Source organism: Isoptericola jiangsuensis, assembly GCF_002563715.1.
Lineage (GTDB): Bacteria > Actinomycetota > Actinomycetes > Actinomycetales > Cellulomonadaceae > Isoptericola > Isoptericola jiangsuensis.
Genome location: NZ_PDJJ01000001.1, coordinates 1,423,224 through 1,480,894 on the forward strand (window position 1 = coordinate 1,423,224; position 57,671 = coordinate 1,480,894).

Annotated in this window: 42 protein-coding genes and 2 tRNA genes (2 of these 44 cut by a window edge); 19 read left to right on the forward strand and 25 right to left on the reverse strand. The window is 74.5% G+C overall.

The window, feature by feature from the left end; genetic code table 11:
- Both ATJ88_RS06430 and ATJ88_RS06435 read right to left on the reverse strand, forming a co-directional pair.
- Window positions 1-1,016, reverse strand: partial view of an AMP-binding protein gene (locus ATJ88_RS06430; protein WP_141538623.1) — the 5' portion only. It extends 376 nt beyond the left edge of the window; the window shows 1,016 of its 1,392 coding nt (coding positions 1-1,016); the start codon lies at window positions 1,014-1,016; its stop codon lies beyond the left edge, outside the window.
- Between the two features lie 3 nt (window positions 1,017-1,019).
- Window positions 1,020-1,664, reverse strand: a complete 645-nt coding sequence (locus tag ATJ88_RS06435) for a biotin transporter BioY (RefSeq protein WP_098463109.1) — start codon at window positions 1,662-1,664, stop codon at window positions 1,020-1,022.
- 208 nt (window positions 1,665-1,872) lie between these two features.
- Here ATJ88_RS06435 and ATJ88_RS06440 point away from each other — a divergent pair, with 208 nt between their 5' ends.
- Both ATJ88_RS06440 and ATJ88_RS06445 read left to right on the forward strand, forming a co-directional pair.
- A complete protein-coding gene (locus tag ATJ88_RS06440; RefSeq protein ID WP_098463110.1) occupies window positions 1,873-3,357 on the forward strand; it encodes a dihydrolipoyl dehydrogenase family protein in 1,485 nt (494 codons plus the stop codon).
- Between the two features lie 64 nt (window positions 3,358-3,421).
- Window positions 3,422-4,333 (forward strand): ATP-grasp domain-containing protein, encoded by a 912-nt coding sequence (locus ATJ88_RS06445; RefSeq protein ID WP_098463111.1) that lies wholly within the window; start codon window positions 3,422-3,424, stop codon window positions 4,331-4,333.
- Between the two features lie 203 nt (window positions 4,334-4,536).
- On the opposite strand, the gene ATJ88_RS06450 is transcribed toward ATJ88_RS06445, so the two are convergent.
- The 7 genes from ATJ88_RS06450 to ATJ88_RS06480 all read right to left on the reverse strand — a co-directional run bounded on the left by ATJ88_RS06450 (window position 4,537) and on the right by ATJ88_RS06480 (window position 9,014).
- Window positions 4,537-5,448 carry an ABC transporter substrate-binding protein gene (locus tag ATJ88_RS06450; RefSeq protein WP_098463112.1) on the reverse strand — a complete coding sequence of 304 codons (912 nt, stop codon included), beginning with the start codon at window positions 5,446-5,448 and terminating at the stop codon, window positions 4,537-4,539.
- Between the two features lie 104 nt (window positions 5,449-5,552).
- A complete protein-coding gene (locus tag ATJ88_RS06455; protein WP_098463113.1) occupies window positions 5,553-6,278 on the reverse strand; it encodes an ABC transporter permease in 726 nt (241 codons plus the stop codon).
- A complete protein-coding gene (locus ATJ88_RS06460) occupies window positions 6,275-6,916 on the reverse strand; it encodes an ABC transporter permease (RefSeq protein ID WP_098463114.1) in 642 nt (213 codons plus the stop codon). The genes ATJ88_RS06455 and ATJ88_RS06460 overlap by 4 nt, the downstream gene beginning before the upstream one ends.
- The gene (locus ATJ88_RS06465; protein WP_098465166.1) at window positions 6,913-7,734 is read right to left on the reverse strand and encodes an ABC transporter ATP-binding protein; all 822 of its coding nucleotides are present in this window, start codon (window positions 7,732-7,734) and stop codon (window positions 6,913-6,915) included. Before ATJ88_RS06465 ends, ATJ88_RS06460 begins: the two co-directional genes overlap by 4 nt.
- A gap of 211 nt (window positions 7,735-7,945) precedes the next feature.
- A tRNA-His gene (locus ATJ88_RS06470) sits at window positions 7,946-8,021 on the reverse strand.
- A 104-nt stretch (window positions 8,022-8,125) separates the two neighbouring features.
- The gene (gene orn, locus ATJ88_RS06475; protein ID WP_098463115.1) at window positions 8,126-8,764 is read right to left on the reverse strand and encodes an oligoribonuclease; all 639 of its coding nucleotides are present in this window, start codon (window positions 8,762-8,764) and stop codon (window positions 8,126-8,128) included.
- 4 nt (window positions 8,765-8,768) lie between these two features.
- Window positions 8,769-9,014 (reverse strand): hypothetical protein, encoded by a 246-nt coding sequence (locus tag ATJ88_RS06480; protein WP_098463116.1) that lies wholly within the window; start codon window positions 9,012-9,014, stop codon window positions 8,769-8,771.
- A gap of 173 nt (window positions 9,015-9,187) precedes the next feature.
- Between ATJ88_RS06480 and ATJ88_RS06485 the strand changes: the two genes are divergently transcribed.
- Window positions 9,188-10,405, forward strand: a complete 1,218-nt coding sequence (locus tag ATJ88_RS06485) for an MFS transporter (RefSeq protein WP_170023547.1) — start codon at window positions 9,188-9,190, stop codon at window positions 10,403-10,405.
- Between the two features lie 41 nt (window positions 10,406-10,446).
- Window positions 10,447-10,522, forward strand: a tRNA-Arg gene (locus tag ATJ88_RS06490).
- Window positions 10,523-10,528: 6 nt separating this feature from the next.
- Here ATJ88_RS06490 and ATJ88_RS06495 read toward each other — a convergent pair.
- The 3 genes from ATJ88_RS06495 to ATJ88_RS06505 are packed head-to-tail and all read right to left on the reverse strand — an operon-like array spanning window position 10,529 to window position 13,235.
- Window positions 10,529-11,371: a DUF6999 family protein gene (locus ATJ88_RS06495; RefSeq protein WP_098465167.1), complete on the reverse strand. Its 843-nt coding sequence runs from the start codon at window positions 11,369-11,371 to the stop codon at window positions 10,529-10,531.
- Between the two features lie 32 nt (window positions 11,372-11,403).
- On the reverse strand, window positions 11,404-12,108 hold the full coding sequence (locus ATJ88_RS06500; RefSeq protein ID WP_098463118.1) for an iron-containing redox enzyme family protein: 705 nt from the start codon (window positions 12,106-12,108) through the stop codon (window positions 11,404-11,406).
- Entirely contained in the window at window positions 12,105-13,235 is a 1,131-nt protein-coding gene (locus ATJ88_RS06505; RefSeq protein WP_098463119.1) for a 3-oxoacyl-[acyl-carrier-protein] synthase III C-terminal domain-containing protein, read from the reverse strand. The genes ATJ88_RS06500 and ATJ88_RS06505 overlap by 4 nt, the downstream gene beginning before the upstream one ends.
- Window positions 13,236-13,448: 213 nt before the next feature.
- On the opposite strand from ATJ88_RS06505, the gene ATJ88_RS06510 reads away from it, so the two are divergent.
- From ATJ88_RS06510 to ATJ88_RS06550, 9 genes are all read left to right on the forward strand, one after another.
- The gene (locus tag ATJ88_RS06510; protein WP_098463120.1) at window positions 13,449-13,766 is read left to right on the forward strand and encodes a DUF3467 domain-containing protein; all 318 of its coding nucleotides are present in this window, start codon (window positions 13,449-13,451) and stop codon (window positions 13,764-13,766) included.
- 112 nt (window positions 13,767-13,878) lie between these two features.
- On the forward strand, window positions 13,879-15,531 hold the full coding sequence (locus tag ATJ88_RS06515) for a GTPase (RefSeq protein WP_098463121.1): 1,653 nt from the start codon (window positions 13,879-13,881) through the stop codon (window positions 15,529-15,531).
- Entirely contained in the window at window positions 15,528-17,111 is a 1,584-nt protein-coding gene (locus ATJ88_RS06520) for a P-loop NTPase family protein (protein ID WP_098463122.1), read from the forward strand. Before ATJ88_RS06515 ends, ATJ88_RS06520 begins: the two co-directional genes overlap by 4 nt.
- A 50-nt stretch (window positions 17,112-17,161) precedes the next feature.
- Window positions 17,162-17,758, forward strand: a complete 597-nt coding sequence (locus ATJ88_RS06525) for a single-stranded DNA-binding protein (RefSeq protein WP_098463123.1) — start codon at window positions 17,162-17,164, stop codon at window positions 17,756-17,758.
- 104 nt (window positions 17,759-17,862) lie between these two features.
- Window positions 17,863-19,545 carry an energy-dependent translational throttle protein EttA gene (gene ettA / locus ATJ88_RS06530; protein WP_098463124.1) on the forward strand — a complete coding sequence of 561 codons (1,683 nt, stop codon included), beginning with the start codon at window positions 17,863-17,865 and terminating at the stop codon, window positions 19,543-19,545.
- Window positions 19,546-19,797: 252 nt separating this feature from the next.
- The gene (locus tag ATJ88_RS06535; protein WP_098463125.1) at window positions 19,798-20,787 is read left to right on the forward strand and encodes a phosphotransferase family protein; all 990 of its coding nucleotides are present in this window, start codon (window positions 19,798-19,800) and stop codon (window positions 20,785-20,787) included.
- 159 nt (window positions 20,788-20,946) lie between these two features.
- A complete protein-coding gene (locus ATJ88_RS06540; protein WP_098463126.1) occupies window positions 20,947-22,974 on the forward strand; it encodes a dynamin family protein in 2,028 nt (675 codons plus the stop codon).
- Window positions 22,971-24,647 carry a GTPase gene (locus ATJ88_RS06545; protein WP_098463127.1) on the forward strand — a complete coding sequence of 559 codons (1,677 nt, stop codon included), beginning with the start codon at window positions 22,971-22,973 and terminating at the stop codon, window positions 24,645-24,647. The genes ATJ88_RS06540 and ATJ88_RS06545 overlap by 4 nt, the downstream gene beginning before the upstream one ends.
- A gap of 31 nt (window positions 24,648-24,678) precedes the next feature.
- Window positions 24,679-25,176: an acyl-CoA thioesterase gene (locus tag ATJ88_RS06550; protein ID WP_098463128.1), complete on the forward strand. Its 498-nt coding sequence runs from the start codon at window positions 24,679-24,681 to the stop codon at window positions 25,174-25,176.
- A 63-nt stretch (window positions 25,177-25,239) separates the two neighbouring features.
- Here ATJ88_RS06550 and ATJ88_RS06555 read toward each other — a convergent pair whose 3' ends face one another.
- A complete protein-coding gene (locus ATJ88_RS06555; RefSeq protein ID WP_098463129.1) occupies window positions 25,240-27,648 on the reverse strand; it encodes a glycoside hydrolase family 9 protein in 2,409 nt (802 codons plus the stop codon).
- Window positions 27,649-27,875: 227 nt separating this feature from the next.
- Here ATJ88_RS06555 and ATJ88_RS06560 point away from each other — a divergent pair, with 227 nt between their 5' ends.
- A complete protein-coding gene (locus ATJ88_RS06560; protein ID WP_098463130.1) occupies window positions 27,876-28,970 on the forward strand; it encodes a hypothetical protein in 1,095 nt (364 codons plus the stop codon).
- 96 nt (window positions 28,971-29,066) lie between these two features.
- Here the strand turns inward: ATJ88_RS06560 and ATJ88_RS19005 are convergent, their stop codons facing one another.
- From ATJ88_RS19005 to ATJ88_RS06585, 5 genes are all read right to left on the reverse strand, one after another.
- Entirely contained in the window at window positions 29,067-31,814 is a 2,748-nt protein-coding gene (locus tag ATJ88_RS19005) for a cellulose binding domain-containing protein (protein ID WP_098463131.1), read from the reverse strand.
- 160 nt (window positions 31,815-31,974) lie between these two features.
- The gene (locus ATJ88_RS06570; RefSeq protein ID WP_098463132.1) at window positions 31,975-33,843 is read right to left on the reverse strand and encodes a SpoIVB peptidase S55 domain-containing protein; all 1,869 of its coding nucleotides are present in this window, start codon (window positions 33,841-33,843) and stop codon (window positions 31,975-31,977) included.
- Between the two features lie 102 nt (window positions 33,844-33,945).
- On the reverse strand, window positions 33,946-35,436 hold the full coding sequence (locus ATJ88_RS06575) for a glycoside hydrolase family 10 protein (protein WP_098463133.1): 1,491 nt from the start codon (window positions 35,434-35,436) through the stop codon (window positions 33,946-33,948).
- 136 nt (window positions 35,437-35,572) lie between these two features.
- On the reverse strand, window positions 35,573-37,894 hold the full coding sequence (locus ATJ88_RS06580; RefSeq protein WP_098465168.1) for a glycoside hydrolase family 6 protein: 2,322 nt from the start codon (window positions 37,892-37,894) through the stop codon (window positions 35,573-35,575).
- A gap of 113 nt (window positions 37,895-38,007) precedes the next feature.
- Window positions 38,008-39,078, reverse strand: coding sequence for a LacI family DNA-binding transcriptional regulator (locus tag ATJ88_RS06585; protein WP_211287472.1), 1,071 nt, complete (start codon window positions 39,076-39,078; stop codon window positions 38,008-38,010).
- 82 nt (window positions 39,079-39,160) lie between these two features.
- On the opposite strand from ATJ88_RS06585, the gene ATJ88_RS06590 reads away from it, so the two are divergent.
- Together ATJ88_RS06590 and ATJ88_RS06595 are read left to right on the forward strand one after the other, a co-directional pair.
- Entirely contained in the window at window positions 39,161-41,809 is a 2,649-nt protein-coding gene (locus ATJ88_RS06590) for a substrate-binding domain-containing protein (protein WP_170023551.1), read from the forward strand.
- 96 nt (window positions 41,810-41,905) lie between these two features.
- The gene (locus ATJ88_RS06595; RefSeq protein WP_098463136.1) at window positions 41,906-44,557 is read left to right on the forward strand and encodes a glycoside hydrolase family 48 protein; all 2,652 of its coding nucleotides are present in this window, start codon (window positions 41,906-41,908) and stop codon (window positions 44,555-44,557) included.
- Between the two features lie 75 nt (window positions 44,558-44,632).
- Here the strand turns inward: ATJ88_RS06595 and ATJ88_RS06600 are convergent, their stop codons facing one another.
- The 4 genes from ATJ88_RS06600 to ATJ88_RS06615 form a co-directional block, all read right to left on the reverse strand.
- Complete coding sequence (locus tag ATJ88_RS06600; RefSeq protein ID WP_245852194.1) at window positions 44,633-46,165, reverse strand: SDR family oxidoreductase; 1,533 nt, start codon at window positions 46,163-46,165, stop codon at window positions 44,633-44,635.
- Window positions 46,162-47,145, reverse strand: coding sequence for a DNA topoisomerase IB (locus ATJ88_RS18550; RefSeq protein ID WP_098463138.1), 984 nt, complete (start codon window positions 47,143-47,145; stop codon window positions 46,162-46,164). Before ATJ88_RS18550 ends, ATJ88_RS06600 begins: the two co-directional genes overlap by 4 nt.
- 53 nt (window positions 47,146-47,198) lie before the next feature.
- Complete coding sequence (locus ATJ88_RS06610; RefSeq protein ID WP_098463139.1) at window positions 47,199-48,095, reverse strand: acyl-CoA thioesterase; 897 nt, start codon at window positions 48,093-48,095, stop codon at window positions 47,199-47,201.
- A gap of 103 nt (window positions 48,096-48,198) precedes the next feature.
- Complete coding sequence (locus ATJ88_RS06615) at window positions 48,199-48,582, reverse strand: globin (protein WP_098463140.1); 384 nt, start codon at window positions 48,580-48,582, stop codon at window positions 48,199-48,201.
- A gap of 148 nt (window positions 48,583-48,730) precedes the next feature.
- Here ATJ88_RS06615 and ATJ88_RS06620 point away from each other — a divergent pair, with 148 nt between their 5' ends.
- Window positions 48,731-48,970, forward strand: a complete 240-nt coding sequence (locus ATJ88_RS06620) for a PTS sugar transporter subunit IIB (protein ID WP_098463141.1) — start codon at window positions 48,731-48,733, stop codon at window positions 48,968-48,970.
- A 77-nt stretch (window positions 48,971-49,047) separates the two neighbouring features.
- Here the strand turns inward: ATJ88_RS06620 and ATJ88_RS06625 are convergent, their stop codons facing one another.
- Window positions 49,048-50,085 (reverse strand): mechanosensitive ion channel family protein, encoded by a 1,038-nt coding sequence (locus tag ATJ88_RS06625; RefSeq protein ID WP_245852195.1) that lies wholly within the window; start codon window positions 50,083-50,085, stop codon window positions 49,048-49,050.
- Window positions 50,086-50,223: 138 nt separating this feature from the next.
- Between ATJ88_RS06625 and malQ the strand changes: the two genes are divergently transcribed.
- Entirely contained in the window at window positions 50,224-52,398 is a 2,175-nt protein-coding gene (gene malQ, locus ATJ88_RS06630; RefSeq protein WP_170023553.1) for a 4-alpha-glucanotransferase, read from the forward strand.
- A gap of 75 nt (window positions 52,399-52,473) precedes the next feature.
- Here the strand turns inward: malQ and pepN are convergent, their stop codons facing one another.
- Complete coding sequence (gene pepN / locus ATJ88_RS06635; RefSeq protein ID WP_098463142.1) at window positions 52,474-55,044, reverse strand: aminopeptidase N; 2,571 nt, start codon at window positions 55,042-55,044, stop codon at window positions 52,474-52,476.
- A gap of 228 nt (window positions 55,045-55,272) precedes the next feature.
- Here pepN and ATJ88_RS06640 point away from each other — a divergent pair, with 228 nt between their 5' ends.
- Window positions 55,273-56,487 carry a hypothetical protein gene (locus ATJ88_RS06640; RefSeq protein ID WP_098463143.1) on the forward strand — a complete coding sequence of 405 codons (1,215 nt, stop codon included), beginning with the start codon at window positions 55,273-55,275 and terminating at the stop codon, window positions 56,485-56,487.
- Window positions 56,488-56,562: 75 nt separating this feature from the next.
- On the opposite strand, the gene ATJ88_RS06645 is transcribed toward ATJ88_RS06640, so the two are convergent.
- Window positions 56,563-57,671 carry the 3' portion of a M13 family metallopeptidase gene (locus ATJ88_RS06645; RefSeq protein WP_098463144.1) on the reverse strand. 904 nt of this gene lie beyond the right edge of the window, so only the last 1,109 of its 2,013 coding nucleotides appear in the window; the start codon falls outside the window, past its right edge; its stop codon occupies window positions 56,563-56,565.

Genomic DNA, 57,671 nt, shown 5'->3' on the forward strand with positions numbered 1-57,671 from the left:
TCGGGTCCGGCGAGGTCGGCGAGGTCGCCGACGGTGCACCAGTCGCCGGACCGCTGCAGGGGACCGCGGGCGCCCGCGAGGTAGCCGTCGGCGGTCCAGGGGGACCGCACCCAGACCTCGCCGAGCCCGGTGTGCGGGGCAGGGCGCACGTCGACCTCGACCTCGGGGAACGGCCGCAGCCCGTCGCCTGTGTCCACGGCGACGAAGCTCAGCTCGACGGCGCCGTAGTAGGCGACCAGGCGCAGGCCGTGCGCGGCGGCCCGCTCGTGCTGGGCGCGGTCGAGGGCGGCGCCGCCCACGACGACGGTGCGCAGCCGGCTGGGCGCGCCCTGGTCGAGGGCGTCGAGGAGGTCGTCGAGACGGGACGGCACGACGTGGGCGACGTCGACGTCGGGAAGGGCCGCGACGGCCGCGGTCGGCGTGGGGGCGACGAGGACGCCCGCCCCGGTGCCGAGGGCGTGCACGGCGGCGAAGCAGTGCAGGGAGCCGGCGAGCGGCCCCGTGACGAGCACGGTGTCGGCGGGGGTGGTGCCCGTCAGCGCGGACACGTGCCCGAACGACCGCGTCCAGGAACCGCGGGTGCGACGCACCGCGCGCGGCCGGCCCGTGCTGCCCGACGAGAAGCCGGCCCAGGCGGCGACGTCGTCCGCCGGTGGTGGGCCGGGATCCGCCGGGACGCGCCGGCCCCGCGGCAGCGGGACGGCGACGACGGCGGCCGGTGCGAGCGCGCGCAGCACCTCGGCGCGCTGGTGGACGCCCCACGCGGGGTCGCCCACCAGCGCCACGCCGCCCGCGTGGTCGACGGCGAGCATCGCGACCAGGGTGTCCACCGGGTCGGTCAGGGTGAGGGCGACCAGATCGCCCGCCACCACGCCCACGCCGCGCAGGTGCGCGGCCCCCGCGGCGACGTCCGCGGCGAGCTCGGCCCACGTGCGGGTGCGGTGCGCGCAGCGCAGCGCCGCGCGACCGGCGTCGGGGCCGGTCGCACGGCGCAGCACCTCGTGGGCGACGGGCACCGCTCAGGCCGCCCGGCGGTGGTGCGCGAGGGCGGCGGGGTAGGCGCGGGCCACGCCCACGGTGACACCCGCGCACGCGAGGGCCTTGAGCACGTCCCCGGGCACGAACATCAGCGACAGCAGCGCGGTCTCGGGCAGCGGCACCCCCGTGACGAGGGCCTGCACCGGGACGCCGAAGGCGTACACGACGGCGACGCCGCCCACGAGGCTCGCCCCGAGCACCCCCGCGAACGTGACCCGTCGCAGCCGCTCCACCAGCAGGCCCACGACGAACGCGCCGACGACGAACCCGACGAGGTAGCCGGCCGACGGGCCGACGAACACCCCGAGCCCGCCGCGGCCCCCGGCGAGCAGCGGCAGCCCCGCCGCGACGAGCGCGAGCAGGGTCAGCACGGCGAGCGCGCCCCGCCGCGCCCCGAGGATCGCGCCCGCCAGCATGACGCCGAGCGTCTGGAACGTGATCGGGACGGCGTTGCCGAACAGAGCGAGCGGACCCGGCATGCCGAGCACCGCGATGAGCGCCGCGAACGTCGCGACCCGCGCCGCGTCGGCGGCCGTGGCCCGCTCCGGTGCCGACCAGGTGTCGTCCGCGGCGGTGCCGGCCCCCACGGGCGTGGTCGCGCTGGGCGTGGTGTCGCTGCCGGTCATCGTGCTCCTTCGTCGGGCGGTCCTCGGGCCCTTCCACTGTGACCGTCCCCGCGCCGCCGGTTCGCCGGACCGCCGGCCAGCGTGGGGTCGTCGGCGTGCACGGAACGTACAACGCGTTGTCGGGTCCGCCCAACGCCGCACGGCCCGGCGTGCCCGATCCCTCCAACTCGGGCTGCGCCCGGCGCGTCCTCGGGGAACGATGCCAGGCATGGACACCTACGACGTCATCGTCATCGGCGCGGGCCCCGTCGGGGAGAACGCCGCCGACCGCGCCACCCGCACCGGCCTCTCCGTCGCGGTCGTGGAGGCCGAGCTCGTCGGCGGGGAGTGCTCCTACTGGGCGTGCATCCCCTCCAAGACGCTGCTGCGCCCCGGCGCGGCCCGCGCCGCCGCGGCGGCCGTCCCCGGCGTCGCCGACCCCGGCCCCCTCGACGTCGACGCCGTCCTCGCCTGGCGCGACGAACGCACCGGCGAGGGCGACGACTCCGGGCAGGAGGCCTGGCTCGACTCCGTCGGGATCACCCTGCTGCGCGGCCACGGACGGCTCGTCGGCGAACGCGTCGTCGAGGTCACGCCCGCCCTGGGCGTGGACGACGACGCCGACGGCCAGGTGCGACGCCTCACCGCCCGCTGCGCCGTCGTCGTCGCCACCGGCAGCGCCCCCGTGCTGCCCGGCGTGCCCGGCCTGGCCGAGGCCGAGCCCTGGACGTCGCGCGAGGCCACCGCCGTCGAGTCCGTCCCCGACTCGCTGATCGTCGTCGGCGGGGGAGTCGTGGGCTGCGAGATGGCGCAGGCGTACGCCGACCTCGGCTCCCACGTCACCCTGCTGGCCCGTGGCACGCTCCTCGGCGGCGCGGAGCCCTTCGCCGGTGAAGCCGTCGCCGCCGCCCTGCGCGACGCCGGCGTCGACGTCCGCCTCGGCGTCGAGACCCGCGCGGTCACCCGCCCCGAGCCCGGCGGACCCGTCACCGTGACCGTCACCGACACCGACGGGGGCGGACCCGCCGACGTCACCGCCGCCGAGCTGCTCGTGGCCACGGGCCGCCGGCCCCGCACCGGGGACGTCGGCCTCGACACCGTCGGCCTCGACCCCGCCGCAGCGTTGACCGTCGACGACACCACCGCCGTCGTCGGCGCCGCCCCCGACGACCAGGGCCGCCCCTGGCTCTACGCCTGCGGCGACGTCACCGGCCGCGCCGCGACCACCCACCAGGGCAAGTACGAGGCCCGCGTCTGCGGGGACGTCGTCGCCACCCGGTTCGGCCACGACGGCGCTCGCGCCACCGACGTCGAGACCGCCGGCGACTGGAGCCGCTACCGCGCCACCGCCGACCACGGCGCCCGCACCCAGGCCGTGTTCACCCGCCCCCAGGTCGCCTGGGTCGGCCCCACCGAGGCCGCCGCGCGCGCCGCCGGGAAGGACGTCGACGTCGTCACCTACGAGCTCGGGGACGTCGCCGGTGCCGGCGTCACCTCGCCCGACTACGCCGGCCGCGCCCAGCTCATCGTCGACCGCGAGCGCCGCGTCGTCGTCGGCGCCACGTTCGTCGGCCCCGAGGCCGCCGAGATGCTGCACGCCGCCACCATCGCCGTCGTCGGCGAGGTCCCCCTCGACCGGCTCTGGCACGCCGTCCCCGCGTTCCCCACCGTCAGCGAGGTCTGGCTCCGCCTCGCCGAGAGCTCCGGCCTGTGAGCCGCCACGGCTCTTCACCCGGGACGCACACCGGCACCCCGCACCGGCCGGATAGGCTGCGGACGTGACCCAGACGAAGCGAGTCGGACTCGCCACCTGCTCCGTCCTGCCCGACCTCGACGCGGACGACCGGCCGCTCCTCGGCGCCCTCGCCGCCCGCGGCGTCACCGCCGAGGCCGTCGTCTGGGACGATCCCGACGTCGACTGGGACGCCTACGACCTCGTCGTCGTCCGCTCCACGTACGACTACTCGCCGCGCCGTGACGAGTTCGTCCAGTGGGCCCGCACCGTGCCCCGCCTCGCGAACTCCGCGGACGTCATCGCCTGGAACACCGACAAGACGTACCTCCAGGCCCTGGAGCAGGGCGGCGTCCCCGTCATCCCCACGATCTGGCTCGACCCCGACCGGCACTTCTCCAAGCGCGCCATCCACACGCGCATGCCCGCGTTCGGCGACTTCGTCGTCAAGCCCGTCGTGTCCGCGGGCGCCAAGGACACCGGCCGCTACCAGCCCGTCAGCGCCCAGTCCCGCGCCATGGCCATCGACCACGCGAAGGACCTGCTCGAGTCCGGCCGCGCCGTCATGATCCAGCCGTACGTCACCAGCGTCGACACCGCCGGCGAGACCTGCCTCGTCTTCGTCGAGGGCGAGATGCGGCACGCCGTCCGCAAGAACGCGCTGCTCACCGGTCCCAGCCGCCCCACCCAGGGCCTGTACCGCAAGGAGCAGATGAGCGCCGTCCAGGCCACGCCCGAGCAGGTCGACGTCGCCCGCAAGGCCCTCGCCGTCGCGCACGAGCAGGTCGATCAGTCCACGCCGTTCCTCTACGCCCGCGTCGACCTCGTCACCGGCGCCGACGACGTCCCCACCGTCATCGAGCTCGAGCTCACCGAGCCGTCCCTCTGGCTGAAGTACTCCGGCGAGAGCGACACCCTCGGCAAGCTGGCGGACTCGATCGTCGCTCGCCTGGGCTGATCTGCCCGCCGGACGTTCGCGGGCCGGAACCCGAGGGCGGCGCGGTCGCGCTCACGGTCGCTGCGCGACCTGCGCTTCCCGTCCGACGACCGCGCCGCCCCCGGGCCCCGGCCCGCTCGGCCGCCGGGTCCGGTCGTGCCGCGCGGACGACGAACGCCCCTCGCACCTGTCGGTGCGAGGGGCGTTCGCGTCGTGCGGGCGGGTCAGGACAGGCCGTTGTCCGCGAGCCAGTCGGTGGCGATGTCGTCGCTGGAGCGCTGGTCCTCGGTGGACTCGACGTTGAGGGCGACGAGGCCCTCCGGGGTGAGGGCGGCGCTGACCGGGTCGAGGACGTCGGCGACCTCGTCGGCGACGTCCGCGCTGACCACGGGCACGACGTTGGAGGCGAGGAACAGGCCCTCCGGGTCCTCCAGGGTGACGAGGTCCTCCGTCTGGATGCGTGGGTCGGCGCTGAACACGTTGGCGACGTTCACGGTGCCGGCGACGAGGTCCTGCACGGTGGTGTCGCCGGTGGCCTCGAAGGACACGTCGACGCCGTAGACGTCCGCCAGGCCCTGCGGGCCGTAGGGGCGCTCCTCGAGCTCGGGCGGGCCGCCGAGGGTGAGGTCGGGGACGCCCGCGAGGTCCGCGATCGAGGTGAGGCCGTTGGCCTCCGCGAACTCCGCGGTGACGTTGTAGGAGTCCTGGTCGGTCGCGGGCGACTGGTCCAGCACCGCGAGGGTGTCGGGCAGGGCGTCGGCGAGGGCGGCGTAGACGTCCTCGGGCGTGGTCGCCGTCGTCTCGGGGTCGAAGAACTGCAGCAGGTTGCCCGTGTACTCGGGGAACACCTGCACCTCGCCGCTCTCCAGGGCGGGCATGTAGGCGTCGCGCTGCCCGATGGAGAAGTTGCGCTCCACGGTGAACCCGGCGCCCTCGAGGGCCTGGGCGTAGATCTCCGCGACGATCTCGTTCGAGTAGTACGCCTGCGAGCCGACGACGATCGTGCCGGCCTCGGGGCTCTCGGCGGAGCCGGACTCCGCGGCGAGCGGGTCGGAGTCGCCGCCGCACGCGGTGAGGGTGAGCAGGGCCGCCGCGGCGCCTGCGACGAGGAGGGTGGTGCGTCGTGCGTTGCGCATGGTGTGCCTCTTTGTGCCTCTCTGCGGGGCGTGCCCGGTGACAGGGGTGGGGTCGGGGAGGTCGGTGCGGTTCAGTCAAGCACGCGATGCCCGGTTGGTCCTGTTCAGGACGGTGTCGGGGCGGTGCGCCGACGGCGGACGGGTGCGTCGGGGGACGCCTGGCGGACGCGGACGCCGCGCGGTACGACGGCGCGCTCGGCGAGGGCGAAGACGGCGTCGAGGAGGACGGCGAGGGCGACGACGAGCAGGGACGCGCCGAGGATCTGCGAGAAGTCGCGCAGCTGGATGCCCTGGACGATGTAGAAGCCGAGACCCCAGCTGCCGACGTACCCGGCGAGAGTGACGGTGGCGACGACCTGGAGGGTCGCCGACCGCAGCCCGCCGACCAGCAGGGGCAGGCCGAGGGGGATCTCCACCTGGCGCAGCACCTGACCGGACGTCATGCCGACGGCCCGGGCGCCGTCGACGACGCGCTTCTCCACGGCCTCGACGCCGGTGTACGCGCCGGCGAGGATCGGCGGGATCGCGAGCAGCACGAACGCGGTGGTGGCGGCGCCGACCTTGTGCGTGACCCCGACGACGAGGACGAGCAGCAGGACGAGGCCGAACGACGGGACGGCGCGGGCGGCACCGGACAGCGCCACGGCGACCTCGCGGCCGCGGCCCGTGTGCCCGACGGCCCACCCGGCGGGGATCGCGATCGCGGCCGCGATCAGCACGGACACGACGGTGAACGCCAGGTGGGTCCAGATCGCCTCGGGCAGCGGCAGGGAGCCGGTGAGCCGGTCGGGGGAGAAGATCCACGCGAACGCGTCGGCGAAGAGGTTCATGCGGCACCCGCCCGGGTCCACGGCATGAGGGCGCGCCCCGCGACGGCGAGCAGCCGGTCCACCACGAGGGCGACGACGACGACGGCGACGACGCCCGCGAGGATCTCCGCGACGATCTGCCGCTGGTAGCCGTTGGTGAACAGGTACCCGAGGTTGTCGATGCCGATGAGGATGCCGACGGTCGCGAGCGAGATCGTGGACACCGCGGTGACGCGCAACCCGGCGAGCACCACAGGGCCGGCGAGCGGCAGGTCGACCTGCCAGAACCGGCGCCACGCCCCGTACCCGACGGCGTCCGCGGCCTGGCGCACCACCGGGTCGACCGAGCCGAGGGCGTCGGCGACGAACCGCGTCATGATCGCGACCGCGTAGATCGTCAGCGCGACGACGAGGTTGACCTCGGACAGGAAGCTGATGCCGAGCACCGGGGGGAGCAGCGCGAACAGGGCCAGCGACGGGATCGTGTAGAGCAGCCCGACGAGGGTGAGCACGAGCCCGCGCGTCAGGCGGAACCGGTAGGCCAGCCAGCCGGCCGGGACGGACAGCAGCAGGCCGAGCAGGATCGGCAGGGCGCACTGGCGCAGGTGGTCCACGGTGAGCCGGCCGATGAGGTCGAGGTTGTCGGCCACCCACGTCATGAGGGGTCCTCCACGAGCACGCCCTGGGTGCGGCCGTTGGCGTCCACGAGCACGGTGCCGCGCGCGGTGTCCTTGGTGTGCAGGGCGCGGGCGCCGCGCTCGACCCCGATGAACGACGCGACGAAGTCGCTCGCGGGCGCCTCGATGATCTCGCTGGGGGAGCCGATCTGCGCCACCTGGGCGCCCTTCTCCAGGATGACGACCTGGTCGCCCAGCAGGAACGCCTCGTCGATGTCGTGCGTGACGAACACGACGGTCTTGTGCAGCTCCTGCTGCAGGCGCAGCGTCTCGGTCTGGAGCTCGGCCCGCACGATGGGGTCGACGGCGCCGAACGGCTCGTCCATGAGGAGGATGTTCGGGTCGGCGGCCAGGGCGCGGGCCACGCCGACGCGCTGCTGCTGCCCGCCGGAGAGCTGGCTCGGGTACCGCTCGGCGAGCGCCGCGTCGAGCCCGACGACGTCCAGCACCTCGTGCGCGCGCTCCCGGGCGCGGGCCTTCGGGACGCCGTCGAGGCGCAGCACCGTGGTGACGTTGTCGACGACCCGCAGGTGGGGGAGCAGCCCACCGTTCTGCAGGACGTAGCCGATGGAGCGGCGCAGGGCCACGGGGTCGCGCTGCCCGACGGGTTCGCCGTCGATCTCGATGCTGCCCGACGTCGGCTCCACCATCCGGTTGATCATCCGCAGGAGCGTCGTCTTGCCGCTGCCGGACGACCCGACGAGCACGGTCGTGCGGTGCGGCGGCACGACGAGGTCGAAGTCCGCGACGGCGTGCGTCCCGTCCGGGTACGTCTTGGTGACCGACCGGAACTCGATCATGGGCGCCTCCTGGTGCTGGTCGGACCGGTGCGGTCCGACGTCCCAGCCGATCACACCCGGCGCGCGGGCGCGCGGTACGGGGGCGGGCGCGCCGCGAACCCGGACGGATCGGACCGCCCGGCGCAAGACCCTGCGCGGCACCGGGGCGCGGTGCGTACCTGCGCCGGAGACGCGACGAGGCCCGGACGCGGACGTCCGGGCCTCGTGCTGCTGGGGTGGCTAACCGGGCTTGAACCGGCGACCTCCTGGACCACAACCAGGCGCTCTACCAACTGAGCTATAGCCACCACGGTGCCGTCAGGACGAGCCGTCCAGCACCAGGTGATGGACCGGAACCGAAGGACCGGGCCGTCGAAAAGTGTACATGCTCGCCGGGGCGATCAGGACATCGTCAGGGCTGCGGCACGGACTTCGTGACCGAGGTCTCCTTGATGCGGGCCGCGACCGCGCGCGCGGTCTTCGTGTCCGGGCCCGGCGCGGCCACGAACAGGGCCTCGCGGTAGTAGCGGAGCTCGTCGATCGACTCCAGGATGTCCGCCAGCGCCCGGTGCCCGCCGTCCTTGGGGGGCGAGGCGAAGTAGACGCGCGGGAACCAGCGGCGCGCCAGCTCCTTGATCGAGGACACGTCGACGATCCGGTAGTGCAGGTGCCCGACCAGCTCGGGCATGTCCCGGTCGAGGAACATCTTGTCGGTGCCGACCGAGTTGCCGGCCAGCGGCGCCTTGCGGGCGTCCGGGACGTGCTCGCGCACGTACGCCAGGACCTGCGCCTCGGCGTCGGCCAGCGTGGTGCCGGCGTCCAGCTCGTCGAGCAGCCCCGACGTCGTGTGCATGTCGCGGACGAAGTCGTCCATCTGCTCCAGCGCCGCCGCCGGCGGCCGGATGACGACGTCGACACCGTCCCCGAGCACGTTGAGCTCGGAGTCGGTGACGACGGCGGCGACCTCCACCAGCGCGTCCGCGCGGGTGTCCAGGCCGGTCATCTCGCAGTCGATCCACACGATGCGGTCGTTCGGGTTGCTCGGGCTCACGGCCTCAGCCTACGTTCCGCGCCCCGACGGGCCGGGTCACGGCGTCGTCGTGGCGTGGCGACCACAGGTGGTGCAGACGTTCCACCGCACCGTGCCACCACAGGTGGCGCACGGTGAGGTGCGGTGCGGACGGGGGTCGGGCCTGCCGCTGGGAGCGGCGGACCTCGCGGTAACGACGCTCGCGCTCGGCGTCCGCCTGGCGCTCGTCGTGGACGACCCGGTACAGGGTCATCGCCTCGATGGTGTGCATGGGAGTTGTCCTTCGTGACGTGGGATCTTCATCGGTCCGGGCCAGGGACCACCCGACCGTCCTGATCAGGACGGACGTCACCGCGGTGTCCCTCCAGCATGGGGGACCGGGTGGTCGCGACGCACGGTCTTTTCTGAGGGAGCGCACCGCGGTGCGCCCGGTACGTTGTGGCCGTGACTTCACCCGCGGCCGCGCTGCGCACCACGACGTTCCGCGTCCTCACCGCGGGCTGGGCCCTGACGAACTTCGCGGACTCCGTGCTGTCGCTGATCTTCGCTGTCTGGGTCACCGACCTCACCGGCAGCGCCGCGCTCGGCGGAGCCACCTTCGCCGTGTTCGGCGCACCCGCGTTCGTCGCCCCGTTCCTCGGCCGCCTCGCCGACCGGGTGTCGCGACGCCGCATGCTCGTGTGGACGTACGTCGCGGGTGCCGCCGTCCTCGTCCCGCTGTTCTGGGTGTCCCAGGCCTCCCACGTGTGGCTCGTCTACGTGGTGGCCGTCGTGTACGCGACCGTCGCCTACGTCACCGCCGCGTGCCAGTCCGGGCTGCTGAAGGACATGCTGCCCGACGAGTCCCTCGGGCACGCCAACGGCCGCCTCGCCGCCATCGACCAGGTGTTCCGCCTGTCCATGCCGCTGCTCGGCGCCGCCGTCTACGTGTGGACCGGGCCGATGCCCCTCGTCGCGGCCGCCATCGCGGCCTTCCTCGGGGCCGCCGCCGTGTTCGCGGCCGTGCGCATCACCGAGTCCGTCGCCGCCGACGAGGACCCGCGCGGCTTCTGGCCCGAGGCCGCCGACGGGTTCCGCCACCTGTTCTCCACCCCGCCGCTGGCGGGCATGACCTGGACGATCCTCGGGGCGCTCGCCGCCGTCGGCCTCGTCAACGCCGTCGCGTTCGCCATCATCGACCACCTCGGTCTCCAGGCCGCGCTCCTCGGCCCCCTCACCACCCTCCAGGGCGTCGCCGGGCTCGCCGCAGGACTCCTCGCCGGGCGGCTCATGATCCGCTGGGGCCGCGTGCGCGTCTTCACCGTCGGGCTCCTCGGCCTCGCCGTCGGGCTCGTGCCGCTGGCCGGGTCCAGCGTCGTGGCGGCCGTCGTCGCCATGGGCGTCGTCGGGTTCTCCGTCACCTCCGCCGTGGTCGCGTTCGTCACCGAACGACAGGTCATGACCCCCGCCCGCCTCCAGGGGCGCGTCGGCGCCGCCAGCCACGTCGTGCTCAACCTGCCCGGCGTGCTCGTCACCCTCGCCGGTGCGGCGGCGCTCGCCGTCGTCGACCACCGCGTCCTCGTGCTCGTCAACGCCGCCGTCTGCCTCGTGTGCGGGCTGCTCGCGCTGCGGCTGCGGGCCGTCGCACCGGGCGACGACGCCCCGGGCGGCGCGACCGCGTGACGGGGCCGGTCACGGGCGACCAGTGGCTACGATGTGCCTGCGCCTCCATAGCTCAATGGATAGAGCAACGGCCTTCTAATCCGTAGGTTGCAGGTTCGAGTCCTGCTGGGGGCACCACGGCGCTCAGGTGGTCCGCGGGACCCCGCCCCGCTGCTCCGCGATCGAGACCAGGTGGGCGTGGGCGTACTCGCACACCAGCGCGTGCCGGTAGACGAGCTGGGGGACGTCCACGTTCGTGTCCATCCACAGGCTCATCGGGCCCATCTTCCAGTGCTCGAAGCGTTCGTCGCCGGTCAGCACGGCGAGGATGCTGAGGAACGAGTCGTCGAACCGCATCGAGTGGATCGCGCGGCGGAACTCCTCGAGGCTCAGGGCCACGCAGAACGGGATGTTCATCAGGCACAGCGCCGTCTGGATGTCCAGCTGCAGCAGTCGGCGCCGACCTCGTTCGGGATCGAGGGCCGGCACGTCGAGCTGGGTGAGGTCCAGACGGTCCGGTGCCTCGATCCGCACCCCGTCGAGCGCGATGAGCACGTCGTAGACGTTCACGTCGTGCTCGACCACCGCGTTGTCGCCCAGCCCGGACAGCGTGGTCGGCCGCAGCGTCACGGGCTCGATGGGGGCCGGGGTGTTGCGGATGATGAAGTTGACCAGGTTCGTCTCCACCACGAAGTGGCGGATCAGCAGCTCCACGGCGTCCGGCGCCACGAACCGCCGCAGGAACCACAGGCACAGCGCGTCCATCGTGGCCAACGACATCCACCGGCCCGGCGCGACCCGCTTCACGACCGAGAGCACGGCCACGAGCACGCGGGATACGATCCGGGCCAGCGGGTACAGCAGCCGTCGTGAGGGCCGTTGCTGGTCCTCGATGATCAGCCGGACCACCGGCTTGTCGAGGGGTACCGAGGGGTCGGCGTAGACCGCCTCCCACATGCTCGGGTCGGACCTCACGAAGTCGGGCACGGCACGCTCCACTCTGTCGGGTCGGGTCCGGCTCAGATCTCGTCCAGCTCCGACAGCTGCATGACGTAGAGCCGGGACACCACCCGCGCGCAGGAGACGATGGCGTCGGCCGCGGCGTCGTCGATCCGGTCGGACGTGAGGATGGCGTCCAGCGTGCCGGTGTGCTCGGCGTCCGCGTCCTGGTGGTAGGCCATGAAGTGCACCTGGTCGTCCGCCAGCCCCAGCACCTCCTGGAACCTCCGGGCCCACACGCCCGCCTTCTGCGCGCCGAGCCCCTCGATGACGAACATCGCACCGAGGCACCCGACCGGGTTCGGCCGGCTCGCCTCGTGGAACAGGTAGCCCGACAGCGCCTGCGAACCGATGTTCTTCCGCCCCGCGCGGAGCGACTCGAGGGAACCGCCGACCGCCACGTAGTCGCGCTCGAGCAGCAGGTGGTCGCGGTGCTCCTCCAGCGCGTGCGCGATCGCGGCCGAGCGGAGGTCGAAGTGGTCCATGTCGAAGTTCGACGCCGCCCGCGCGATCCACGGCGACCCGTCGACGACCTGCTGGCGCAGGTTGTGCAGCAGACGCTGGTAGTCCGCCACCGTGACGTCCCCGTCGGCGAGCGCCCGCAGGATCGGCACCTCGTCCAGCAGGGCCTCGAACTCGGTCCAGACGTCGGCGAGCCGGGCGAGCAGCCCGGAGCGGTCCGGCTGCGGCGGGCGGTAGCCCTCGACGGTCGTGGTGGAGGTCATCTGGTGCTCCTTCGGGGTTCGACGACGGTCAGGTGGGCGAAGCCGAACGAGAACCGTCCGGACTCGGGGACGGCGAGGAGGATCGTCTCGCCCGGTGCGAGGCGCCCGGTGCGCCACGCCTCCTCCAGGGTGATGAAGATGCTGGCGGCGCCGGTGTTGCCGCACGTCTCCAGGTTGGAGAACCAGCGGCTCGTGTCCATGCCGGGGATGCGGGCGCTCAAGGCGTCGAACACCACGTCGCGGAAGGCGTTGGTGCTGTAGTGGCAGAGCACGTGGTCGAGCTTGCGGAGATCGACCAGTCCGCGGTCGACGAGCTCCTCGAACTGCGCCAGCCCGGCCGCGGCGAGCTCGTCGAGCACGGCCGTCTCCTGACGGATCTGCAGCAGGCCCGCCTTCTCGGCGGTGGCGACGTCGTCGTGGTCCTGCCACGTCCGTCCCGCGACGGCGGTCGGACCGTCGAGGCCGGCGCGCATGCAGACCTCGTGCTCGTGCGCGAGGGAGACCTGACGGACCCAGTCCACCCGCAACGACGGCCGGTCGGGACGCGGCTGGAACTCGACGATCGCGGCGCCCGCGCCGTCGGAGAGCATCCAGCGCAGGAAGTGGGCGTCCAGGTGGTCCTCGACACCCTCGAAACGTCGCTGGTGCAGCCAGCGGCTGGACAGCTCCGAGCCCACCACCGCCGCCCGCGGGTGGTCGCCGAGCCGCACCTTGCTCACCGCCGCGTCCAGGGCGGCGATGCTGGACGCGCACACCCCGCCGGCGGACAGCACCTGCATCGGGCCGCCACCCAGCCGCCCGTGCACCATCGAGGCGAAGCCCGGGACCAGCAGGTCCCCCTGGGTCGTGGCGCAGGCGAGCATGCCGAGGTCGGCGGCCGTGATCCCCCGGTCGGCGAGCGCCGCCTCGAGCGCGTGCACGGCGAGCTCCTCGTTGAGCTCGGTGGTGCGGCCCTCGTCGTCCATCGCGTAGTACCGCTGCCGGATGCCGTTCGCGCGCTGGATGCGAGCACGCAGGCGGTCGGTGCGTCGGTCGACGCCGCCGAGCCGCTGGGCCACGTCGTCGTTGGTCACCGGTTCGCCGGGGAGGTATCTGCCCAGTCCGGTCAGGTAGGCGGTCGCTGGCATGCGGTCATCTACCCACACCTGCCACGACCCGTGTCAAGGGGACCCGCCACGTGGACACGACCAGCGCCTGCGGTGCACCGGCCGACCGGCCGGGTCGTCGCACCGCACGTCCCGGGCGACCGGGGCCCGGGCGGAGGGGACGTTCCCGGTCCCCGCCGCGGCACCGGACGGCGGTACGGTCGAGGAGCACCTGCCGCCCGCGAGAGGACCGCCATGACCGGCGCCGAGATGAAGCTCCAGATCGACCTGCCCGTCGAGCACGAGACGGGGGTCCCCGCCGACTTCGCGTCCGTGTGGCACACCTCCACGTCGTTCGTCCTCGACTTCGTGGCGGCCAAGTCGCCCGCCAAGGCGGTCGTCGACGCGACGACGGGGGAGCAGACCGGCGGGCGCGTCATGCCGGCCCGGGTGGTGTCCCGGGTGCGCATCCCGCCGCAGCAGGTGTTCGAGCTCGCCCGGGCACTCACCCAGCAGCTCGACGCCTGGGAGCGGGAGAACGGTCGCCCCGCCCCGGGCGGCGAGGAGCTCTGAGCGGAGCGCCGACCCGTCCGGCGAGCCCGTCCGCCGCGCACCGGTCGACCTGGTGCGGGCGCTCGCGGCGCGCGCGTTTGGCACAGCAGCCCGCGCGCGCCAGGATGAGCGCGTGACTTCCACCCCTCGTGTCGGCCGCCTGCTCGGCGGGCGTGCGGACGCGGACGCGGCCGGAGAGATCGGCCTGACGGTCCACGACGTCGCGCGCGACCTCCGCCGCGACGTCGCCGACGTCCGGCTGCCCCTGCCCGTCGACGGTGCGGCGGAGGCCACGGCCTCGCGCGACCGGCTGCTCGCCCAGCTCGACGAGCACCTGCTGCCGCGGCTGCGGGAGCTCAGCTCGCCCGCCGTCGTCGTGGTCGCGGGCTCGACGGGCGCCGGGAAGTCGACGCTGTACAACTCCCTGCTCGGCGAGGAGGTGTCCGCCGCGGGCGTGCTGCGGCCCACCACGCGCGAGCCGGTGCTGGCGTTCAATCCCGCCGACGCCGACGTCGTCGCCGAGGGTCCCGTCACCGAGCTGTCCCGGGTGCTTCACCACGCGGGCGTGCCGCGCGGCACCGCGCTGCTCGACGCCCCCGACCTGGACTCGTTCGACCAGGAGAACCGCTCCACGGCGCACCAGCTCCTCGAGGGCGCCGACCTGTGGCTGTTCGTCACCACGGCGTCGCGGTACGGCGACGCCCTCCCGTGGCGGGCCCTGTCGCGCGCCACGGAGCGCGGCGCGTCGGTGGCCATGGTGCTCAACCGGGTGCCGAAGGAGAACCTGCCGACGATCCGCGGCGACCTCATGGAGCGGTTGCGCTCCCACGGCATGACCGACACCCCGCTGTTCGTCGTCCCCGACGTCGGCCCGCACGAAGGCCTGCTCGACGCGTCCGTCGTCGCGCCGGTGCGGCGCTGGCTCACCATGCTCGCCGGGCCCGAGCGCTCCCGCGCCGTCGTGGTGCGCACCCTCAAGGGCGCGCTGCACGCCCTGCCCGCCTGGGTCACGACCCTCGCCGACGCCGTCGAGCGGCAGTCCGAGGCCGTGGACGCGCTGCGCAAGGTCGTCGACGCCGAGGTCCCCGCCGCCCGCAAGCTCGCACGCGACGCCGTCCTGGCCGGGGTCGTCGCCGGGGCGTCGGTCGAGGCGCGCTGGCGCGAGCTGTCCGGCACCGTCGGCATCGACCGCGTCACCGTCAAGGGCGACCGCGTGCGCAGCACGCGCCGCAAGGGCCGCGCCCGGTCCGCCGCGCTCGACGTGCTGCGCGACGACGTCGAGGCCGCGGCCGCACGGACCCTCACCGCCGCCGGCACCCGCGTCGAGGACCGCCTGCGAGGCGTCCTGGCCGGACCCACCGGCCTGCCCGGCGGCGTCCACGTCGTCCCCGACCACGCCGACCGCACCGCGGCCCGCGAGACCGCCGTGCCGCGCACCGTGGCCGCGTGGCTGACCGGCGGCGACGAGCGGGTCGCCGCCGCCCTGGCCACGCCGTCCGAGCCGGTCGCCGCCGCCGCGAAGGCGTTCGGGGAGCGCGGCCTGGCCACCCTGCTGCTCGCCGCCGCCGCCGGCAGCGACGACGCCGTCCGGCTGCTCGGTCGTGTCGTGCCCGGCGGGCTCGCCGACGACGTCACCGCCCTGCGCGACGACCTCGCCGACCGCGCCGAGGCCACCGTCGACGACGAGGTCGCCGCGGTGCACGCCGCGCTCGACTCACCCGACCTGGCGGACGACGCCGCCACCGCGCTGCGCCTGCGGCTCGCCGAGCTGAGGAGGCTCACATGACGACCTCGCACGACGCCACCCTCCAGGCGCGCACCGACGCGCTGGCCTCCGCGCTGGAGCTCGCCGGCCCCCGGCTCGACGGCGCGACCGCGCGACGCGTCGGCGCCGCCGTCGAGGGGGTGCGCCAGCGGCTCGCCCTCGGCGTCGACCACACCGTCGTCGCGCTCGCCGGCGGCACCGGGTCGGGCAAGTCCAGCCTGTTCAACAAGGTGTCCCGCCTGACGTTCGCCGACGTCGGTGTGAAGCGGCCCACGACGGCCCGCGTCACCGCCTGCTCGTGGTCCGCGCAGGCCGACCCGCTGCTCGACTGGATCGGAGTCGACCGCGAGCGCCGCATCGCGCACAGCGAGGACCTCGAGGGCGACGGCGCGGGCGCGCTGTCCGGTCTGGTGCTGCTCGACCTGCCCGACCACGACTCCGTCGAGCCCGCGCACCGCGAGGTCGTCGACCGGGTGCTGCCGCTCGTCGACCTGCTGGTCTGGGTCGTGGACCCCCAGAAGTACGCCGACGACGCCCTGCACTCGGGCTACCTGCGCGCTCAGGTCGGCTCGGAGTCGTCCATGGTGGTGCTGCTCAACCAGGTGGACACCGTGCCGGAGACGCAGCGCGAGAACCTCGTCGAGGACCTCGACCGCCTGCTCGCCGACGACGGCCTCGAGGGCGTGCACGTCCAGCCGGTGTCCGCGCGCACGGGTGAGGGGGTGTCCCGCGTGCGGGAGATCCTCGAGGAGGCGTGCGAGCGTCGGTCGGTGGCCGCCGGGCGGGCCGCGGCCGAGCTCGACGCCGCCGCGCTGGCGCTGCTCGCCCAGGTGCCCGCCGACACCCCGTGGCAGCTCGACGCGGCGGTGGACCGCGAGCTGGAGCCCGTCGTCGTGGCCACGGGACTCGACCAGGTCGCCAACCAGGTCGGCGCCGCGGTGCGCAACGGGTACGGCGCGCCCGAACTCCCCGCGCCCGACCGGGACGCGATCGCGCTGTCCCGGGCCCGCTGGCTCACCCGCGCCGGGGCGCCGCTGCGTCCCGGCTGGCAGCGGTCGCTGGCCGAGTCCGTGGCCGGGGCGGACGCCCTGCGCGCCGACGTCACGGCCGCGCTGCGCGACGTCGACCTCGACGTGCGGGGGCCCGCGTCGTCGCGCGCGCTGCGACGCGCGTCGTGGGTGTGCCTCGGCCTCGGCGTGGTGCTGGCCGTGGTCGGGATCCTCGCCCTGACAGGCGTGCTCGCGCTGGACGACCCGTGGGGGATCGTCGTGGCCGCCGGTGGCGGCCTGCTGCTCGTGGCCGCCGGTGCGCTGGCCGTCACGCGGTCGTCGCTGCGCAAGCGGCTCGCGGCACGGCGGGCGGCGCAGGTCCGCGAGCAGGGTCGCGCGGCCGTGCGCGGCGTGCTCGTCGCCCGGCTCGGCGAGCCGACGCAGCGGGTCCTGGCCGAGCAGCGGCAGGTGCGCGAGCTCGCGCTGTCCGCCCGGGAGGAGCAGTCGGCGCGCCCGCTCACCGGGGCGCTGCGGCTACCCACGGGCGCCGAGCTCCCCGCGTCGTCCACAGGGTCCGCGGCCGGGCAGGACACGGCCGGCGCCACGGTCTGACCCTGGTCCTGCGACCGGCAGCGGGCCGGTCCAGGAGCCAGGAGGACCAGATGAGCGAGGCCAGCGTGACGGTGACCGGGTACGTCGGGACGACGCCCGAGCTGCACCTGTCGGCCAACCAGGTGCCGTGGACCAGCTTCCGGGTGGCGAGCACCCGCCGCGTCCGCGACGGACGGACCGGCGAGTGGCGCGACGGTGCGACGACGTGGTTCACCGTGAAGGCGTTCCGCGGCGCGGCGCGCACCGTGTCGGAGTCGCTCGTCCAGGGCCAGCCCGTGGTGGTCGTCGGGCGCCTCTCGGCGGAGGACTGGGTGGACCGGGACGGGCGCGAGCGGTCGAGCCTCGTCGTCGAGGCGGACGCCGTCGGACCGGACGCGACGCGCGGGCTGACGCGTTTCGCCCGCGTGAAGCTGGACGCACCGGTGCCCGACGCGGCCGCGCCGGGCGACGTCGCGGTCGAGGCCGGTGCGACCGCGGACGACCCGTGGGCCGCGCAGGGCCCCACCGGCGCGGACGCCGCCGACCCGTGGGGCGACGGCCCGGACCGCACCGGGCACGCACCGGCCGGCGCCGCCGAGGAGCACGGCGAGGAGCCCGCGGACGGTCACCGTGACGCGGCGCGGGCGGGCGAGCTGGTCGACGCCTGAGGGGCCCGGTCGCGTAGGCTGGGGGACCGGGCGCCCGCCGGGACCCTGGCCAGGCCGCCCCGCAATCCTCACTCGTAGCGCGATCGAACGGTGGAACAGAGCCAGTGGCTGAGTTCATCTACTCCATGTACAAGGCGCGCAAGGCGCACGGCGACAAGGTCATCCTCGACGACGTCTCGCTGAACTTCCTGCCCGGCGCGAAGATCGGCGTCGTCGGCCCCAACGGCGCCGGCAAGTCGACGATCCTCAAGATCATGGCCGGCATCGACCAGCCCTCGAACGGCGAGGCGCGGCTGTCCCCGGGCTACTCGGTGGGCATCCTCCTGCAGGAGCCGCCCCTCAACGAGGAGAAGACGGTCCTCGGCAACGTCGAGGAGGCGGTCGGGCCGATCAAGGCGAAGATCGACCGCTTCAACGAGATCTCGGCCCTCATGGCCGAGCCCGACGCCGACTTCGACTCGCTGATGGCCGAGATGGGCGAGCTCCAGGAGGCCATCGACGCGGCCGACGCGTGGGACCTCGACTCCCAGCTCGAGCAGGCGATGGACGCGCTGCGCTGCCCGCCGCCGGACGCCGACGTGTCCGTGCTGTCCGGTGGTGAGCGCCGCCGCGTCGCGCTGTGCAAGCTGCTCCTGGAGAAGCCGGACCTGCTGCTGCTCGACGAGCCCACCAACCACCTCGACGCCGAGTCGGTGCTGTGGCTCGAGCAGCACCTCGCGACGTACCCGGGCGCCATCCTCGCCGTCACCCACGACCGCTACTTCCTCGACCACGTGGCCGAGTGGATCTGCGAGGTCGACCGCGGCCGCCTCTACCCGTACGAGGGCAACTACTCCACCTACCTGGAGAAGAAGCAGGAGCGCCTCGAGATCCAGGGCAAGAAGGACCAGAAGCTCGCCAAGCGCCTCAAGGACGAGCTCGAGTGGGTGCGCTCGAACGCCAAGGGCCGCCAGACCAAGTCGAAGGCGCGTCTGGCCCGCTACGAGGAGATGGCGGCCGAGGCGGAGCGGACCCGCAAGCTCGACTTCGAGGAGATCCAGATCCCCGCGGGCCCGCGCCTGGGCAACGTGGTCCTGGAGGCCTCGAAGCTGCAGAAGGGCTTCGACGACCGCCAGCTCATCGACGGCCTCAGCTTCACGCTGCCGCGCAACGGCATCGTCGGCGTCATCGGCCCCAACGGTGTCGGCAAGACCACCCTATTCAAGACGATCGTGGGCCTGGAGCCGCTCGACGGCGGCGACCTCAAGGTCGGCGAGACCGTCAAGATCTCCTACGTCGACCAGTCCCGCGGCGGCATCGACCCGAAGAAGACGCTGTTCGAGGTCGTCTCGGACGGCCTGGACTTCATCAAGGTCGGCAACGTCGAGATCCCGTCGCGCGCGTACGTCGCGTCGTTCGGCTTCAAGGGCCCGGACCAGCAGAAGCCCGCGGGCGTGCTGTCCGGCGGTGAGCGCAACCGCCTCAACCTGGCGCTCACCCTCAAGCAGGGCGGCAACCTGCTGCTCCTCGACGAGCCCACCAACGACCTCGACGTCGAGACCCTCGGCTCGCTGGAGAACGCCCTGCTGGAGTTCCCCGGCTGCGCCGTCGTGGTCTCCCACGACCGGTGGTTCCTCGACCGGGTCGCGACCCACATCCTCGCCTACGAGGGCACCGAGGAGGACCCCGCGAACTGGTACTGGTTCGAGGGCAACTTCGCGTCCTACGAGGAGAACAAGGTCGAGCGTCTCGGCGCCGACGCGGCGCGCCCGCACCGCGTCACCTACCGCCGCCTCACCCGCGACTGACCCGCCGCCGGCCCGGCACCCGGGCCCTGTCGGCCACGACGCCCCCACGACCCGCCGGTCGTGGGGGCGTCGTGCGTCCCCGCCCGGTCAGCAGCACCGACCCTCCGGAGGGTCCGGCCCCTACCGCGAGTCAGCGCAGATCCCCGCGAGTCAGCGCGGACTGCCGCGAGTCAGCGCAGATCCCCGCGAGTCAGCGCGGCAGCTACCGCAAAGGGGTTGCCACACCGCGGGTCGCGGCGTCAGGGTCGTGCCGTGCGCCGACGTCCCACCTGGTCCGAGCTTCCGCCCGCCGTCCGCGCCGCCGTCGAGGAACGCCTCGGCGCGACGGTGCGCTCCGCGAGCAGCCACGACGGCGGGTATTCGCCCGGGCTCGCGTCCACCCTGACGACGACGGGCGGCCCGGTGTTCGTCAAGGCCGTGCCCGTCTCGGAGGAGTTCTCGGCACGGGTGTACCGCCAGGAGGTCGAGCGGTCGCGGCTGCTGCCCGACGGCGTGCCCGCGCCCCGGGCGCGCTGGGTGCTCGACGTCCCCGCCGACGACGTCCCCGCCGACGACGTCCCCGCCGACGACGGGCGTGCGAGCGGTTCCGACGGGGCGTGGGTCGTCGTCGCGTTCGACGCCGTGGCCGGGCGGGCACCGGCGACACCGCTGGTCGGCCCCGAGCTGGACGCGGTCGCCGGCCTGGCGCGCCGGATCGGTGGGGTCGAGGTCGCGCCCGGGGTGCTGCCCGAGCTGGCCGACGAGCTCCCGCACACCTGCACGGCCGCCCTCTCGGACGCCCGTCCGCAGGGGCTGGACACCTATGACCCCTGGTTCGTCGAGCACCTCGACGACCTCGCTGCCCGTGAGGAACATGCGGCGGACGCCGCACGCGGCCGCGCCCTCGTGCACGGTGACCTGCGGGCCGACAACGCGCTGCTCGTCGGGCCGGAGCACTACCTGCACGCTGTCGCCGTCGACTGGCCCTATGTCAGCCGGGGCGCGGCGTTCTTCGACCTGGTCGCGATGCTGCCTGCCGTCCAGGCCGAGGGTGGGCCCACCCCGGAGGACGTGCTGGCGCGGCACCCGCTGCCCGCGGGCACGGACGACGACGCGGTGACGGCCGTGCTGGTGGCGCTCACCGGCTACTTCGTCGCGATGTCGCTGGAGCCGGACCCGCCGGGGATCCCGCACGTGCGCGCCTTCCAGCGGGCCCAGGGTGAGGCGGGCCTCGCGTGGCTGCGTCGGCGCCTCGGCACGTGACGGCACGCCGTCGGCCCGGTGCTGGGGGTAGGAGAGGTGCGGTCCGATGACCGATCGGACCGCACCACTCCCCGCCACGGCGCGGCGCGGCGCCGGGGCGGCGACACACGACCCGGGCGGGTACCCGCACCGAACGTCCGATGTGTGCAGACTGGGCACATGACCGAGACCGGACCGCAGGACGACCCCGTCGGCCCGACCGCGGACCCCGGCGCGTCGGTGTCCGCGAACTCGGCGTTGACCCCCGACGTCGGGACGGCCGCGCTGCTCGATGCCCTCGACACGCTGCGCGCCCGCTGCGGCGCGCTGCGGCTGCCCCTCGACGTCCCGGGCGTGCACGCCGCGCGTACCGACCTGGCCCGCGCCACCGACCAGCTGGACGACTACCTGCTGCCGCGGCTGCGGGCCGAGCGGGCGCCGCTGCTCGTCGTGGTGGGCGGGTCCACGGGCGCCGGGAAGTCGACCCTCGTCAACTCGCTGCTCGGCGAGCAGGTGACCACGCCCGGGGTGCTGCGACCCACGACGCGCTCACCCGTGCTGGTGCACCATCCGCTCGACGCGCGCTGGTTCTCTGGCGACCGCGTCCTGCCCGGCCTCGCCCGGGTCGAGTCGCACACCGAGGCGCCGGCCGCCGGGTCCGCCCGCGCGCTGCGGCTCGTGGCGAGCGGCAGCCTGCCGCAGGGCCTCGCCCTGCTGGACGCCCCGGACGTCGACTCCGTGGAGGAGGCGAACCGCGACCTCGCCGCGCAGCTCCTCGGCGCGGCGGACCTGTGGCTGTTCGTCACCACCGCGGCCCGCTACGCCGACGCCGTCCCGTGGGACCTGCTCACGACCGCTGCGGGGCGCCGCGCCCAGGTGGCGCTCGTCCTGGACCGGGTCGACCCGGGGGTCGAGGAGGTCGCCGTCGACCTGCGCCGGCTGATGACCGAGCACGGCCTGCGCGACGCGGCGCTGTTCGTCGTGCCCGAGACCGCGGGGGAGGGCATGGTCGACGGCCTGCTGCCCGAGTCCGCCGTCGGGGAGCTCGCGACGTGGCTGTCCGGGCTGGGTGGCGACCCGGAGTCGCGGGCGCGTGTCATCGCGGCGACCCGCGACGGCGTGATCGACGACCTGGTCCGCCGGGCCGGCGCGCTCGCGGACGCCGCCGACGCGCAGCGGGCCGCGGACGTCCGCCTGCGCGACGCGGTCGAGCGGCATCACGCGGAGGCGTTGCGCCAGGTGGAGGCCGCGACGTCGGACGGCGCGCTGCTGCGCGGCGAGGTGCTGGCCCGCTGGCAGGACTTCGTCGGGACGGGTGAGTTCTTCCGCGCGCTGGAGGCCGGTGTCGGCAAGGTGCGCGACGCCGTCGGGCGGTTCTTCCGGGGCAAGCCGAAGGAGGCGCCGCAGGTCGAGCAGGCCATCGCGCACGGCCTGGAGTCCGTGGTGCTCGACGCCGCCGAGCAGGCCGCCGAGCGCACGTACGCCGACTGGCGCGGCGACCCCGCCGGGGCGTCGCTGCTCGACGGCCTGGAGCTGTCCCGCACCGCCCCGAACCTGCGGCCCGAGGTCGCCGGGGCGATCCGCGCCTGGCAGGGCGACGTCCTCGCCCTGGTGCGCGAGCAGGGGGAGTCCCGGCGCGGCACCGCGCGGGCCCTGTCGTTCGGGCTGAACGCGCTCGGTGTCAGCCTCATGATCGTCGTGTTCGCCTCGACCGCGGGCCTCACCGGGCTGGAGGTGGGGATCGCCGGCGGCACCGCCGTCGCCGCGCAGAAGCTGCTGGAGGCCGTGTTCGGCGACGACGCCGTGCGGCGCCTCGCCGCGGAGGCCAAGGAGCGTCTCACCGCCCGCGTCGACGCCGTGCTCCACGGGCAGGCGGCGCGGTACACCGCCCAGCTCGACGCCCTCGGCACCGACGACGTGCGTGGCGAGCGCCTGCGGGACGCCGCGGCGACGGTCGCGGCCGCCGCCCGCGACGAGCGGGCCGCTCGCCCTCGTACCGACGACGGGCTCACCCGGCCGTGGAGCGGCGGCCTGCTGCGCGGCGCCGGGACGTTCCGGCCGCCGACCAGCCCCGGCGGCGTGCCACGCGTCCCCGGTTCGACCGCGGGCACGGGCGCCGCAGCCGGTACCTCGACCGGCACGACCGACGACGACCGCCCCCGACGGGCACCGTTCTGGCGGCGTCGGCGCCGCGGGGAGGACGCATGAAGCCGGACCTGGCCACGCGCACGACCGCCCTCGAGCAGGCCGTCACCGCGGGGGAGGGCCGCCTCGACCCCGACCTCGTCACCACGGCGCGCGCCGTCGTGGAACGCGCGCGGCAGCGGGGCGGCCTGAGCGCCGAGCACACGGTGGCCGCGCTCGCCGGGGCCACCGGTTCCGGCAAGTCGAGCGTGCTCAACGCCGTCGCGGGTACCGACCTCGCCGAGCCGGGCGTCCGGCGCCCGACGACGTCGCACGCGCTGGCGGCCGTGTGGGGCGAGGGCGCCGACGACCTCCTCGACTGGCTGGACGTGCCGCGCCGGCACGAGATGGAGCCCACCGCGACGGAACCGGCCGCCGCCGGGCTGCTGCGCCGCACCCGCACACCCGCCGGCATCACCACCGGCCTGGTGCTGCTCGACCTGCCCGACCACGACTCCGTCGTCGTGGAGCACCGGGTGCGCGCGGAACGGCTGGTGGAGCGTGCCGACCTCCTGGTGTGGGTCGTGGACCCGCAGAAGTACGCGGACGCCGCGCTGCACGAGCGGTACCTGCGGCCCTTGGCGGGGCGCAGCGACGTCGTGGTGGTCGCCCTCAACCAGGCCGACCGGCTCACCCCGGCCGAGAAGGACGCCGTGCTGGCGGACCTGAAGCGGCTCGTCACGGCGGACGGTCTGCCCGGCGCGACCTTGGTCGCCGTCTCGGCCCGCACGGGCGAGGGCACGGACCGGCTGCGCGGCCTGCTGGCCGACGCGGCGCGGCGGCGTGAGGCCGCCACGGCCCGGCTCGCCGCGGACACCCGCGCCGTCGCGCGCGACGTCGTCGCCGCGTGCGGGGACGCGCCCCCGGCCCGGGCCGCCGACCGCGCCCAGGGCGCCCTCGTGGACGCCCTGGAGGACGCCGCGGGTGTCACCACCGTCGTGGGCGCGGTCCGCTCGTCCGCCGCCCGTGACGCGCACCTCGCCACGGGCTGGCCGGTCACCCGCTGGCTCGCCCGGTTCCGCAAGGACCCGCTGCGTCGCCTCGGGCTGCGCCGTGACGAGGTGCGGGTGCCGGTGGACCGCCCCGACCTCCAGCACACGTCCCTGCCGCAGTCCCGTCCCAGCGTGCGTGCCGCCACCGCGACGGCCGTGCGGACCTACGTCGACGAGGTGACCGCCGGCGCGCCGGACGCGTGGGTGCTGGCCGCCCGGGACCGGGCCACGGACGCCACGGAGCGGCTACCCGACGCCCTGGACCAGGCCGTCGCGTCGACCCGCCTGGAGGAGGAGCGCCGCCCGTTCTGGTGGCGGGTCGTCGGCGTCCTGCAGTGGCTGCTGCTCGCGACCGCCGTCGTGGGCCTGGCGTGGCTGGGCGTCGACGCGCTCCTGGCGTACTTCCAGCTTCCGCCGCTGATCGTGCCCGACCTGACCGTCGACCTCACGCGCTGGGGCGGGGGGACCCTGGACCTCCCGTGGCCGACGGTCCTCGCCGTCGGCGGCGTCGTCGCCGGACTGCTCCTCGCGCTGCTCGGCCGCCTGCTCGGGGCGGTCGGGGCCCGGCGTCGCGCCGCTCGGGTGCGTCGCCGCCTGCGCGAGTCCGTCGTCGGGGTCGCCGTCGAGCAGGTCCGCACCCCCGTCGCCGAGGAGCTCGACGCGCTCACCACCTGCCGGACGGCCGCCCGGACGGCCGCGGCCTGAGCCGAGCGCCACGGCGTGCGACGATGCGGGCATGAGTCGCCTGCACGTGCCCGTCTCCTTGCGCTGGTCGGACCTCGACGCCTACCAGCACGTCAACAACGTCGAGATGTTCCGGCTCCTGGAGGACGCCCGCATCACGGCGTTCTGGCGGCACCCGGAGGCGGAGGACCCGTGGCCGACGGCGATCCTCGACACCGGCCCGCACGCGACGAGCCACACGCTGGTCGCCGGCCAGCAGATCGAGTACCTGCGTCCGCTGGGGTTCTCCCGGGACCCGGTGCGGGTCGAGATGTGGATCGGGTCGCTCGGCGGGGCGTCCCTGGAGGTCTGCTACGAGGTGCACGACGGCGCTCCGGCGGGGTCGCCGCGGGTGGGTCCGGCGTCCGGTGCGACGCCGTACACGCGCGCCGTGACGACCATCGTCCTCATCGACGCCGCGACCGGGCGGCCCCGCCGGCTGAGCGACGACGAGCGTGCCGTGTTCACGGAGTTCGTGGGGGAGCCGATCGAGTTCCGTCGCCGCCGCTGACCCGGCCGGACGGCAGCGTGGCCCGGCACCTCCGCGGGGGTGCCGGGCCACTGCGGTGCCGGGTCAGGGCAGCGTGCAGGCGGTCCCGTTCAGGCGCACCGCGCCGACGGGCTGCGGCGCCCCGGAGGCGATGTACCCGACGGTGGCCGTGCCGCCCACGGCGAGGTCGCGTGCCCAGGCGGGTGCCTCGAACCGGGCGGTGTCCCCGGCCTGCGACCAGGTGCCGCCGCCCCACGCCTGGGTCAGGGTCTCGCCGCCGGTGAGGACGACCTCCAGGGTCCAGCCGGTCACCGGCGCCGACCCGCCGTTGGTCACGGTGACCCCGCCCTGGAACCCGCCCGGCCACTGCCCGGCGACGCTCGCCCGCGCGGTGCACGCCGCCCCGGCCGGCGGCGTCGGGGAGGCCGTCGGGCTCGGTGACGGGCCGGGGCTCGTGGACGGGGTGGGGGTCGGGCTCGGCGAGGGCGTCGGGTCCGGCGACGTGCTCGGGTCCGGGCTCGGCGTCGGCGTGGGGGTCGGCGCGGGGCCGTCGTCGGGCTCGGTACCCCAGAGCAGCTCGTCGCCCTCGTACAGGGTGATCCCGGTGTTCTTCGTCAGCGCCTCCCCGGTGGAGATGCCCGCGTACGACCAGTCGTCCGACGGGTCCCACACGTCCGCGGTGACGCGGAACTGGATCTCGCGGCGGTGCTGCGACTGCCCGCCGGGGTAGACGACCGAGTCGCCGCAGTCGACCTCGACGTGGTACCGGTCACCGCCGTCGTGCCCGACGGTGGTGGTGGCCCCGGGGCACTCGGAGTAGTTCGTCCGCGCGGTGAGGGTCGCCGGGTCGGCGCCCTCGTCGAGGGTGAACCAGTACCGGATCCGGACGTCGTCGAGCACACGCGCCGGGAACGCGGAGCGGTTGCGCAGGATCGCCTTGACCTCCGTGAACCGGGTGCTCGGCTGGTTGAGCCTTGACTCGACGAAGAACTCGTCCTGGTCGGGCGTCTCGACCGGGGGGAAGGCGGCCGGCGGGGAGCCGCCGTGCTCCGCGGTGAGGTGCGCCAGCGCGGACGTGAACCCGGCGTTGTAGTCGGTGGCGACCTCGTTGGACACGTAGTCGGTGCGGGAGTCGGTGTAGGTGTCGTCGGCCGCGCCGGGTCCGCCGACGAGCGCGCCGTACAGGACGTGCCGGGTGGCGGCGGGCTCGGCCAGGGAGTCGAGCCACGACCCGTGCGCGGTGCGGTGGTGCGGGTTGCGCGGCGGGTTGGCGCCGTACCCCACGACGTACGACGCGCCGCGCGGGTTGTCGCCGAGCGCGTAGTCGATCTGCCGCTCGCCGAAGTCGTGGTACCGCTGCGCGCGGACGGTGTCCCCGCGATCGGCCAGCCAGTCGCCGTAGGTCAGTGCGACGAACGCCGTGTTCGCGGCGTACCGCAGCGACCCCCACGTGTCGAGGAACGCCTGGCCGCCGGGGGAGTACCGCACCCGGTCGCCCTGGTAGCCGTCGGTCCAGTAGTCGAGCCAGCGGTTCGCGTCGTCGACGTAGGTCTGCTTGCCCGTGGCCTGGGCGAGCAGCGCGTAGGTGCCGTACGACTTGTCGTCCCACGCGACCGTCCAGCGGTACGAGCGGGTGGTCGACTGGTTCTCCGTCGACAGCTTCGGGTACTCCGCCTCGGCCTTGGCGAGGTAGGCGGCGTCGCCCGTGGCCTCGTACAGCCAGTAGGCGCCCCACACGAGCTCGTCCTGGTAGCCCGACCAGGAGTTGTAGAAGCTGCCCGCCGGGACGCAGTCGGAGTACTTCCCGCGGTAGGTGTCGGCGAACGTGTAGAGCTGCTCCGCGTGCCGCACGAGCTCGGCGGCGTACGCGGGGTCGGAGTCCGCGAACACGATCGACGACGACGCCATCGCCGCCGCGGTCTCGGCCGCCACGTCGCTGCCCGGGCAGGACGCGTCCACCTTGTACGCCGGGCGGGCCATCTGCATCGCCTCGGCCGGGCCCCACCACTGGTGGTCGGCCGCGCCGTCGCCCACCTGCGCGTACAGCACGTCCGGCTCCGGGTGCGCCTTGATGAAGTAGTCGTTGACCCAGCGCAGCGAGTCGAGCAGCTCGTCCTGCTGGCCCGACGACGTGTAGCCGTCCGGGCTGGCGATCGCGCCCCAGGCGAGCATCGTCGTCGTGAACGCCATCGGCAGCCCGAACTTCACGTGGTCGCCGGCGTCGTACCAGCCGCCCGTGAGGTCCAGCCCGACGTCGGCACCGTCGTCGAGCCCGGAGTCCCCGCGCCACGTCACGCGGAAGTCGTCCGGCAGGTCCCCGGAGCGCTGCGCGTCGTAGAAGAACAGCGACTTCTGGAGGGCCTCCGCGTAGTTCGGGTCGGCGGCCGCCGTCGCGGCCGGGGCGACGGCGGAGGTCCCCGCCGCCAGGAGGGCGCAGGTGGTGGCCAGGGCGGCGGCCCGCCGGGCCGGGCCTGCCAGGGGTCGTCGGTGCATCGCTGCCTCTCGGGTCCGGCGGCGTCCTCATCGACGCACGTCGACCCTCATGGTCGGAACCTTGGCGCCACCCGGCAAGGAGGGCGGCCCGGCTGAAACGGTTAGGCGTGCCGGCTCCACGTCCCGATCGGATGGGCGTCCCTCCGGTCGGCGCGTGAGAGCATGTGCGCGCCCCGTCGTGCTGCCTGCCTGGTCGGCACACCGTTGACGGCCCGAGCGAGGAGGCGGTGACGAGCACCGACGCGCATCACGCACGCAGGGTGGCCGCCTACCGCTCGGCGTCCGCGGCGCTGGGAGGCATGGGCGAGGACGCACTCCGGTCGCTCCTCGACGGCGCCGTCCCGGTGGGCGCAGGGATCGGTGGGCAGACGCTCCGTGTGCAGGTCGATGGCGTGCCGGTCTTCGTCAAACGGCTGCGGCTCACCGATCTCGAGCGGCGGCCCGAGCACCGTCGGTCGTCCGCCAACCTCTTCGGCCTGCCGCTCTTCAGCCATCTCGGTCTCGGCACCATCGGCGGCCCGGGCTTCGGCGCGTGGCGGGAGCTGTCCGTCCACCTCATGACGACGGAGTGGGTGCTCACGGGGGAGCACGACGGTTTCCCGCTGACCTACCACTGGCGGGTGCTCCCGGACGATGGCCTGCCGCTCCCTGTGGAGCTGGCGGACGTCGATCGCGCGGTCGACTACTGGGGCGGCGACACCGCGATCCGCCGTCGCATCGAGGCGGTCCGGGACGCCACCGCGAGCGTCGTCCTGTTCCTGGAGCACCTACCGCAGACCCTGCACGACTGGTTGGGGGCCCAGGTCCGGGCCGGCGACGAGGCCGTCGAACGGGCGTGCGCGATGGTGGACTCCGGGCTGCGGGACGTCGTCGCGTTCATGAACGGCCGCGGCCTGCTGCACCTCGACTGTCACTTCTGGAACGTCCTGACCGACGGCCGACGCCTCTACGTCGCCGACTACGGGCTGGCGGTCTCCGACCGGTTCGCGCTCGACCCGGCCGAGGCGGAGTTCGTGTCCTCGCACGGCGGCTACGACCGCTGCTACACCGCCTGGACCCTGGTGAACTGGCTCGTCGTCGCCCTGCTCGGGTGCGGGGCGGACGAACGTCGAGAGCTCGTGCGGTCCTGGGCTGCCGGGGTGACGCCCGAGGGTGTACCCGCGGCAGTGGCTGCACTGGTCGCGCGTGACGCCCCGCTCGCCGCGGCCATGGGGGACTTCTGCCTGCGGTTCCGATTCGACGGCCGACGGGAGCCCTTCCCGAGCGAGGAGCTTCGTCGGCTCGACGCGGCTCGCCGCCTTCCCGCCCGGGCCGGCGATTGACGGCTCGTCCGCTCGGGTCCTGCCACCGTTCTCCCGGGCGCACGCCGACGGCGCAGGCGGGAGGGTGCCTGCGCCGTCGGTGGTCCCGGGAGCGTGTCAGGACGTCGTGCAGGCGCTGCCGTTCGAGGTCAGCTCCGTCACCGGGCCGGGCGTGCCGGAACCGATGAACCCGACCGTCGCGGACCGGCCGGGGGCGAGGTCCGTGCTCCAGGCCGGCGCGGTGGCCGTCACGGTGGCGCCGGACTGCGACAGCGTGCCGCCCCACCCCTGGACCAGGGTCTCACCGCCGGTGAACGTCCAGGCGAGCGTCCACGACGTCAGCGGCGACGTGCCGGTGTTCCGCACCGTCGCCTCGCCCTGGAACCCGCCGGGCCACTGCCCGACGACCTGGTACGTCGCGGCGCAGGTGCCGGTGGTCGGCGGGGTGGGCGACGTCGACGGGCTCGGCGTCGGGGTCGGGCTGACCGACGGGCTGGGCGAGGTCGACGGGTCGGGTGTCGCGCTCGGGGTCGTCGACGGCGTCGGCCCCGGCGTCGGTTCGGTGCCGCCGAACTGTCCGACGACGACGCCACGGCCGTTCGTCCCCACGTAGACGCGGCCGTAGACGTCCGGGTCGCCGGTGATGACGGCACCGGTCCACGCGAACTGGTGGGCGTCGTCGTTGATCCGCACCCACGTGGCGCCGGCGTCGTCGGAGCGGAAGATGCCCCGCACGCCGTCGATCTTCGACGACGTGTAGACGGCCGGGTGGTCGTGGCCCGCCGCGGCCCGGCCGAAGCCGACGGTGTCGCCCTCCTGGACGCCCGCCACCGGGGTGAACGTGGCGCCGAAGTCGGTGGAGCGCCACATGCCGTAGACGCCGTCGGTCTCGCCGCCGGCGACCCACACGTTCCCGGCCTTGCCGGGCACGGTCTCGACGTGGTGCCGCCCGGCGGCGGGCAGCCCGGTCGCGGCGGACGCGGTGAACGACGCACCGCCGTCGCGGGAGGTGTAGAACGTCCCGTCGGCGAACGCGTAGAAGGTCTGCGGGTCCTCCTTGTCGGCGCGCACGGTGGCCCCGGCCGGGACGCCCGTCGACGCGTTCCACGTCGACCCGAGGGTGGTGGAGCGGAGCACGCCGGTGCCGTCGGGGCTCCACACGAGGGTGGCGCCGTCGGCGGACAGCGCGACGTTCCCCGGCCCGGTGACGCCGGCCGGCTGCTGCGCCGCCCACCACGCGTCGCCGCCCGACGTGGAGACGCCGAGGTACTGGTCGCCGCCGGTGCCGACCCGCACCATCGTGGCGGGCTTCTTCCAGGCGACGTCGAGGCTCAGTACGCCCGAGTGGTACGGCTGGGTGTAGGCGAACCGTGACGGCACCTGCGTGATGTCGTGGTGCACGAAGCCGCCGATGTCGTACATCCCGGAGACGAGCTCGACGTCGCCGGGTGGGGCGACGAGGTCCTGGATCGCGGTCTCCTCGATGCCCTGCGCGCGGACGGAGATGTCGACGGTGCCCCCGGTGTCCCAGTCGGTGAGGTTGTCGCCGCCGTAGACGGTCGCGCCGGTGCCGTACAGGAAGCGGTCGGAGTCGAACGGGTCGATCTCGAACGACTCCATCATCCAGCCGAGCTTCGGGCTGTCCTCGGGGGCGGTCCCCGCGCTGCCGAAGTCCAGCCACGGCGCGCCGGAGACGTCGAGGTCGTAGTGCTTGGTGCGCGCCGGGTAGCCGGCCCACTCCCAGATCGGCGCCCAGGTCTCGCCGCGGTCCGTGGAGCGGTAGACCTGGTTGTCCGGCCACCACGACATCTGGGAGGTCACGACGAGCGTGTCCGGGTCCTGCCGGTCCACCGCCAGGCCCGAGTAGCCGAAGTAGGCGTCGGTGCTGTCGGACGGCACGGGGGAGATGTCGGTCCAGGTGCCCGAGGCCGTGTCGAGGCGCCACACCTCCCCGAGGTCGCCGTCGTAGGGGCCGCCGGTGGAGGACGTCGCGACGTAGAGCTGCCCGTCGGCGAGCTCGGCCTTGTGCGGCACGAACCCGGTGGGCTGTCCCGCCACGCGCTGCCAGGTCGCCCCGGCGTCGGTCGACCTGTAGACGTTGTTCTCCTTGTCCGCCACACCGACGTAGATCGTCGGGGTGGGGGAGCCCGCGGTGCCGGAGGCCTCGTCGAACACGGTCCAGAGGACCCCCTGGTTGGAGCCGCTGTACCCGTCGGGGTCGCTCGGGTCGACGACGTAGTTCCCGGCGTTGGGGAAGCTCGTCACCTGCGACCAGGTGACGCCGGAGTCGGTGGAGCGCCACAGGCCGTGCCCGCCCTCGGAGCCCAGGTAGAGGACCCGGTTGTCGTGCGGGTCGATCATGAGGCGCTCGCCCATGCCACGGCCCGGCATGTTCCCGCCGACCTGGAACGGCAGGTCGGTGCGCTGCCACGTCTCGCCGCGGTCCCGGGAGCGCAGCACCGCGCCGTCGTTCGGGTCCCACGAGTTCGTGTAGGTGCCGACCATGACGTAGACGTTGTCCGGGTCGACGGGGTCGGTGGCCAGGGACAGGACGCCGGAGTGGCTCCAGTCGTCCCAGCCGACGTGGTCGAGCAGGGGGACCCAGCGCTGCGTCGTGGGGTCGAGGCGGTAGGCGCCGCCGATGTCGGTGCGGGCGTAGACGAGATCCTGCTCGCCCTCGTTGTAGACGATGCCGGGGACGAACCCGCCCCCGACGATCTCCACGTTGCCCCAGGTGTAGTCGGCCGCGGCGGTTCCGGTGGCGGTCCCGAGCGGCGCGGCGGGGGTCTGGGCGACGGCGACGCCCACCCCCGCGGCGACGAGCCCGGTCGTCGCCAGCGCGGCGACGGTCGGTCGAAGTCTCATCCGTTCTCACTCCCTCGTGCGGACGGCGGGGCGCACACGCACGACGGTGGCCCGCGGGCACGGCACCGTGCCCGCGAGCCACCGTAGGTGAAGCGCTTCGACGCGACCAGGGAGGCCGGGGCGCCGAATCGTTTAGGCCGACCCGGCGCCCCGGCTCAGGTCAGCGCGTGACCTTGATCCGCACCGACTTCTGGCCACCGACCACCCGCGGCAGCGGGTCGGTGGTCCGGGTGCGCTCGAGCGCCGTGCGGCCCGAGCCGATCTGCAGGCTCAGGCGCACCTCGTCGTTGCCCTGGTTGGTGCGCAGCGCCTCCTTGACCGCCGGGAACGACGAGCGCAGCCAGAAGAACTCCTCGGCGTAGACGTTGCCGCCGACGACCGAGACGTAGCCGGTCTCCCCCCGGTAGCGCTTCGGGACCTTCGTGTCGTGGCGGAACGTGCGCGTGGTGCCGTCCGAGCCCGCCAGGGTGACCTTCAGCTTGAGCTCCTTGCCGCCCTTGACCTTGGCCCGCTTGCCGGTGACGTCGACCCACCGGCCCTTGACCCGCTGCTCGATCTTCGCGACCCGGAAGGTGCGCATGTCGTCGCTGGTGCGCACGTCGTGCACGACGGAGGTGACCGTGGTCCGCGGGGCCGTCGACAGTGCCTGGACGGTCAGTGCGACGTCGTAGACGCCCTCCCAGCCGATGTCGAACGTCGAGCGGTACCTGTCGGCGTAGCGCAGGGTGTACGGCTCGCCGGCGTAGGTGCCCTTGATGGTCCAGGTCTGCGTCTGCGAGCCGCGGATCCAGCCGTCCGCGACCCGGTCGTGGTTGGCGTTGGCCCCGAAGAACGTGACGTCGCCCAGGACCGCCTTGTTGAGGACCTTGGTCGTGCCCGTCCGGGACGACCCGTGGTAGCTGACCTTGGACGTGACGGTCGCCGCGGGCGGCGCGGCCCCGAACGTGCCTGCGATGCCGGCGAGGCGGTCGTCGGTGATGGTGCCGCCGAGCGCCCCGACGTTGGCCACCTTGAACGGCACGCCGAGCGGGTCCTCCTGGACGTAGACGGCGTCCGCCGCGGCCAGACCCATGCGGGCCGGGCCGGACCAGTTCATCGGGTGGCCGAACGCGACCATGCGGTTGCCGCAGACGGACGTCACGGTGCCGACGCCCGCGAGCGTGATGTCGCCCTGGGACAGCACGGCCGCGACGTTGCCGCCCGCCACGACGGAGTCGACGTCGCTCGTGGCGCTGCCGGTGGCGCGCCCGATGCGGTACGAGTCGGCGTTGACGACGGTGGTCCCGCGCTCCTTGGCGGACTTCGTGGCCCGGGACACGCTGATGCCCCCGACGCCGACGGGCATCGGCAGCGGTCGCAGGCCCTGGGCGGCCTGCGACCGGGTGGCGTCGGTCTCGGCGGCGATGCGGTTCGCCATCGTGGTGCCGACCTCGACCTTGGCGGGGGCGGCCGCGGCGCCGGCGCCCCCGAGGTAGCGCTGCATGTCCGCGTACGGGGTGATGCCCGCCACCGGGGAGCTGCCGTACGCCAGGCCGTAGGCGACGGCGCCGATGAGGCGGCCGTCCTCGGCGTAGACGGGGGAGCCGGACATGCCCTGCCAGATGCCGCCCGCCTTGTCGATGGCGGGGGAGGACAGCTCCGCCACGACGAGGTCCAGTCCGGGCGCGATGCCGTCGGAGACGACGCCGAGGATCTCGCCGGTGAACTCCTGCGGCGTGGTGCCCTGGGACACGGTGAGACCGGTGACCGCCGCGCCGCGGGTGACCTCGGAGACGGGGAAGGGGACCGCGCAGTCCGCGGCGGGGGCCGCGGCGAGGGGTGCGGTGGCGGCCGGTGCCGCGGTGGCCGCCGGTGCCGCGGCGACCAGCGTGGTCGCGAGCAGGGCGGCGGCGGTGCTCGCGGCGAGGGTCGTGGTGGCGCGGCGGGAGGCCGTGCCGGAGCGACGGGCGCGCCGTCGGGAGGTGGTGGTGCCGGAGGCGTCGTCGCCTCGGGGCGGCGTCGAGCCGTGCCCCGCGATGAGCTGTGTCATGGGCTCAGGATTCACCACGACGGCTCCCAGGGCGTGCTCATTTGAGCGTCTTCGGAGGGTGAACCGGTGGCCGCGGGTCGCGGCCACCGGTCCCGGCTCGTGTCACCCGCAGATGGTGGCGTTCACACTGGTGGCGGTGGGTGCGGACGCGTCCCCGGCATGCCCGGCGTTGTACCCGACCTGGACCGACCCGCCCGGTGGCACGGACCCGTTCCAGGCCGCGTTCGTCGCGGTGAGGACCGAGCCGGACTGCGTCCACTGCGCCGACCAGCCCTGCTGCAGCGACTGCCCCGGCGCGAGCGACGCGCGCAGCGTCCAGGACGTCCACGCCGTCGTCCCGGTGTTCCGGATCGTCACCGTCCCGGTGTACCCGGTGTTCCAGGCGCTGACCCCCCACGTCACGGCGCACGACGTCGCGCCCGGCTCCCCGGTGGGGTCGGGCGACGGGTCCGGCGACGGGCTCGTGGACGGCGTCGGGCTCGGCGACGGCGACCCCTCGACCGCGGCGCCGAGCGCCTGCGCGACCGCCGTGTAGGCGGGCTTGGCCTGGTACTGCGCGTCCCAGGGCAGTGCGGCGCCCTGTCCGCCGAACACGTTCGGCACCCAGGAGTGGCCGTCGTCGACGCCCCAGACGGTGACGCCGTCGCAGCGCGCCACCGCCAGGCAGGCCTCGACGACCGTGCGGTAGTCGGTCGCCTGCTGCGCGAGCGTGGCCGCGGACGCCGGGACGTTCGTGCGGAGGTCGAGCTCGGTGACGCGGACGTCGACCCCGAGGTCGGAGAAGCGCTGGAGGTTCTGCCGGTAGGTGCTCGGCACCTGGCCGACGATCAGGTGCGACTGGAAGCCCACGCAGTCGATCGGCACGCCCTGCGCCCGGAGGCTCACGACGAGGTCGTACATCGCCGTCGACTTCGCGTTGATCCCGTCGGTGTTGTAGTCGTTCAGGCACAGCTTCGCGGTGGGGTCGGCCTGGCGAGCGCGTCGCAGGGCGTCCGCGACGTAGCCGTCGCCGAGCACCCGCTGGAACACGCTCTGCCGGCGGGTGCCGTCGTCGTTCCAGAGCTCGTTGACGACGTCCCACGCGACGACCTGCCCGGTGTACCGGCCTGCGACGGCGTCGATGTGGTCGTACATCGCGGCGCGCAGGTCGGCGGGGTCGGTGAGGTTCTGCGCCCAGCCGGGGAGCTGCGAGTGCCAGACGAGGGTGTGGCCGTAGAGGTCGGCGTCGTTCGCCGCCGCGAACGCGGCGACCTGGTCGGCCTGGCCGAACGAGAAGGTGCCGCGGGTGGGCTCGGTGGCGTCCCACTTCATGGCGTTCTCGGCGACGACGAGGTCGAACTCGCGCTCGGCGATCGCCCGGTAGCCGGGGTTCGACAGGTGGCCCGGGCTGAGCGCGAAGCCCATCGTGACCCCGTGGTCGTCGGCCGCGTCGCGCCAGGGCTCGAACACGGGCTCGGCGGCCTGGGCGGGCGCCAGGGCGGCGCCGACGACGGCTGCCCCGGCGGCCGTGGCGAGTGCCGTCGTGACCAGGGCGGCGACCGTCCGGGTCCTGCGGCGGCGGGGTGAGAAATCGTTGTCGAAACGCTCTCGCATGATGTCCTCCGAACGAGATGGAGCCCGCGGCCGGGACTCAGCCGTCCCGGCCGCGGGGGTCGTGGGGGAGGGCCGCAGAGCCCTCGGGGTGCTGCGGGGACCCGACCGGGAGGCCGGGCGGGTCCCCGCGAGCGGGTCACGCCACGGTGCAGGCGGTGCCGTCGAGGGTGAACGCGGTCGGCTCGGTGTTCGTGCCGGAGTGCGATCCGTTGAACCCGAACGACACCGAGCCGCCGGCCGGGATGGACGAGCTCCACGCGGCGGGTGTGACGGTCACCGTCGGACCGGACTGCGCGTACTCGGCGGACCAACCCTGGGTGATGGCCTGGCCGTCGGCGAAGGCGAACACCAGCTCCCACCCGTCGACGGTCGAGGCCGAGTCGTTCTTCAGGGTGATGGACCCGGTGAACCCGGTGTTCCACGAGTTCGCCGTGTAGGTCACGGTGCAGGCGCCGGCGGGGGTGGTCGGCTCCTTCGCGGTGGTCGCCGACAGTGCGGCGGACGCCGCCGAGGCGTTGCCTGCCGCGTCGACGGCCACGACCTGGAACGAGTACGCGGTGTCGGCCGTGAGGCCGGTGACCGTCGCCGAGGTGCCCGTGACGGTCGCGACGACCTGGCCGCCGCGCAGCACGCGGTAGCCCGTGACGCCCACGTCGTCGGTCGAGGCGTTCCAGGTCAGCGCCACCGAGGACGTGGTGACCGTGCCGGCCGCCAGGCCCGTCGGGACCGACGGCGCCTGGGTGTCACCGCCGCCGCTGCCCGCCGAGGTCGTCACCGTCAGCGGCGCGGACGCCGGCGACACGTTGCCCGCCGCGTCGCGGGCGGTCACCGTGAACTGGTAGGCGGTCGCCGGGGAGAGACCGGTGACCGTCACCGACGTGGTGGCGCTCGTCGCGACCACCGCACCGCCGGCGCGCACCGTGTAGCCGGTGACGCCGGTGTCGTCCGACGCGGCGCCCCAGCCGAGGGACACCGACGTCGACGTCTTCGCGGTCGAGGTCAGACCGGTCGGGGCGGTCGGCGCCTGGGTGTCGGGGTCGGGGGTGCCGCCGTCGCCGTCGATCGCGGGGTAGGCGTTGGCCACGAGCATCTCGAACTGCTCCTGGAACCACTGGCCCGCCAGCGGGGCGCCAGCCTTGGCCCCGGTCAGCTTGCCCGCGAGCTTGGGCGAGTTGAACGTGGGGTCGCACATCCGGTCGAAGCCCTTGCCCTGGTCGTTCGGGATGTCGGTCGACCCGCCGTCGGACTCGCCCGGCGGCTTCACCCACACGTAGGCGTCGAGGTGGGAGGCGGCGTTGTCCGTCGGGGCGACGGTGGGACGCTCGCCGAGGCCGGCGCCGTCCGGGTTGCACCACGCGCCACGGTGGGTGCGGCGGTCGACGCGGGACGCGTTCACGTACGTGTTGAGGTCCGTGGACGTCGACGCCGCCGTCGGGCGGTCCGGCCCGCCCCAGCCGTTGCGGGACGTGTCGACGAGCATGCCGATGCTCGACGGGAATCCCGCCGCGGTGGCCAGCGAGTAGAGGTGCTCGGTCCAGTCGAGCTCGTCGAAGTCACGGTTCCACTCGTAGAACTCGGCCTGGCGCACCTGGGTGCCGCCGCCGGAGCCGAACGTGGTGTCCTCGAGGAACGGCTCGTGCAGCGGGGTGGAGTTCGCGGTGTTGGTGACGAACCCGGCCACGGTGGCGTACCCGTGCTCGGTGCTGGTCACGACGTCCTTGAAGACGTTCACCGCCGGGCCGGCGTTGGAGTCCCAGCCGAGCCAGCCGGAGTGGGCGGCGTCGATGTAGGAGTAGACGTTCCCGGCCTCGTAGAGGCGGTCGAGAGCGTAGGCGACGCCCGCGCGGTAGTACGGGTCGGACTGCTGGCACTTGGGCTCGTGCATGTTGGTCACGAGGTTCGGCAGCGAGTCCGGCTCGATCGTGGCGACGACCCGCAGGTTCTCGTACTGCTGCTCGGCCAGCATGTCGGCGATCGGGTCGATGTACTCCGACTCGTACTCGGCCAGGCCGGCGGCGGTCGCGGGCAGCAGGCCGTTGGACGCCAGCGCGTAGCAGTCGCGGCCGGGCAGGTTGTAGATGACCAGGTTGAACACCATCGGGGTGTCGCCCTGCTGCTGCTCGAGCGCGGCGTCGAGGTGGTAGCGCAGGCCGGGGCCGTCGGCGTTGCCCTCGATGGCGCTGGTGCGGTCCATCCAGACGGACGTGGGGGTGTCGGTGAGGGTGAGCATCTTGGCGCCGAGGTCGCCGCCGGCCTCGGCGGCGGCCTCGGCGACGTTGGCGGTCCAGTAGGAGTTGACGTACTGGTCGGCGCCGACGAACGGGTTGTCGACCCGCTCGGCGGCGGACGCCGACGACGCGGCGACGCAGACCGGCGCGGCGGCCAGGGCGAGCGTCGCGGCGACGGCCAGCGGCCGGACGGCCGCCCGGTCGCGGGGGCGACGGGATCGTGATCGCACGGGATCCTCCAGGTGCTTCGGGGGCACGGGCGGCGCTGCCCGTGCGTCGGGCCTCGTCGCCCGACGCCCCCCAACGTCCCCTGGTTGCGCTCCCACCGCAGCCCCTGAAACGTTTAGGCGCCTCCGGAGGACGGGGGCGGCGCCGTCGTCCCGCGGATCACGAGGCGGGCGGTCGGCGGCGTCGGCCCGGGGTCCCGGCCGTCCTCACCGACGCCCCGCACCCGGTCCAGGGCGGCGTCCACCACGGGGGCCAACGACCGCCACGGGCGCGACACGGCCGTGAGCTGCGGCTCCACGAGACGGCACGTCTCCGCGTCCGACCCGGCCACGACCGACACCTCCCACGGCACCCGGAACCCCCGGTGCCGCGCGGACCCCAGCACCGCCAGCGCGCTGACGTCCCCGTCCGTCACGAGCGCGGTCGGCCGGTCGTCGCGGGCCAGGAGCCGTGCCGCCGCCGCGCCGGCCTCCGGGGCGCCCGACACCTCCACCACCTCCACCGTCGCGTGCCGCCCGGTGGTCGCGTCGAGGATCCCCTCGTGCAGGGCGCGCGCCACGTCGGTGCGGGCGTCCTCGACGACCAGGGCGAACCGGCGGTGCCCGAGGTCGGTGAGGTAGCGCCCCACGGCCGCCTCGGCCTGCCCGGCGAACCACACCGGCGCGGTGACCCCGGCGGTGCCGACCCCGGGCGGCGTGACCGCCACGACCGGGGCCCCCACCCGGGCCGCCGCCCGCATCCGCGGGTCGTCGAGCAGCAGGTCGTGCAGGACGAACGCCGCGTGCCGCCGCTCCGTCCACGCCGCCTCGAGCGCGGCGGCGCCGGCCGTGCGGTCGGCGACGACCTCCACGGCCAGGGCCGTGGCGCCGAGACGAGGGCGCAGGCCGCCGGCCAGCTCCAGGGCGACGGACCGGCTGAGGGTGCACCGGCCCGGGTCGAGGGTCTGCAGCCCCACGCTGGCCGCGACGGCGGAGCGCATCGACCGGGCTGCGGCGTTCGGACGCCAGCCGAGGTCGTCGGCCACGCGCAGGACGTGGCGGCGGGTGCTGTCGGAGACGCCCGGACGGTCGTTGAGGGCGTACGACACGACGGCGATCGAGACCCCGGCGGCCCGGGCGACGTCGGTGATCGTCACCCGAGGGGCGGAGGCGGGTCTGGCGGTCCCGCGGCGCTGCGTGGTGGACACGCTCCCACATGCTGCCCGGTTTCGAGGCATGATGCACCTGCGGGGGCGCACGCAGGACTCGACGACGAGGACGGTGGTTGACGTGTCGACGTGGACACGAGGCGCCCGGAACGCCACGGGGTCGCCCCTGACGATCGGTGTGCTGCTGCCCGTGGTGGGCGGCTACTACTTCGGCCGGATCCTGGCCGGCATGACGCGGGTGCTCCGCGCCGAGGGACACCGCGTGGTCGCCGTGCAGACCTACCCCGCGGACCTCGACCGGGACGAGTTCCCCGTCGCGCCGTTCCGCCGCGCCGCGCCCGGGGTGGGGGCGTTCGACGGGCTCGTCGTGGTGACCACCGCGCTCGGCGAGGCCGACCTGCGGCGCCTCGGCGCGGCCGGGGTCCCGCTGGTCGGGCTCGGGGTCTCGGCCGACGGCCTCGACGTCCCGGTGGTCGCGCCGGACAACGTCGGGGGCGTGCGGGCGGCGGTCGACCACCTCGTCGACCACGGCCACCGCCGCATCGGGTTCCTCGGCAACACCGGGCAGAGCGACATCGCCGAGCGCTACGACGCGTTCCGGGACGCGCTCGCCCACCACGGGCTCGAGCACGCCCCGGAGCAGTTCTACCGGACGCGGGACAACCAGGAGTCGAGCGCCGAGCTCGTCGCGCGCCGGCTCGCGGAGCAGGGCATCACCACGACCGCGACCCTCGCCGCGACCGACCGCAACGCCGTCGGGTTCCTGCGCGGGCTGCAGCTCGCCGGCCTCGAGGTCCCCGCCGTCCAGGCCGTGGTCGGGTTCGACAACTCCGACTCGGGCGCGCGGACCTGGCCGCGTCTGACGTCGATCGACCCCATGCACGACCTCGTCGGGGAGCGCGCCGCCGAGCTCGTCGTGGCGCGGGTGCGCGGCCAGGACGTCGACGGCGACCACCGGCTCGACGTGTCCGCCCTGGTGACCCGGGAGTCGTGCGGGTGCGCACGCGGCACCCGCAGCACCGTCGTCGTGGACGGCGAGGCAGGCCCGGACGAGCCCGACCCGCTGGCCGCCGTCGCGCGCGTCGTGCTCGCCCGCACCGACGGGGTGCGCCGCGGCGCCTCCGAGACGTGGCTGTCGACGGTGCGCCAGCTCGTCGAGGCGTGCGTCGTCACCGGGCAGCACCCGCCCGCGTCCGCGCTGCGCGCGCTCGGGGACCGCACCGCCGCGCTGCGCCCCGGCGCGGGTGCGCTGGAGCAGCTCGTCCCGGCGCTGCACGCCGAGTGCCGGCGGGTGCGTGGCCGTCTCGCCGCGCGCGCGGCCGCGCCGGGCGCGGACACGGCCGCGTCGTCGCGGCCCCGCGGCATGGAGCCCGAGGCGGCCGACGACGTCGAGGAGGCCCTGAGCCTGGTGGTCGCGGCGCTGGCGCGGGGCTGCGGGCACGGCGACCTGGCCCGCGCGGGGCGGCTCGAGCAGGACCTGGTGGACCAGAACGCCGTCGACCTGGAGCTCATGCGGTCCGATGGTGAGGCGCTGCGGCGCCTCGACTGGATGCCGCGCACGCGCACCTCCGTCGCCGCGCTCGCCCTGTGGGAGGACGACCCGGACCGTCCCGGGGAGCGGGTCCTGCGCGTCGTCGGGGCCCGCGGGCAGCACCCGGGCGGGGAGGCCCTCGTCGGGCAGGTGATGACGGCCGACCAGTTCCCCCCGGCGGCGCTCACCGACCCGCGGTCCCTCACCGTCGTGGTGCCGGTCGCGTTCGGCCGGTCCGACCGGGGCTTCCTCGCCGTCGGCGGGCTCGTGGACACCCGGGCCACGAGCACCCGGGCGCGCTACAACCACTGGGCCGCGATGCTCGCCGTCGCGCTGGACGCCGAGGAGGCGCTGACGTCCCTGCGGGCGCAGCGGCGCGAGCTCGCCGAGGCGGCGGAGCGCGAGCGCGCGCTCGCGGTCGACGTCGCGGCGGGGGAGGAGCGCGCCGCGCTGGTGTCGATCGCGTCGCACGACGGCACGTGGGACTGGGACGTGGACGCCGGGACGGTGCGCTACTCGCCGGCGTGGGCGGCGCTGGTCGGCACGGACCGGGCGGCGCTCGGCGACGACCCGCACGAGTGGTTCTCGCGGGTCCACCCCGACGACCTCCAGCGGGTGCACGCCGCGGTGGCGGCCCAGCTGTCGGGCTCGCGCGAGCCGCTCGACGTCGAGCACCGGCTGCGCGTCGCGGGCGGTGCCTGGGTACCGGTGCGCTGCCGCGCGGTGACGGTCCACGACGCGGGCGACCGGCCGGCCCGGCTGGTGGGGGCGATGGCGCGGGTGGCCGACGACGCCGCGGGGGAGCGCGGTGCCGGGCCGGGGGCCGACCTCGGCGGCCGCACGGTGCCGCGCGAGCTGTTCGTCGACCGGGCCGACCGGGCGATCCGGCGCGGTCGCCGGGTGGCGGGCTACGGGTGGCAGGTGCTCGCCGTGGGGTTCCCCGCCCCGCCGGCGGCCCGCGCCCTGGACCGGCTGCTGGGCGAGATCGGCGAGGACGACTGCGTGACGCGGCTCGGGCCGCGGGGGGTGGCCGTGCTGCTGGACGGCCACGACCCGGCGTCGGCGCGGCGGCGCGCGGCCCGGGTCGGTGCCGTGCTGGGGGCCGAGGTCGTGGTCGAGCCGGTGGGCACCGGAGAGCCGGCGGGCGGCCTGGACGCGGGGGTCGTGCTGCGACGCGCGGAGGACGTGGTGCGCCGGGGGACGGCGCTGCCGGTGGGGCGGATCGCCCTCGACGTCTGACCCGGCCGGCGGCCCCTAAACGTTTCGCCGCGTTGTGGGAACGCTTCCACGGCGGCACGGTCGAGGTGTCCCCCTCAACGGAGAGAGGTATCACCCATGCCACGCACACCCGTCCGCACCCGCCTGCTGGCGGGCGCCGCGGCGACGGCCACGCTGGCCGCGCTCGTCGCGGCCGTCCCCGCCGGAGCGGCCCCACCGGTCGCCTCCGCACCCGTCGCCGCGGCCGAGCTCGACACCGACGGCGAGTACACCCAGCGGTTCCTCGACCTCTACGCCAAGATCCACGACCCCGCCAACGGCTACTTCTCGCCCCAGGGCATCCCGTACCACGCCGTCGAGACCCTCATGGTCGAGGCGCCCGACCACGGTCACGAGACCACCAGCGAGGCCTACTCCTTCTGGCTCTGGCTCGAGACGTCGTACGGCCAGGTCACCGGCGACTGGGAGCCCTTCAACCACGCGTGGGACACCCTCGAGCAGTACATGATCCCCACCACCGAGAACCAGCCCACCAACGGCGCCTACGACCCGGCCAGGCCCGCCACCTACGCGCCCGAGTTCAACCACCCCAGCCAGTACCCCTCGCAGCTCGACACGTCGGTCGGTGTCGGCACCGACCCCATCGGGAACGAGCTCAAGGCCACCTACGGCACGTCTGAGGTCTACGGCATGCACTGGCTCGCCGACGTCGACAACGTCTACGGGTTCGGCGCCGCCCCCGGCTCCTCCACGCTGCTCGGTCCCGACCACGAGGGCACCAGCTACATCAACACGTTCCAGCGCGGCCCCCAGGAGTCCGTCTGGGAGACCGTCCCGCAGCCGTCCATCGACGACTTCAGCTACGGCGGCGACAACGGCTACCTCGACCTGTTCACCGGCGACGCGTCGTACGCGAAGCAGTGGAAGTACACCAACGCCCCCGACGCCGACGCCCGCGCCGTCGAGGCCGCCTACTGGGCCAACAAGTTCGCCACCGAGCAGGGCCAGCCCGAGGCCGTCGCCGACACCGTCGGCAAGGCCTCCAGGATGGGCGACTACCTGCGCTACGCCCTCTTCGACAAGTACTTCAAGACCCCCGACTGCCAGTCGCCGTCCTGCCCCGCCGGCACCGGCCGCGACAGCGCCCACTACCTGCTGTCCTGGTACTACGCCTGGGGCGGCGCGCTCGACACCGCGTCCCCGTGGGCCTGGCGCATCGGCTCCAGCCACGCGCACTTCGGCTACCAGAACCCGATGGCGGCCTGGGCCCTGGCCAACGACCCCGCGCTCAAGCCCGACTCGCCCACCGCCGACGACGACTGGGCGACCAGCCTGGACCGCCAGATCGAGCTCTTCCAGTGGCTCCAGGCCCCCGAGGGTGGCATCGCCGGCGGCTCCACCAACAGCTGGGACGGTCACTACGCCGACCGCCCCGACGACGTCGCCACCTTCTACGGCATGGGCTACACCGAGGCGCCCGTGTACCACGACCCGCCCTCCAACTCCTGGATGGGCATGCAGGGCTGGGGCGTCGAGCGCATCGCGCAGCTCTACGAGGAGACCGGTGACGAGCGGGCCGGGGACATCCTCGACAGGTGGGTGCCGTGGGTCGTCGACCACATCACGATCACCGAGGACACCTGGCAGATCCCGTCCAACCTCGCCTGGGAGGGCCAGCCCGACGACTGGGACCCCGACAACCCGGGCGACAACTCCGGCCTGAGCGTCGAGGTCACGGGCTACGGGCAGGACGTCGGCGTCGCCGGCGCGCTCGCCCGCACGCTCATGTACTACGCCGCCGAGTCCGGTGACACCGTCGCGCAGCAGACCGCCCACGACCTGCTGAACGCCATCTGGGAGCAGAACCTCGACGACGTCGGCGTCGCCACCACCGAGACCCGCGGCGACTACGCACGCTTCGACGACGTGCTCACCTCCACCACCGGCGACGGCGTCCACGTCCCGGAAGGCTGGAGCGGCACCATGCCGAACGGTGACGTCATCGAGCCGGGCGTGTCGTTCCTCGACATCCGGTCGTTCCTCACCGAGGACCCCGAGTGGGACAAGGTCCAGGCCCACCTGGACGGCGGCCCCGCGCCCGAGTTCACCTACCACCGGTTCTGGGCGCAGACCGCCGTCGCGACGGCGCTCGCCGACTACGACCGGTTGTTCGGGGAGGCGCCCGAGCCCGTCGAGGACACGCAGGCGCCGACGGTCCCCGGGTCCGTGGCGGCCACCGCCGACGGCACCACCGTGCAGGTCACCTGGGCGGCGTCGACCGACGACGTGCGCGTCACCGGCTACGACGTGCGTCGCGACGGCGTCGTCGTCGGCAGCGTCGGCGGGTCGGCGACGTCGTTCACCGACGCCGGCCTCGAGCCCGCGACGACCTACGCCTACACCGTCGTGGCGAAGGACGCGGCGGGCAACCGGTCGGCCGCCTCGGCCGCCGCCACCGTGACGACCGGCGAGGACGACCCCGAGCCGCCCGCCGGCGCGTGCACCGCCACCTACGCGACCGCCGGGTCGTGGCAGGGCGGCTACCAGGGCACCATCACCGTCACCGGCGGCCCCGCCGGCGTCCAGGGCTGGGTCGTGACCGCACCCGCCGGGCTGACCACCTCCAACCTGTGGGGCGGACGCCTCGCGGACGGCGTCATCACGCCGGAGAGCTGGAACGCGAACCTCGGCGCGGGACAGACCGCGACCGTCGGGTTCATCGGGACCGGGACACCGCCGGCGGCCCAGACCCTCGCCTGCACCGACTGACTCCCGGTGCGGGGCACGGCGGGCGGGCCGCACGGCCCGCCCGCCGTGGCGCGCACCCGGGGCGACACGGGTGCGTCAGCCGTCGCCGCGGGCGCGCGCCTCGGCGTCCGCGGCGACGTTGCGCTGCATGCCCCCGAACACGACGCCGTGGAACGGCGCCACCGACCACCAGTACGCCTGACCCAGCAGCCCCTGTGGGTGGAACAGCGCCCGCTGCGCGAAGTACGTGCGCCCCGGACCCGCGGCGTCCTGCGGCTTCGGGCCGTCGTCTTCCGGCCCCGTGACCTCCTCGGCCGCGGAGTCCACCCGCAGCTCCAGCCACGCCAGCCCCGGCAGCCGCATCTCCGCGCGCAGCAGCAGCCGCCGACCCGGCTCGATCGCCTCCACCCGCCAGAAGTCCACCGCGTCGTCCACCCGCAGGCGATGCTCGTCGCGCCGGCCCCGCCGCAGGCCCGGGCCGCCGACCATCCGGTCCAGCAGCCCCCGCACCCGCCACGCCAGCGACCACGAGTACCAGCCGCCGTGCCCCCCGATCTCCTCGATCACCTGCCACAGCACGTCCGCCGGGGCGTCCACCACGATGCGACGCTCGTCCACGTACAACGAGCCGCCCGCCCAGTCCGGGTCGGTCGGCAACGGGTCCGACGGCGCCCCCGGCACCGACGCCGACGACCAGCGCGTCGTCACCTCGCCGTCGTGGATGCGCGTCAACGCCAGCTCGATCGCCCGGTCCACCCCCACCAGACCCTCCGGCGGGTCGGGCACGAACCGGCGCACGTCGTCCTCGCGGCACACCACCTCGTGCACCAACGACTCCACCAGCGGCCGCGCGATCCCCGACGGCACCGGCGTCACCAGCCCCACCCAGTGGCTCGACAGCCGCGGCGTCAGCACCGGCACCCCCACGATGACACGCCGGGGCAGGCCCGCCACCCGGGCGTAGCGCTGCATCATCTGCCGGTACGTCAGGACGTCCGGCCCGCCGATGTCGAAGCCGCGCGACACGTCCGCCGGCATCGACGCCGACCCCACCAGGTAGCGCAGCACGTCCCGGATCGCGATCGGCTGGATCCGGTTGTCCACCCAGCGCGGCGTCGTCATCGCCGGCAGCCGCTCCGTCAGGTAGCGCATCATCTCGAACGACGCCGACCCCGAACCCAGGATCACCGCCGCCCGCAGCACCGTCGTCGGGACCCCCGACGCGAGGAGGATCTCCTCCACCTCCTTGCGGGACGCCAGGTGCCGCGACAGCTCGCCCTCCGGCACGTCCGGGTACAGGCCGCCCAGGTAGACGATCCGCCTCACCCCCGCCTCGCGCGCCGCGCGCGCGAACGTCAGCGCGTTGCGCCGGTCCCGCGCCTCGAACGTCGCCCCCGTGCCCAACGAGTGCACCAGGTAGTAGGCGACGTCCGCGCCCTCCAGCGCCGCCCGCACCGCGTCAAGGTCCGACACGTCGGCCCGCACCGCCTCGACGTCGTCCACCCACTCCCGGCCCGCCAGCCGTGCCGGGTCCCGCGTCAGCGCCCGCACCTCGAACCCCGCCGCCAGGAGCTCCGGCACCAGCCGGCCCCCCACGTACCCCGTGACCCCCGTGACCGCCGCCCTCACGACAGCAGCTCCAGCACCGCGCGCTCCGCCGCCGACCGGGACGACACGCCCCCGATCGTGCGCCCCTGCTCCCACAGGTCGAACAACCGCGGATCGATGTACGACGACCGTGCCACCGCCGGGGTGTTGCCCAGCTCCTCGGCCACGTCCCGCACGATCCCCGTCACCACGCGGCGCCGCCCCCGCTCCGACGACGGCGGCTCCACCGCCGCCAGCGCCCGCGCCGTCAGCACCGTCGCGTGCCACGTGCGGAAGTCCTTCGGCGTCGCGTCCTCGCCCAACCGGTCCTTCACGTCCCGCTGCACGTCCGCGCTCGACACGTCGTGCCACACCACGCCGCCCCGGGACCGCTCCTCCCGCCACGCCAGCAGCTCCGCGCCGCCCCGGCGGCGCTTCAACGTCGACACCACCTGCGCGACCACCGGGTCCTCCACCAGCACGTCCCGCACCTGACCCGACTTCGCCGGGTACCGGAAGTGCACCGACCCGTCACGCCGCACCGTCGCGTGCTCCTTGCGGATCGTCGCCAGCCCGAAGCTGCGGTGCCGCCGCGCGTACACCTCACCACCCGCGCGGAAGTACGCCTCGTCCAGCAGCCGGAACGCCAGCGCCAACGCCTTCGGCCGCGGCAGCCCCGGCAGGGCCAGGTCACGCGACACCGTGCGCCGCGCGCCCGGCAGCCGCCGCCCCACCTCCAGCACGTGGTCGTGCTTGCGCCGCGCCCGCCGCGCGCTCCACTGCTCGTGGTACAGGTACTGGCCCCGCCCCGCGGCATCCCGGCCGAACGCCTGCACGTGACCGTTCGCGTACCGGCAGATCCACACGTCCGACCACGCCGGCGGCACCGCCAGGCGGGTGCAGCGCACCACCTCCGCCTCGTCCGTCAACGGCAGCGCGTCGACGTCGAGGAACACCCACCCGTCACCCTTCGCCCGGCGGGAGTACCCGGGCGTGGACACCGACACACGACGCAGACGCATCACGCCAGTGTGCTGCGCCCCCGTCGACACCGCAGGTCGAGAACCCGACGGCGTCAGGCCTCCAGGCGCACCATGCCCTCCTGCGCGATGCTCGCCACCAGCGCACCGCGCCGGTCGTACACCCGCGCCAGACCCATGCCGCGGCCGCCCTGCGCACCCGGCGACTCCTGCACGTACAGCAGCCACTCGTCCGCACGCGCGTCCCGGTGGAACCACATCGCATGGTCCAGGCTCGCCATCGGCACCGTCGCACCGATGTCCCGCCACGACCGGCCCGCCTGCCGCAGCACCGGCTCCAGCATCATCTGGTCGCACGCGAACGCCAGCAGCGCCCGGTGCAGCAGCAGGTCGTCCGACGCGATCTCGTGCCGCGCCCGCACCCACACCCGCTGCACCGGCGACGGGTCCGGGTCCGGCCCCAGGAAGATCGAACCGCCCACGTGCCGCAGGTCGAACGCCGCCTCGTGCGACCAGAACCGCGCCGCCGGATGGTCGATCCGACCCAGGACGTCGACCGCCGACGGCACGTCCTCCGGGTCCGGCACGTCCGACGGCGCCGGCTGGTACGCCTCGTACCCCGGCTGGTCCGTCTGGAACGACGCCGTCAACGTCAGGATCGGCTTGCCCGACTGGATCGCGTGCGTCCGCCGCGCGCTGAACGACCGGCCGTCCCGCAGCCGCTCCACCGCGAAGTCGATCGGCTCGTCCAGACCGCCCTCGCGCAGGAAGTACGCGTGCAACGAGTGCGGCAGCCGGTCCGCCTCCACCGTGCGCCCGCACGCCATCAGCGCCTGCGCCAGCACCTGCCCGCCGTACACCCGCCGCGCCGGCCCCGGCAGGGAGCGCCCGCGCCACACGTCCTCCTCGCCGCGCGGGCCCCAGCCCTCGATCTCGTGCAGCTCCAGCGTCGCCAGCAGGCGGTCCAACGGGTCAGGGGAGGTGTGCGTCATGCTCGTCGTCCTCAGGTCGTGGGGAAGGGGCAGGGCGGGGATGCTGCTGCGTCCGGCCTCGGCGGGTGCTCGTTCCTCGCCCCCACCTCGACCGGGCTCCGCATCACTCCTCGAAGGTGTTGAGGAGGCTGAACGCCGCACGCTCCAGGTAGTCCCACAGCTGGGACTCGTGGGCCGGGGCCAGGTCGAGGGCGTCGACCGCCGTGCGCATGTGGAGCAGCCAGCGGTCCCGCGCGTCCGGGTTCACCTTGAACGGCGCGTGCCGCATCCGCAGCCGCGGGTGACCCCGCTGCTCGCTGTACGTCGACGGACCGCCCCAGTACTGCTCCAGGAACATCGTCAGGCGCACCTTGGCAGGACCGAGGTCCTCCTCGGGGTACATGGGGCGCAGCACCTCGTCGGTCGCCACACCGTCGTAGAACACGTCGACGAGCCGGACGAAGACGTCGTGCCCGCCGACCTCCTCGAAAAAGCTGGGGGTCGTCACGCCGCCATCCTCCCAGACCCGCGTGCCCGGGCGGACGTGGCACCGGTCACCCGCACGTCGCCCCCGCCGGGCCCGGGCGGAGGGGTTAGGCTGGGGGGCGGACCTGCAACGACGCGATCCGCACGACCAGAGACTGGGGAGACACCGAATGAGCAAGGCGGAAGACATCCTCGAGGCGCTCGGCGGCACGGCCAACGTGGTCGAGCTGGAGCCCTGCATCACCCGGTTGCGCGTGCAGGTGTCCGACCCCGCCCTCGTCGACGAGGACGGCCTGAAGTCCTCCGGGGCGTTCGGCGTCGTCCGGTCCGGGCGCATCATCCAGGTCATCGTCGGGCCCGAGGCCGACAACCTCGCCGCCGAGCTCGACGGCCGGCTCGCCTCGGCCTGACCGCGACGCACGACCGGGCCGTCGGGGACTCCCCGACGGCCCGGTCCGTCACGCCTCCGGCTCGCCCCGGCGTCGGGTCACGGGTTCTCGACGTCCGTGGCCGCCGCGGTCCGCGTCGACGTCTCGCCGCGCCGGATGCCCGCCGCGCGCAGCTCGGCCTGCGCGGCGAGGAGCAGCGCCCGGGACACCTCCCACTGCATGCCCGGACGCACCTGCGCCAGGATCGTGAACGTCATCGAGATGTCCGAGACCATGTCGACGCCGCTGCGCACCGCCGGCGGCTCGATGAACTCGGCCGCGAACGTCTCGTCCGCGGCGACGGTCTCCGCCGCGCGGTCCAGCGCGGCCCGCACGGTCGAGATGTCGGAGTCCACCGGGACGCGCACCTCCGCCACCGCGCGCGACCAGCGCTGCGTCCGGTTGCCCGCCCGCAGGATCTCGCCGTTGCGCACCCACCACAGGGTGCCGTCGACGGCGCGCACCTGCGTGGTGCGCAGCTGCACCTCCTCGATGACGCCCTCGGCGCCCGACCCGAGGTCGACGACGTCACCCACGCCGTACTGGTCCTCGATGAGGATGAAGATGCCCGAGATGAAGTCCGTGACGAGCGACTGCGCGCCGAAGCCGATCGCGACGCCCACGAGACCGGCCGACGCGAGCAGCGGGCCCACGTTCATGCCGAGCTCCGCCAGGATGCTCAGCACGATCATGACGCCGATGACGATGTTCGCCGCCGAGTTCAGCACCGACCCCACGGTGCGCGCGCGCTGCGCGCGCCGCTCGTTCGCCAGCGGGTTCGCCACCGCGATCGCGTCCTCGACCAGCGGGGTCCGGCGCATCCAGTCCTTCCAGGACCCCTCCGTGCCCTTCGGCGCGCCGACCGCGATCCGCTCCGTCACGTGGCTGATCACGCGGCGCAGCACCACCAGCAGGACGACGCCGACGACGAGGATGACGATGACGTGCAGCGGCCAGCCGCTGAACCACTCCCAGAACGACCTGCCGGCCTGGCCGACCGCGTCGCTCGTCTGCTCCAGCACGCCCTCGCTGGTCGACGGGTCGGGGGACGGCGTCGTGGCGTACCACAGGTTCATGGCGGTGGGTGAGATCAGCACGAGAGCCACGGTAGCTCCCGAGGTCGGCCTCGTGAACCGCCCCCGGGACCCTCGGCCGACCCGCCCGGAGGGGCGTCGGCACCGTCCGTGCAGCGTGCGGGCGGTGCCACGCCGGTGCGGAAGTGGCAGGATCGTCCCGTGAGCACCCCCGAGACGTCCCAGGCCGTGCCCGAGGCCGCCGCGCCCGACGCCCTGCGTGAGCTCGCCGCCGCGCACGGCGTGCTCACCGAGTACCACCGGTACGGCGGCGGCGTCGTCCAGGTGTCCGACGCCACGCTCGTGGCCGTCCTCACGGCGCTCGGTGTCGCGGCCTCCACCCCGGGCGAGGTGGCGCACAGCCTGCGCCGCGCCCGCGACGACGAGTGGCGCAGCGTCCTGCCGCCCGCCGTCGTCGTCCGCCAGGGCGACCGCCACGACGTCCCCGTGCACGTCACCCACGGCGCGTCCGTGCACGTCTGGCTCGAGGTCGAGGGCGCCGAGCCCACCGCGCGCCCGCACCAGGTGCGTCCGCGGCGCGACCTCGACCAGGTCGACGTGTTCGTCGAGCCGCGCGAGGTCGACGGCCGTCAGGTCGGGCGGGCCACGTTCGCCGTCCCGACGGACCTGCCGCTCGGCTGGCACACCCTGCACGCGCTCACCGAGGGGCACGAGGTCACCACGACGCTCGTCGTCACCCCGCGCCGGCTCGAGCTCCCCGCCGACCTCGACCGCCGCCAGGCGTGGGGCGTGCTCGTGCAGCTCTACTCGGTGCGGTCCCGCACGTCGTGGGGGATGGGCGACCTCGCCGACCTCGCCGACCTCGCCTGGCTCACCGCGCACCGGGCCGGCGCCGACTTCGTCGCCGTCAACCCGCTCGCCGCCGCCGAGCCCGTCACCCCTCTCACCCCGTCGCCGTACCTGCCGACGTCCCGCCGGTTCGGCAGCCCCCTGTACGTGCGCGTCGAGGACATCCCCGAGACGGCGTACCTGTCCGCCGCGGACCGCTCGCTGGTCGAGTGGGCGTCCGACCCCGTGCGCGACCTCGCCTCCGACGACGGCCCCATCGACCGCGACGCCGTGTGGGACGCGAAGAAGGCCGCGCTGGAGGTCGTGCACACCGCACCGCGCCGCGCGTCCCGGCAGGCGGCGTTCGAGGCGTTCGTCGCCGAGCAGGGCACCGGCCTGCGCGACTTCGCGACGTGGTGCGCCCTCACCGAGGAGCTCGGCGGCGGACGCTGGCCCTCCGACCTCGCCGACCCCGCCTCGCCCGCCGTCGCGCAGGCCCGCGAGCGCCTCGCCGACCGCGTCGACTTCTACACCTGGCTCCAGTGGGTGTTCGACGAGCAGAAGCACGACACGCAGCGCACCGCCGTCGAGGCCGGCATGCGGATCGGCATCGTCCACGACCTCGCCGTCGGCGTGCACCCCGACGGGGCGGACGCCTGGGCCAACGCGGGCGTCCTCGCCCCCGGCGTCGGCGTCGGCGCCCCGCCCGACATGTACAACCAGCAGGGCCAGGACTGGTCCCAGCCGCCGTGGAACCCGCGCGCCCTCGCGCACGCCGGGTACGCGCCCTACCGGGACATGCTCCGCACGGTCCTGCGGCACGCCGGTGCGCTGCGCGTCGACCACGTCCTCGGGCTGTTCCGGCTCTGGTGGGTCCCGCAGGGCATGTCGCCCACGCAGGGCGCGTACGTCCGCTACGACCACGACGCCCTCGTCGGCATCCTGTGCCTGGAGGCGCAGCGCGCCGGGGCGATCGTGGTGGGGGAGGACCTCGGCGTCTTCGAGCCGTGGGTGCGCGACTACCTCGCCGACCGTGGCGTCCTCGGCACGTCCGTGTTCTGGTTCGAGAAGGACGGCGACCAGCCCACCGCCCCGCAGGACTACCGCCACCTCACCCTCGCGTCCGTCGGCACGCACGACATGCCGCCGACGGCCGGCTACCTCGCCGGGGAGCACGTGGACCTGCGTGAACGCCTCGGCCTGCTCACCGAGGACGCGCAGGTGCTGCGCGGCCGCGCCCGTGCCGAGCGCGCCGCCGCCGTCCGCACCCTGGCCGAACAGGGCCTCGTGGGGGACAACCCGTCCGAGCGGGAGGTCGTCGAGGCGCTGCACCGCTACCTGCGTCGCTCCCGGGCCGCCCTGGTCGGCGTGCAGCTCGTCGACGCCGTGGGGGAGCGCCGCTCCCAGAACCAGCCCGGCACCGACCGCGAGTACCCGAACTGGAAGGTCCCGCTGGGCGACTCCGCGGGCAACCCGGTGCTCGTCGAGGACCTGTTCGACAACGCCCGCCTGCGTTCCCTGTTCGCCGCGGTCGCGCAGGGTCGCTGACCTCCCCGCGACGCAGCGCAGGCCCCCGCGACTCGCGGGGGCCTGCGCTGTGCCGGCGAGGTCTGCGCCGGCTCGTCAGGCGGCGTCGGCCGCCTGGGCGGCCAGGGCCCGCTCGGTGCCCGCGAGGCCCTCGACGACCATGCGGCGCAGGGCCGCGGCGGCGTCGGGGTGGGCGTCGAGCCAGCCGCGGGCGGCGTCGCGCAGCTCCACCGAGGCCAGCGGTGCCGGGTAGAGACCCTCGATGAGCTCCTCGGCGATGTGGTAGCTGCGGGTCTCCCAGACGGGCAGCAGCGCGTCGACGTAGCGCTGCGCGAACGGTGCGAGCACGGTCGGGTCGACGACGTGCACGAACCCGGCGGCGGTGGCGCGGATGATCGCGTTGGGCGCGTCCGCGTCGTCGACGACGGACGCGAAGGCGCGCTCCTTCGCCTCGACCGTCGGGACGGCGGCGCGGGCCCGGGCGGCGGCCTGACGGCCGGTCGCGGTGTCGTCGGCGGCGAGCGCGGCGTCGATCTCGGTCTCGTCGGCGTCGCCGAGGAGCACGAGGCCCTCGAGGAGCTCCCAGCGCAGGTCGGTGTCGACGGTGAGGCCGTCGAGCGTCACCGAACCGTCGAGCAGCCCGCGCAGCGGCGCGACGTGCGCGGACGTCGAGGACAGCGCCGCGAAGTACTTGACGAGCTGGAGCTGGAGGTCGGACCCGGCGTCGGCGGCCTGCGCGAGCCGCCACAGGGTGTCGCCGACGCGCTCCGCGACGGCGGCCCGACGGGCGGGCGCGACGTAGGAGCGGGCGGCGAGCCCGAGCTGGGCGAGCGTGGTGCGCACGGTGGTCGACTCGGTCTCGGCGGCGATGTTGCCCAGCACGAGGTCGACGTAGGCGGACGCAGGCGTCTCGCCGTCGCGGACGGCGTCCCACACGGAGCCCCACACGAGGGAGCGCGCGAGCGGGTCGGCGATGCGGGAGAGGTGCTCGACGGCGAACGCGAGCGACGCGTCGTCGAGACGCACCTTGGCGTAGGCGAGGTCGTCGTCGTTGACGAGGACGAGGCCGGGCCGGTCGACGCCGACGAGCTCGGGGATCTCGGTGCGCTCCCCGTCGACGTCGACGTGCACGGACCGGGTCCGCACGACGGCGCCGGACGCGTCGAGGTCGTAGAAGCCGATGCCGAGGCGGTGCGGGCGGATCGTCGGGTGGTCGGCGGGCGCGGTCTGCGTGATCGCGAACGACGTGACGACGCCGTCGGCGTCGGTGCCGATCTCGGGACGCAGCGTGTTGACGCCGGCCGTCTCGAGCCAGATCTTCGACCAGGCCGTGAGGTCGCGGCCGCTGGTGGCCTCGAGCTCGACGAGGAGGTCCGTGAGCTCGGTGTTGCCCCACGCGTGCTTGCGGAAGTACGCGGAGACGCCGCTGATGAACTCGTCGCGACCCACCCAGGCGACGAGCTGCTTGAGCACCGAGGCGCCCTTGGCGTAGGTGATGCCGTCGAAGTTGACCTGGACGTCCTCCAGGTCGTTGATGGCGGCGACGATCGGGTGGGTGGAGGGGAGCTGGTCCTGGCGGTAGGCCCAGGTCTTCTCCATCGCGTTGAACGTCGTCCAGGCGGCCTCCCACTCGGTGGCCTCGGCCGTGGCGAGCGTGGACGCGTACTCGGCGAACGACTCGTTGAGCCAGAGGTCGTTCCACCACTTCATCGTGACGAGGTCGCCGAACCACATGTGGGCGAGCTCGTGCAGGATCGTCACGACGCGACGCTCGCGCACGGCGTCGGTCACCTTGGAGCGGAAGACGTACGACTCGGTGAACGTGACGCAGCCGGGGTTCTCCATCGCGCCCATGTTGTACTCGGGCACGAAGAGCTGGTCGTACTTGTCGAACGGGTAGGGGACGCCGAACGTCTCCTCGTAGAACGCGAAGCCCTGGCGGGTGGTCTCCATGATGGCGTCGGCGTCGAGGTGCGCGGACAGCGAGGACCGGCAGAACACGCCGAGCGGGATCACGCGGCCGTCGGCGGACGTGACCTCGCCGCGCTCCACGGCGTAGGGGCCCGCGACGAGCGCCACGAGGTAGCTGGAGATGCGCGGGGTGGCGCCGAACTCCCAGCGGGCGGTCTCGACGGCGGCGTCGGTCGCGTGGACGGCGGGCGTCGGCTCCGGGGTCGGCTGGTTGGACACGACGTGCCAGCGGGCGGGCGCCGTGACCGACAGCTGGAAGGGCGCCTTGAGGTCCGGCTGCTCGAACGTCGCGAAGACGCGGCGGGCGTCGGGGACCTCGAACTGGGTGTAGAGGTAGACCTCGCCGTCGACGGGGTCGACGAACCGGTGCAGGCCCTCGCCGGTGTTCATGTAGGCGCAGTCGGCGACGACGCGCACCTCGTTCTCGGCCGCCAGGTCGGTCAGCGCGATGCGGGAGTCCGCGAACACGGCGGCGACGTCGAGGGCGCGTCCGTTGAGGACGACCTCGCGCACGGTCGGCGCGACGAGGTCGAGGAACGTGCTCGCGCCCTCGGTCGCGGTGAACCTGAGGACGGTGGTCGAGGAGAACGTCTCCGCGCCGGTGGTCAGGTCGAGGTCGATGGCGTAGGACTCGACGCCGTGCACGACGGCGGCGCGCTCGATCGCCTCGGCGCGGGTGAGGTTCTCTCCGGGCACGGGTGCTCCCTTGGACGGTGGCAGGTCGGCGGGCCGCGAGGTCGTCGCGACACGCGGTCGATCATGCCATCTCCGTGGTGCGCTCCTGAACGTGTTTCCGGGCCCCCGCGGGGGAAATCCGGGGGACAGGGGTTCGACCTGTGACGGTGGGTCGTGACATCCTGCGCGTTGCGTGTCATCGCGTCGCGCGAGGTCGAGTGCCTCGCCGGGACGCGGGAAGGAGCTCAGATGTCCGGCACCGTGCCGCCCCCTCCGCCCCCCGGGCCTGCGTCGCCGCAGCCCGGTGCCGAGCGGTCGCAGGTCCCGCGCCAGGCCCCGCCGTCGTTCGCCCCGGGCGGTGCGCGGCCCGGGTCGGCCGCGTCCCCGGCGTCCCCGTCGACGGCGGCGTCCCCGGCCCCGGCCCGGGACCCGCACGCCACGCAGGTGCACCAGAACCTCCACGCGCCGGTCCCGCCGGCGCCGGGGTCGGTCGCCTCGCCGTCGGCGGCCTCCCCCGGCTACCCGCCGGCGCAGGCCACGGCCGCGTACCCGCCCGCGCCGACCGCCGCCTACCCGCCGGCGCAGGCGACCGCCGCGTACCCGCCGGGGTCGGCCACCTACCCGCCGCGGTCCACGACCCCGCCCGCGCAGGCGACGGCCGCGATGGCGCCGGTGGCACCGGCGGCGGGCTCGTACCCTCCGGCGGCGCAGCAGACGGCTGCCGTGCCCCCGCCCGCCCCGGCGACGCACCGGTCCGCGCCGGCCCGGCAGCCCGTCTACTCCCAGCCGGCCCCGCAGGCGCCGGGCTACGGGTACACGCCCGAGCAGCACGCGTACGCCCAGCCGTCGGCGCACGGCGCGGGCGCCCCGCAGGGGGGCCCGGCGACCACGCAGAACCCGGCCGTCGGTCGGTCGCGGGGTCGCCGGCTCAGCCCGGGATGGCTCGCGTTCATCGCGGTGGACGTGGTGCTCCTCGTGGTCGCGCTGGTGTTCGTCGTCCAGGCGCTGACGGGGCCGGACGTCCCCAGCGTGTCGACGCCGTCGGACACGCCGGCCGCGGCGGCCGAGGGGGACGGCCAGGACCAGGGGGAGGCGGAAGCGGTCGCGTTCGGCGCGCAGGTCGCCGAGCTCCGGTCGCCGTCGCGCAACATCAGCTGCCAGATCTTCGAGGCCGGGGTCTCGTGCGGCATCGCCGAGCTCAACCAGCGCCCCGCGCCCGTGGAGGGCTGCGACGGGTCGTCCGGCTACGTGGTGACCCTGGACTCGGTCGGCGACGTCGCGCTGCCGTGCGTCGACTCCAAGCCGAAGAAGGCCCCGAAGAAGCTCGACGAGCTCGCCTACGGGGAGTCCGTCACCGAGGGCGACTTCACGTGCACCTCGGAGCAGGACGGCATGTACTGCCGCCACGACCCGTCGGGCAACGGCTTCTCGCTGGCCCGGGCCGGGATCGGCGCCACGTCGTAGCGGTGAGCGCCCCGGCAGGGGCGGGCCGGTGACCGACCGGGCGGCGTCGCACGTCGACGCCGCCCGGTCGTCGTCTCACCAGATGCGCACGCGCTCCGCGGCGGGCAGGTACAGCGCGTCGTCGGCGTCGACGTCGAACGCCGTGTAGAACTCGTCGACGTTGCGCACGACGCCGTTGCAGCGGAACTCGTTCGGGGAGTGCGGGTCCGTGGCGAGGCGGCGCACCACCTCGGCGTCGCGGCCCTTGGCCTGCCACACCTGCGCCCACCCGAGGAACACCCGCTGGACGCCGGTGAGCCCGTCCACGACGGGCGCGCCGTCGAGCGAGCCGCCCAGCGCGATCCGGTACGCCGTGAGCGCGATCGACAGGCCGCCGAGGTCGCCGATGTTCTCCCCGACGGTGAGGGAGCCGTTGACGGTGGGGCCGTCGTCGCCGAGCTGCGCGGGCCGGAACGCGTCGTACTGCGCGATCAGCGCGGACGTGCGCTGCTCGAACTCGGTGCGGTCGGCCTGCGTCCACCAGTCCTCGAGGCGGCCGGCGCCGTCGTACTTGGAGCCCTGGTCGTCGAACCCGTGCCCGATCTCGTGCCCGATGACCGCGCCGATGCCGCCGTAGTTCACGGCGTCCTCGGCGTCCGGGTCGAAGAACGGCGGCTGGAGGATCGCCGCGGGGAACACGATCTCGTTCATGCCGGGGTTGTAGTAGGCGTTGACGGTCTGCGGCGTCATGAACCACTCGTCGCGGTCCAGGGGCCGGCCGATCTTCGCGAGCTCGCGGTCCTGCTCGACGGCGTGGGCGCGGCGGACGTTCCCGACGAGGTCGTCCTCGGCGACCACGAGGGCGGAGTAGTCCTTCCACCGCACCGGGTAGCCGACCTTCGGCGTGAACTGCTCGAGCTTGGCGAGCGCCTTGGCGCGGGTCTCGTCCGTCATCCAGTCCAGCCCGGTGATGGACTCCCGGTAGGCGGCCACCAGGTTCGCGACGAGCTCGTCCATCCGCTCCTTGTGGGACGGCGGGAAGTGCCGGGCCACGTACTCCTGGCCGACGACCTCGCCGAGCGCGCCCTCGACGACGGACACGCCGCGCTTCCAACGCTCGCGGACCTCCTGCGCGCCGGACAGCGTGCGCCCGTAGAAGTCGAAGTTCGCCTGCACGACGGCGTCGCTCAGGTAGGGGGCGCGCG

Bases quoted from the DNA above. Each gene is read 5' to 3' on its own strand.
- ATJ88_RS06435 (WP_098463109.1), bottom strand. From the start codon at position 1,664: ATGACCGGCAGCGACACCACGCCCAGCGCGACCACGCCCGTGGGGGCC.
- ATJ88_RS06440 (WP_098463110.1), top strand. From the start codon at position 1,873: ATGGACACCTACGACGTCATCGTCATCGGCGCGGGCCCCGTCGGGGAG.
- ATJ88_RS06450 (WP_098463112.1), bottom strand. From the start codon at position 5,448: ATGCGCAACGCACGACGCACCACCCTCCTCGTCGCAGGCGCCGCGGCG.
- ATJ88_RS06455 (WP_098463113.1), bottom strand. From the start codon at position 6,278: ATGAACCTCTTCGCCGACGCGTTCGCGTGGATCTTCTCCCCCGACCGG.
- ATJ88_RS06460 (WP_098463114.1), bottom strand. From the start codon at position 6,916: ATGACGTGGGTGGCCGACAACCTCGACCTCATCGGCCGGCTCACCGTG.
- ATJ88_RS06465 (WP_098465166.1), bottom strand. From the start codon at position 7,734: ATGATCGAGTTCCGGTCGGTCACCAAGACGTACCCGGACGGGACGCAC.
- ATJ88_RS06480 (WP_098463116.1), bottom strand. From the start codon at position 9,014: ATGCACACCATCGAGGCGATGACCCTGTACCGGGTCGTCCACGACGAG.
- ATJ88_RS06500 (WP_098463118.1), bottom strand. From the start codon at position 12,108: ATGACCTCCACCACGACCGTCGAGGGCTACCGCCCGCCGCAGCCGGAC.
- ATJ88_RS06505 (WP_098463119.1), bottom strand. From the start codon at position 13,235: ATGCCAGCGACCGCCTACCTGACCGGACTGGGCAGATACCTCCCCGGC.
- ATJ88_RS06510 (WP_098463120.1), top strand. From the start codon at position 13,449: ATGACCGGCGCCGAGATGAAGCTCCAGATCGACCTGCCCGTCGAGCAC.
- ATJ88_RS06520 (WP_098463122.1), top strand. From the start codon at position 15,528: ATGACGACCTCGCACGACGCCACCCTCCAGGCGCGCACCGACGCGCTG.
- ATJ88_RS06525 (WP_098463123.1), top strand. From the start codon at position 17,162: ATGAGCGAGGCCAGCGTGACGGTGACCGGGTACGTCGGGACGACGCCC.
- ATJ88_RS06540 (WP_098463126.1), top strand. From the start codon at position 20,947: ATGACCGAGACCGGACCGCAGGACGACCCCGTCGGCCCGACCGCGGAC.
- ATJ88_RS06545 (WP_098463127.1), top strand. From the start codon at position 22,971: ATGAAGCCGGACCTGGCCACGCGCACGACCGCCCTCGAGCAGGCCGTC.
- ATJ88_RS06550 (WP_098463128.1), top strand. From the start codon at position 24,679: ATGAGTCGCCTGCACGTGCCCGTCTCCTTGCGCTGGTCGGACCTCGAC.
- ATJ88_RS06555 (WP_098463129.1), bottom strand. From the start codon at position 27,648: ATGCACCGACGACCCCTGGCAGGCCCGGCCCGGCGGGCCGCCGCCCTG.
- ATJ88_RS19005 (WP_098463131.1), bottom strand. From the start codon at position 31,814: ATGAGACTTCGACCGACCGTCGCCGCGCTGGCGACGACCGGGCTCGTC.
- ATJ88_RS06570 (WP_098463132.1), bottom strand. From the start codon at position 33,843: ATGACACAGCTCATCGCGGGGCACGGCTCGACGCCGCCCCGAGGCGAC.
- ATJ88_RS06575 (WP_098463133.1), bottom strand. From the start codon at position 35,436: ATGCGAGAGCGTTTCGACAACGATTTCTCACCCCGCCGCCGCAGGACC.
- ATJ88_RS06595 (WP_098463136.1), top strand. From the start codon at position 41,906: ATGCCACGCACACCCGTCCGCACCCGCCTGCTGGCGGGCGCCGCGGCG.
- ATJ88_RS18550 (WP_098463138.1), bottom strand. From the start codon at position 47,145: ATGCGTCTGCGTCGTGTGTCGGTGTCCACGCCCGGGTACTCCCGCCGG.
- ATJ88_RS06610 (WP_098463139.1), bottom strand. From the start codon at position 48,095: ATGACGCACACCTCCCCTGACCCGTTGGACCGCCTGCTGGCGACGCTG.
- ATJ88_RS06620 (WP_098463141.1), top strand. From the start codon at position 48,731: ATGAGCAAGGCGGAAGACATCCTCGAGGCGCTCGGCGGCACGGCCAAC.
- ATJ88_RS06640 (WP_098463143.1), top strand. From the start codon at position 55,273: ATGTCCGGCACCGTGCCGCCCCCTCCGCCCCCCGGGCCTGCGTCGCCG.